At 67.5% G+C, this 55,624-nt stretch carries 56 protein-coding genes, 2 tRNA genes and 1 pseudogene (2 of these 59 only partly in view); 21 read left to right on the forward strand and 38 right to left on the reverse strand.

Translation table 11 applies throughout. From position 1 onward, the window contains the following. A protein-coding gene (locus B2869_RS05060) for a GNAT family N-acetyltransferase (protein WP_292763406.1) crosses the window boundary here: on the forward strand, positions 1-575 show its 3' portion. The gene continues 484 nt to the left of window position 1, outside the view; only the last 575 of its 1,059 coding nucleotides appear in the window; its start codon lies off the left edge, out of view; its stop codon occupies positions 573-575. Here the strand turns inward: B2869_RS05060 and B2869_RS05065 are convergent. Both B2869_RS05065 and B2869_RS05070 read right to left on the reverse strand, forming a co-directional pair. Next, positions 572-1,105, reverse strand: a complete 534-nt coding sequence (locus B2869_RS05065) for an AAA family ATPase (RefSeq protein ID WP_292763408.1) — start codon at positions 1,103-1,105, stop codon at positions 572-574. The genes B2869_RS05060 and B2869_RS05065 overlap by 4 nt on opposite strands. A 44-nt stretch (positions 1,106-1,149) precedes the next feature. Then, complete coding sequence (locus B2869_RS05070) at positions 1,150-1,551, reverse strand: HIT family protein (protein ID WP_292763410.1); 402 nt, start codon at positions 1,549-1,551, stop codon at positions 1,150-1,152. A 221-nt stretch (positions 1,552-1,772) separates the two neighbouring features. Here B2869_RS05070 and B2869_RS05075 point away from each other — a divergent pair, with 221 nt between their 5' ends. After that, positions 1,773-2,642, forward strand: a complete 870-nt coding sequence (locus B2869_RS05075; RefSeq protein WP_292763412.1) for a class I SAM-dependent methyltransferase — start codon at positions 1,773-1,775, stop codon at positions 2,640-2,642. A gap of 38 nt (positions 2,643-2,680) precedes the next feature. On the opposite strand, the gene B2869_RS05080 is transcribed toward B2869_RS05075, so the two are convergent. The 3 genes from B2869_RS05080 to B2869_RS05090 are packed head-to-tail and all read right to left on the reverse strand — an operon-like array spanning position 2,681 to position 5,963. Further along, positions 2,681-5,038: an excinuclease ABC subunit UvrA gene (locus tag B2869_RS05080; RefSeq protein WP_292763414.1), complete on the reverse strand. Its 2,358-nt coding sequence runs from the start codon at positions 5,036-5,038 to the stop codon at positions 2,681-2,683. A gap of 32 nt (positions 5,039-5,070) precedes the next feature. Then, positions 5,071-5,481, reverse strand: a complete 411-nt coding sequence (locus B2869_RS05085) for a VOC family protein (RefSeq protein WP_029259226.1) — start codon at positions 5,479-5,481, stop codon at positions 5,071-5,073. Positions 5,482-5,486: 5 nt separating this feature from the next. Continuing rightward, entirely contained in the window at positions 5,487-5,963 is a 477-nt protein-coding gene (locus B2869_RS05090) for a helix-turn-helix transcriptional regulator (protein WP_046398982.1), read from the reverse strand. A 104-nt stretch (positions 5,964-6,067) separates the two neighbouring features. On the opposite strand from B2869_RS05090, the gene B2869_RS05095 reads away from it, so the two are divergent. Next, on the forward strand, positions 6,068-6,664 hold the full coding sequence (locus B2869_RS05095; protein WP_021200570.1) for an HdeD family acid-resistance protein: 597 nt from the start codon (positions 6,068-6,070) through the stop codon (positions 6,662-6,664). A 70-nt stretch (positions 6,665-6,734) separates the two neighbouring features. On the opposite strand, the gene B2869_RS05100 is transcribed toward B2869_RS05095, so the two are convergent. Beyond that, on the reverse strand, positions 6,735-7,499 hold the full coding sequence (locus B2869_RS05100) for an SDR family oxidoreductase (RefSeq protein ID WP_292763419.1): 765 nt from the start codon (positions 7,497-7,499) through the stop codon (positions 6,735-6,737). 122 nt (positions 7,500-7,621) lie between these two features. On the opposite strand from B2869_RS05100, the gene B2869_RS05105 reads away from it, so the two are divergent. The 4 genes from B2869_RS05105 (at position 7,622) to B2869_RS05120 (ending at position 10,314) form a co-directional block, all read left to right on the forward strand. Then, the gene (locus tag B2869_RS05105; protein WP_021200568.1) at positions 7,622-8,095 is read left to right on the forward strand and encodes an NfeD family protein; all 474 of its coding nucleotides are present in this window, start codon (positions 7,622-7,624) and stop codon (positions 8,093-8,095) included. An 8-nt stretch (positions 8,096-8,103) separates the two neighbouring features. Then, a complete protein-coding gene (locus B2869_RS05110; protein ID WP_029265385.1) occupies positions 8,104-9,033 on the forward strand; it encodes an SPFH domain-containing protein in 930 nt (309 codons plus the stop codon). After that, on the forward strand, positions 9,030-9,806 hold the full coding sequence (locus B2869_RS05115) for a glycerophosphodiester phosphodiesterase family protein (RefSeq protein ID WP_292763422.1): 777 nt from the start codon (positions 9,030-9,032) through the stop codon (positions 9,804-9,806). Before B2869_RS05110 ends, B2869_RS05115 begins: the two co-directional genes overlap by 4 nt. 124 nt (positions 9,807-9,930) lie before the next feature. Further along, positions 9,931-10,314: an RNA polymerase-binding protein RbpA gene (locus tag B2869_RS05120; RefSeq protein WP_021200565.1), complete on the forward strand. Its 384-nt coding sequence runs from the start codon at positions 9,931-9,933 to the stop codon at positions 10,312-10,314. A 204-nt stretch (positions 10,315-10,518) separates the two neighbouring features. Here B2869_RS05120 and lnt read toward each other — a convergent pair. The 9 genes and pseudogenes from lnt to B2869_RS05165 all read right to left on the reverse strand — a co-directional run. Then, a pseudogene (lnt, locus tag B2869_RS05125) lies at positions 10,519-11,955 on the reverse strand (apolipoprotein N-acyltransferase); the annotation flags it as partial. Beyond that, on the reverse strand, positions 11,879-14,353 hold the full coding sequence (locus tag B2869_RS05130) for a DEAD/DEAH box helicase (protein WP_292763424.1): 2,475 nt from the start codon (positions 14,351-14,353) through the stop codon (positions 11,879-11,881). The gene B2869_RS05130 and the pseudogene lnt, both read right to left, overlap by 77 nt. Next, on the reverse strand, positions 14,350-15,108 hold the full coding sequence (tatC, locus tag B2869_RS05135; protein ID WP_029259222.1) for a twin-arginine translocase subunit TatC: 759 nt from the start codon (positions 15,106-15,108) through the stop codon (positions 14,350-14,352). Before tatC ends, B2869_RS05130 begins: the two co-directional genes overlap by 4 nt. Before the next feature lie 57 nt (positions 15,109-15,165). After that, positions 15,166-15,402 (reverse strand): Sec-independent protein translocase subunit TatA, encoded by a 237-nt coding sequence (gene tatA / locus B2869_RS05140; protein ID WP_021200561.1) that lies wholly within the window; start codon positions 15,400-15,402, stop codon positions 15,166-15,168. A gap of 44 nt (positions 15,403-15,446) precedes the next feature. Further along, complete coding sequence (locus B2869_RS05145; protein WP_021200560.1) at positions 15,447-16,430, reverse strand: helix-turn-helix transcriptional regulator; 984 nt, start codon at positions 16,428-16,430, stop codon at positions 15,447-15,449. After that, a complete protein-coding gene (locus B2869_RS05150; RefSeq protein WP_292763429.1) occupies positions 16,427-17,419 on the reverse strand; it encodes a helix-turn-helix transcriptional regulator in 993 nt (330 codons plus the stop codon). Before B2869_RS05150 ends, B2869_RS05145 begins: the two co-directional genes overlap by 4 nt. Further along, complete coding sequence (locus B2869_RS05155; protein WP_292763431.1) at positions 17,419-18,330, reverse strand: hypothetical protein; 912 nt, start codon at positions 18,328-18,330, stop codon at positions 17,419-17,421. The genes B2869_RS05150 and B2869_RS05155 overlap by 1 nt, the downstream gene beginning before the upstream one ends. A 10-nt stretch (positions 18,331-18,340) precedes the next feature. Then, a complete protein-coding gene (locus B2869_RS05160; protein ID WP_029259218.1) occupies positions 18,341-19,360 on the reverse strand; it encodes a tRNA (adenine-N1)-methyltransferase in 1,020 nt (339 codons plus the stop codon). Then, a complete protein-coding gene (locus B2869_RS05165) occupies positions 19,357-20,049 on the reverse strand; it encodes an HAD family hydrolase (RefSeq protein ID WP_029259217.1) in 693 nt (230 codons plus the stop codon). Before B2869_RS05165 ends, B2869_RS05160 begins: the two co-directional genes overlap by 4 nt. Before the next feature lie 81 nt (positions 20,050-20,130). Here B2869_RS05165 and B2869_RS05170 point away from each other — a divergent pair, with 81 nt between their 5' ends. Then, entirely contained in the window at positions 20,131-20,979 is an 849-nt protein-coding gene (locus tag B2869_RS05170; RefSeq protein ID WP_292763436.1) for a PAC2 family protein, read from the forward strand. 7 nt (positions 20,980-20,986) lie between these two features. Here B2869_RS05170 and B2869_RS05175 read toward each other — a convergent pair whose 3' ends face one another. Together B2869_RS05175 and B2869_RS05180 are read right to left on the reverse strand one after the other, a co-directional pair. After that, a complete protein-coding gene (locus tag B2869_RS05175) occupies positions 20,987-21,811 on the reverse strand; it encodes an undecaprenyl-diphosphate phosphatase (RefSeq protein ID WP_021200554.1) in 825 nt (274 codons plus the stop codon). Positions 21,812-21,851: 40 nt separating this feature from the next. Beyond that, entirely contained in the window at positions 21,852-23,147 is a 1,296-nt protein-coding gene (locus B2869_RS05180; RefSeq protein WP_029259215.1) for a M20/M25/M40 family metallo-hydrolase, read from the reverse strand. A 111-nt stretch (positions 23,148-23,258) separates the two neighbouring features. On the opposite strand from B2869_RS05180, the gene B2869_RS05185 reads away from it, so the two are divergent. Further along, a tRNA-Leu gene (locus B2869_RS05185) sits at positions 23,259-23,341 on the forward strand. 266 nt (positions 23,342-23,607) lie between these two features. On the opposite strand, the gene B2869_RS05190 is transcribed toward B2869_RS05185, so the two are convergent. Continuing rightward, on the reverse strand, positions 23,608-24,705 hold the full coding sequence (locus B2869_RS05190; protein ID WP_021200551.1) for a VIT1/CCC1 transporter family protein: 1,098 nt from the start codon (positions 24,703-24,705) through the stop codon (positions 23,608-23,610). Positions 24,706-24,850: 145 nt separating this feature from the next. Continuing rightward, positions 24,851-26,593, reverse strand: a complete 1,743-nt coding sequence (locus tag B2869_RS05195; protein WP_021200550.1) for a DEAD/DEAH box helicase — start codon at positions 26,591-26,593, stop codon at positions 24,851-24,853. A gap of 147 nt (positions 26,594-26,740) precedes the next feature. Between B2869_RS05195 and B2869_RS05200 the strand changes: the two genes are divergently transcribed. Next, the gene (locus B2869_RS05200) at positions 26,741-27,583 is read left to right on the forward strand and encodes an SGNH/GDSL hydrolase family protein (protein WP_292763440.1); all 843 of its coding nucleotides are present in this window, start codon (positions 26,741-26,743) and stop codon (positions 27,581-27,583) included. A gap of 4 nt (positions 27,584-27,587) precedes the next feature. Here the strand turns inward: B2869_RS05200 and B2869_RS05205 are convergent, their stop codons facing one another. Continuing rightward, a complete protein-coding gene (locus tag B2869_RS05205; RefSeq protein ID WP_029259212.1) occupies positions 27,588-28,388 on the reverse strand; it encodes a TrmH family RNA methyltransferase in 801 nt (266 codons plus the stop codon). 115 nt (positions 28,389-28,503) lie between these two features. Between B2869_RS05205 and B2869_RS05210 the strand changes: the two genes are divergently transcribed. Further along, the gene (locus B2869_RS05210) at positions 28,504-29,343 is read left to right on the forward strand and encodes a Sir2 family NAD-dependent protein deacetylase (protein WP_292763441.1); all 840 of its coding nucleotides are present in this window, start codon (positions 28,504-28,506) and stop codon (positions 29,341-29,343) included. Continuing rightward, the gene (locus tag B2869_RS05215) at positions 29,340-29,927 is read left to right on the forward strand and encodes a histidine phosphatase family protein (protein WP_021200546.1); all 588 of its coding nucleotides are present in this window, start codon (positions 29,340-29,342) and stop codon (positions 29,925-29,927) included. Before B2869_RS05210 ends, B2869_RS05215 begins: the two co-directional genes overlap by 4 nt. 64 nt (positions 29,928-29,991) lie before the next feature. On the opposite strand, the gene B2869_RS05220 is transcribed toward B2869_RS05215, so the two are convergent. From B2869_RS05220 to B2869_RS05240, 5 genes are read right to left on the reverse strand one after another with little or no spacing between them, the layout of a single operon-like run. Continuing rightward, positions 29,992-30,798, reverse strand: a complete 807-nt coding sequence (locus B2869_RS05220) for an HpcH/HpaI aldolase/citrate lyase family protein (RefSeq protein ID WP_292763444.1) — start codon at positions 30,796-30,798, stop codon at positions 29,992-29,994. Continuing rightward, positions 30,795-31,283 carry a MaoC family dehydratase gene (locus B2869_RS05225; protein WP_136024880.1) on the reverse strand — a complete coding sequence of 163 codons (489 nt, stop codon included), beginning with the start codon at positions 31,281-31,283 and terminating at the stop codon, positions 30,795-30,797. The genes B2869_RS05220 and B2869_RS05225 overlap by 4 nt, the downstream gene beginning before the upstream one ends. A 9-nt stretch (positions 31,284-31,292) precedes the next feature. After that, a complete protein-coding gene (locus tag B2869_RS05230) occupies positions 31,293-32,441 on the reverse strand; it encodes an acyl-CoA dehydrogenase family protein (RefSeq protein WP_136024879.1) in 1,149 nt (382 codons plus the stop codon). A 2-nt stretch (positions 32,442-32,443) separates the two neighbouring features. Then, the gene (locus B2869_RS05235) at positions 32,444-34,375 is read right to left on the reverse strand and encodes an acetyl/propionyl/methylcrotonyl-CoA carboxylase subunit alpha (protein ID WP_292763448.1); all 1,932 of its coding nucleotides are present in this window, start codon (positions 34,373-34,375) and stop codon (positions 32,444-32,446) included. An 11-nt stretch (positions 34,376-34,386) separates the two neighbouring features. Continuing rightward, a complete protein-coding gene (locus B2869_RS05240; RefSeq protein WP_292763451.1) occupies positions 34,387-35,940 on the reverse strand; it encodes a carboxyl transferase domain-containing protein in 1,554 nt (517 codons plus the stop codon). Positions 35,941-36,050: 110 nt separating this feature from the next. Here B2869_RS05240 and B2869_RS05245 point away from each other — a divergent pair, with 110 nt between their 5' ends. Continuing rightward, entirely contained in the window at positions 36,051-36,659 is a 609-nt protein-coding gene (locus tag B2869_RS05245) for a TetR/AcrR family transcriptional regulator (protein WP_292763452.1), read from the forward strand. Here B2869_RS05245 and B2869_RS05250 read toward each other — a convergent pair. Genes B2869_RS05250 through pdhA form a run of 3 tightly spaced genes read right to left on the reverse strand, consistent with a single transcriptional unit; the run spans position 36,652 to position 40,132 of the window. Continuing rightward, positions 36,652-38,007, reverse strand: a complete 1,356-nt coding sequence (locus tag B2869_RS05250; protein ID WP_292763454.1) for a dihydrolipoamide acetyltransferase family protein — start codon at positions 38,005-38,007, stop codon at positions 36,652-36,654. The genes B2869_RS05245 and B2869_RS05250 overlap by 8 nt on opposite strands. Continuing rightward, positions 38,004-39,014, reverse strand: a complete 1,011-nt coding sequence (locus B2869_RS05255) for an alpha-ketoacid dehydrogenase subunit beta (RefSeq protein ID WP_021200538.1) — start codon at positions 39,012-39,014, stop codon at positions 38,004-38,006. Before B2869_RS05255 ends, B2869_RS05250 begins: the two co-directional genes overlap by 4 nt. After that, positions 39,011-40,132 (reverse strand): pyruvate dehydrogenase (acetyl-transferring) E1 component subunit alpha, encoded by a 1,122-nt coding sequence (gene pdhA / locus B2869_RS05260; protein WP_292763457.1) that lies wholly within the window; start codon positions 40,130-40,132, stop codon positions 39,011-39,013. Before pdhA ends, B2869_RS05255 begins: the two co-directional genes overlap by 4 nt. A 171-nt stretch (positions 40,133-40,303) precedes the next feature. On the opposite strand from pdhA, the gene B2869_RS05265 reads away from it, so the two are divergent. Further along, on the forward strand, positions 40,304-40,777 hold the full coding sequence (locus B2869_RS05265) for an Lrp/AsnC family transcriptional regulator (RefSeq protein WP_021200536.1): 474 nt from the start codon (positions 40,304-40,306) through the stop codon (positions 40,775-40,777). Here B2869_RS05265 and B2869_RS05270 read toward each other — a convergent pair. Then, positions 40,749-41,648, reverse strand: a complete 900-nt coding sequence (locus B2869_RS05270) for an alpha/beta fold hydrolase (protein WP_292763459.1) — start codon at positions 41,646-41,648, stop codon at positions 40,749-40,751. The genes B2869_RS05265 and B2869_RS05270 overlap by 29 nt on opposite strands. Before the next feature lie 66 nt (positions 41,649-41,714). Between B2869_RS05270 and B2869_RS05275 the strand changes: the two genes are divergently transcribed. The 3 genes from B2869_RS05275 to B2869_RS05285 all read left to right on the forward strand — a co-directional run bounded on the left by B2869_RS05275 (position 41,715) and on the right by B2869_RS05285 (position 43,942). Then, complete coding sequence (locus B2869_RS05275) at positions 41,715-42,440, forward strand: 3'-5' exonuclease (RefSeq protein WP_136024872.1); 726 nt, start codon at positions 41,715-41,717, stop codon at positions 42,438-42,440. Positions 42,441-42,541: 101 nt separating this feature from the next. Next, positions 42,542-43,456 carry a helix-turn-helix transcriptional regulator gene (locus B2869_RS05280; protein WP_292763462.1) on the forward strand — a complete coding sequence of 305 codons (915 nt, stop codon included), beginning with the start codon at positions 42,542-42,544 and terminating at the stop codon, positions 43,454-43,456. 168 nt (positions 43,457-43,624) lie between these two features. Beyond that, positions 43,625-43,942, forward strand: a complete 318-nt coding sequence (locus B2869_RS05285; protein ID WP_021200532.1) for a hypothetical protein — start codon at positions 43,625-43,627, stop codon at positions 43,940-43,942. 44 nt (positions 43,943-43,986) lie between these two features. Here B2869_RS05285 and B2869_RS05290 read toward each other — a convergent pair whose 3' ends face one another. Together B2869_RS05290 and B2869_RS05295 are read right to left on the reverse strand one after the other, a co-directional pair. Further along, positions 43,987-44,247 (reverse strand): DUF6458 family protein, encoded by a 261-nt coding sequence (locus B2869_RS05290; RefSeq protein ID WP_021200531.1) that lies wholly within the window; start codon positions 44,245-44,247, stop codon positions 43,987-43,989. A 118-nt stretch (positions 44,248-44,365) separates the two neighbouring features. Continuing rightward, positions 44,366-45,610: a globin domain-containing protein gene (locus B2869_RS05295; RefSeq protein ID WP_349678061.1), complete on the reverse strand. Its 1,245-nt coding sequence runs from the start codon at positions 45,608-45,610 to the stop codon at positions 44,366-44,368. Between the two features lie 106 nt (positions 45,611-45,716). Between B2869_RS05295 and B2869_RS05300 the strand changes: the two genes are divergently transcribed. Next, a complete protein-coding gene (locus B2869_RS05300; RefSeq protein WP_292763468.1) occupies positions 45,717-46,343 on the forward strand; it encodes a helix-turn-helix domain-containing protein in 627 nt (208 codons plus the stop codon). A 4-nt stretch (positions 46,344-46,347) separates the two neighbouring features. Here B2869_RS05300 and B2869_RS05305 read toward each other — a convergent pair. Both B2869_RS05305 and B2869_RS05310 read right to left on the reverse strand, forming a co-directional pair. Continuing rightward, positions 46,348-46,421: transfer RNA gene (locus tag B2869_RS05305), tRNA-Ile, on the reverse strand. Positions 46,422-46,451: 30 nt separating this feature from the next. Further along, a complete protein-coding gene (locus B2869_RS05310) occupies positions 46,452-46,988 on the reverse strand; it encodes a gamma carbonic anhydrase family protein (RefSeq protein WP_021200528.1) in 537 nt (178 codons plus the stop codon). Between the two features lie 130 nt (positions 46,989-47,118). Between B2869_RS05310 and B2869_RS05315 the strand changes: the two genes are divergently transcribed. Further along, a complete protein-coding gene (locus B2869_RS05315) occupies positions 47,119-47,604 on the forward strand; it encodes a Dps family protein (RefSeq protein ID WP_021200527.1) in 486 nt (161 codons plus the stop codon). Positions 47,605-47,684: 80 nt separating this feature from the next. On the opposite strand, the gene B2869_RS05320 is transcribed toward B2869_RS05315, so the two are convergent. From B2869_RS05320 to B2869_RS05340, 5 genes are read right to left on the reverse strand one after another with little or no spacing between them, the layout of a single operon-like run. Further along, positions 47,685-49,181 carry an amidohydrolase gene (locus B2869_RS05320; RefSeq protein ID WP_292763471.1) on the reverse strand — a complete coding sequence of 499 codons (1,497 nt, stop codon included), beginning with the start codon at positions 49,179-49,181 and terminating at the stop codon, positions 47,685-47,687. Further along, a complete protein-coding gene (locus B2869_RS05325; RefSeq protein WP_029259196.1) occupies positions 49,178-49,822 on the reverse strand; it encodes an FMN-binding negative transcriptional regulator in 645 nt (214 codons plus the stop codon). The genes B2869_RS05320 and B2869_RS05325 overlap by 4 nt, the downstream gene beginning before the upstream one ends. A gap of 39 nt (positions 49,823-49,861) precedes the next feature. Continuing rightward, the gene (locus tag B2869_RS05330; protein ID WP_292763474.1) at positions 49,862-50,875 is read right to left on the reverse strand and encodes an Fpg/Nei family DNA glycosylase; all 1,014 of its coding nucleotides are present in this window, start codon (positions 50,873-50,875) and stop codon (positions 49,862-49,864) included. A gap of 1 nt (position 50,876) precedes the next feature. After that, positions 50,877-51,362: a ribose-5-phosphate isomerase gene (locus B2869_RS05335; protein WP_292763476.1), complete on the reverse strand. Its 486-nt coding sequence runs from the start codon at positions 51,360-51,362 to the stop codon at positions 50,877-50,879. A 38-nt stretch (positions 51,363-51,400) separates the two neighbouring features. Beyond that, on the reverse strand, positions 51,401-52,585 hold the full coding sequence (locus tag B2869_RS05340; RefSeq protein ID WP_292763478.1) for a ferrochelatase: 1,185 nt from the start codon (positions 52,583-52,585) through the stop codon (positions 51,401-51,403). Between the two features lie 179 nt (positions 52,586-52,764). Here B2869_RS05340 and pepN point away from each other — a divergent pair, with 179 nt between their 5' ends. Both pepN and B2869_RS05350 read left to right on the forward strand, forming a co-directional pair. Continuing rightward, on the forward strand, positions 52,765-55,317 hold the full coding sequence (gene pepN / locus B2869_RS05345; RefSeq protein ID WP_292763480.1) for an aminopeptidase N: 2,553 nt from the start codon (positions 52,765-52,767) through the stop codon (positions 55,315-55,317). A gap of 153 nt (positions 55,318-55,470) precedes the next feature. Next, positions 55,471-55,624 carry the start of a mechanosensitive ion channel family protein gene (locus B2869_RS05350; protein ID WP_373695372.1) on the forward strand. The gene runs 917 nt beyond the window's last position, so 154 of the gene's 1,071 nt are visible here — the first part of the coding sequence; it begins with the start codon at positions 55,471-55,473; its stop codon lies off the right edge, out of view.

The raw sequence follows: 55,624 nt of genomic DNA on the forward strand, positions 1-55,624 counted from the left end.
GTACCTCAGGACTCAGCGTTCCGCGGGTACAGGGTCCCGAGATCGTTCTCCGGCCTTTCGAGGAATCTGACATCGATGCCGTGTTGGAGGCGTCCTTCGATCGTTCGATCACCGACGTCACCACCGTTCCCATCGTCGCTGATCCCGGGCTCGCCGGCGCGTGGCTGGTCCGGCAGCACGAGCGGGCAGCGAAGGGTATCGGCTACTCGTTCGCGATCGAGGCGAACGAAGAATGCGTGGGGCAGATCGGGCTGTGGCTTCGAGACCGGGACCAGGGTCGAGCGACCGTCGGCTACTGGATCCGACCCACGCGACGCGGCGAGGGATACGCCTACAGCGCGCTGCGAACCCTCACGGAATGGGCGTGGCACCTCGCCGATCTGCATCGTCTGCAGCTGCACATCGATCCGACGAACGGGCCCTCACTCCGGACTGCTGAGAAGGCGGGCTATGCGCGCGAAGGGTTGCTTCATTCGTGGCAGAAGATCGGCGATGAGCGCCGGGACATGCTCGTGTACAGCCGACTCCGGTCACCGTGGCCGATTGCTGATCCGGCGGCTGAGGAACCGGCTTAGTCGGCGATGCGGTGGCCGAGATCTTCGAGGATCATCGTCACGAGTTGATCGGTGGTCGTCTCCGGGCCGACCCGTCGCTCATCGAACCAGGGGAGTGGTTGCCACCCGTCGTGCCATCGGCGGATCTCGTCCTCCCCGAAAGCGTTCGCGAGAGGTCTTCCGGCATGGCGCCGAATCGTCTCTTCGAGGCCGACGTCGAACTGATAGATTCCTGTCGTTCCGCGATGGTCGAGGTACAAGCTCTCGAAAGCTTCGGCGTAGTCGCGCAGATTGAAGATCCCGTCGAGGATGACGTCGTAGCCGAGGTCCAGCGCCTGCCGGGCGGCGCCGACGATCAGGATGCTCGCCGCTCGAGAGCGTCTCAACCGGTTGGGGTCGTGCAGCAGCTCACGGCGGAAGTGGTCTTGAGAAATGACGGCGACCCGTTGACCTAGTGCCGGTCGCAGTGCCCTCGCCGTCGTCGTCTTCCCCGATGCGGCATCGCCGCGCAGAATGACGAGGCGCGTGGAGCCACTGCCCGTGAGAGTCATCGAACCATCCTTGCAGCGCCCGCCAGGCGGGTCGAGTCCGGCGATCAATCGAGCGCGAACGGCATTCCCAGCGCGGCCCTGAGTTTCGACGCGAATGTCTCGCGACGGCCGGGATCCACCCACTCCGCGTCTCCGTGTCGTTGGTACAGCCGATCGTCCGGAAAGCGGGGGAACACATGCACATGCAGGTGCCAGACGTCCTGGTCTCCTGCGGGCTCATTGTGCTGCCGGATGGAGGTCCCCTCGCATTCGTAGGATGACCGGATGCCGATCGCCACCCTCTGCGTCAGATCCCACACCGCGAAGCCGTCCTCCGGTGACAGGTCGTAGATGTTCTCCACGTGCGTCCGCGGGATGACGAGGACCGCTCCGGGGTTCCCCGGCCACCACTTCGGCGCGATCCGAGCGAATGCACGGTCGGTGACGGCGACCACGTCGGACGGCATGCTGAGTTCGTCGTACAGACCCTGTTGGAATTTGCAGAACGGACACGCATATCCGGGCGGCTCGTGGGTGGCTGGATGCACGCACCGATCATCGCACGGGGGCGTGCTGGTACCGGGAGCTGCATCTGTCACCGGTGGCGCTGACGATCTTTTTAGCTGACATAATGTGCATTATCGGCTATCTTTCGTGATCCGAGAGCGGTGATCGATAGGCTCGCCTCGTGAACGGAAGCAACGTCGACATCGACTGGGAATCTGCGCGACGCGCGAATCAGGAGAACTGGGAGGACCGCGTCCCGGTGCACACGGAAGCCTATGGGCTCGCCGCGTTCGACGATCCCGCGCATCTCAGCGACGTCGTTCGCGACGACCTCGCGACGATGACCTCGTTCCTTCCTGCGGGCGGTCTGTCTGGCCTCGATCTCTGTCACCTGCAATGCCACATCGGCACCGACACGGTCTCACTGGCTCGCGCCGGTGCGACGGTGACCGGCGTCGATTTCTCGCCGTCTGCGCTGCGTGCGGCGAGCGATCTCGCCGTGCGTCTGGGTGTCGATGCGACGTGGGTGCAGACCGATGTCCTCGATGCGCGGGCTGCAGTCACCGGTGACTTCGACGTCGTGTACACGAGTATCGGGACGATCAGCTGGCTCGACGACCTGGAGCGGTGGGCGGCGCAGATCGTGCAGCTGCTGCGTCCGGGCGGGATGTTCTTCATCCGCGACGGTCATCCCGCCCTGTATGCGCTGGATGAGGACGCGGACACGCTGACCACGCGCTATTCCTACTTCGCGACCGGTCGCGCGCAGCAGTGGGACGACGACAGCACGTATGCGGGCGACGGTCGTATCGACCACGCCCGCACTTACGAGTGGCCGCACCCGTTGTCCGAGATCCTCGGCGCGCTGCTGCATGCAGGGCTCAGACTCGTCCACTTCGATGAAGGCCGTACGCTGCCGTGGCGATTCAGCGATCGCATGGTCGAGGTGTCCGGCGGCTACGCCTGGCCCGAGGCCGAGCGGGATCTGATCCCCTGCACGTACACGATCATCGCGCGAGTCGACGGAGGCGGAGCCGCCGGAGACGCGTGATGGTCGGAGTGCGAGCGTGGGCACGCACTCCGACGTTCTCACGCCCCGACGTACTCCGCGAGGTGCTCCCCCGTGAGCGTCGATTTTTGGGATACCAAATCGCTCGGCGTTCCCTCGAAGACGATCCTGCCACCGTCGTGTCCGGCTCCCGGCCCGATGTCGATGATCCAGTCCGCGTGCGCCATGACTGCCTGATGGTGCTCGATCACGATCACGGTCTTGCCGGCATCCACGAGTCGATCCAGCAGTCCCAGGATCTTGTCCACATCGGCGAGGTGAAGGCCGGTCGTGGGCTCGTCGAGCACGTAGACGTCGCCCTTCTCCCCCATCTGGATCGCGAGCTTGATGCGTTGGCGTTCGCCACCGGACAGCGTCGACAGCGGCTGCCCGAGTGACAGGTAGCCGAGTCCCACGTCTTCCATCCGCCCGAGGATCGCCGTGGCGGCGGGCAGCTTGGCCTCCCCGTCGCTGAAGAACACCCGGGCCTCGGAGACCGGCAGATCGAGCACCTCGGTGATGTCCTTGCCTGCGAGCTTGTACTCCAGCACCCCGGCCTGGAAGCGCTTGCCTCCGCAGTCCTCACAGGGAGTCTCGATCGTGTCCATGAAGCCGAGCTCCGTGATGATCACACCCGCGCCCTTGCACGAGGGGCAGGCGCCTTCGGAGTTCGCGCTGAAAAGAGCCGGCTTCACGCCGTTCGCCTTTGCGAAAGCCTTGCGGATCGGCTCGAGGAGTCCCGTGTACGTCGCCGGGTTGCTTCGCCGGGAGCCCTTGATCGCGGCCTGGTCGATCGCCACGACTCCGTCGCGCTTGGACACCGACCCGTGGATGAGCGAGCTCTTGCCCGAGCCCGCCACGCCCGTCACGACGGTGAGGACCCCCGTCGGGATGTCGACATCGACGTCTTGGAGGTTGTTCGCCGCGGCCCCGCGCACCTCGATCGATCCGGTTCCGGAGCGCACTGCCTCCTTGAGCTGGGCCCGATCCTCGAGGTGGTCACCGGTCTTGGTGCCGCTGGCCTTCAGCCCCTCGACCGTGCCCTCGAAGCAGATCTCCCCACCGGCGCTGCCCGCACCAGGCCCCAGATCGACGACGTGGTCGCCGATCGCGATGGTCTCTGGCTTGTGCTCGACGACCAGCACGGTGTTGCCTTTGTCCCGCAGCTTCAGCAGCAGGCCGTTCATGCGCTGGATGTCGTGCGGGTGCAGACCGATCGTCGGCTCGTCGAACACGTAGGTGATGTCGGTGAGCGATGACCCGAGGTGCCGCAGCATCTTGATGCGCTGCGCCTCTCCCCCGGACAACGTGCCAGACGGACGCTCCAGACTGAGGTATCCGAGGCCGAGCGTCACGAAGGCGTCGAGATTGGCGCTGAGCGCCTGCAGCAGCGGACCGGCTCCGGGGAGATCGAGTCCCCGGACCCAATCGGCCAGGTCTGTCACCTGCATGCGGCACGCATCGGCGATGCTCACACCCTCGATCTTCGACGACCGCGCCCCCTCGGTGAGCCGCGTCCCATCGCACTCCGGGCAGACGGCGAACGTGGCCACGCGCTCCACGAAGGCCCGGATGTGCGGCTGCAGCGCGTCGAGGTCCTTCGAAAGCATCGACTTCGTGATCTTCGGGATGAGACCCTCGTACGTCATGTTGATCCCGGAGATCTTCACCTTCGTGACCTCGCCGTAGAGGAAGAGGTGTCGCTGCTTGTCGGTGAACTGGGAGATCGGCTTATCCGCGGGATAGAAGCCCGACTGGGAGAACCCCTTCACCATCCATCCGTCGGCCGTGTAGCCGGGCACCATGATGGCACCGTCGTCGAGAGACTTCGATTCGTCGACGATCTGGGCGAGATCGAGGTCGGACACCGCTCCCCTCCCCTCGCATCGCGGACACATGCCGCCGAGGTAGATCGCATCCTTCACGATCTTCTTCTCTCCGCCCGGGCCTGTCATGACACCGCTGGCCTTCTGCGTCGGGATGTTGAACGAGAAGGCGGTCGGTCCGCCGATATAGGGCTGCCCCAGCTTGCTGAACAGGATGCGGAGCATCGCGTTGGCGTCGGTGACGGTGCCGACGGTCGATCGGGGGTTCGCTCCCAGACGCTCCTGGTCGACGATGATCGCCGTGGTCAGACCCTCGAGGATGTCGACATCTGGACGGGGCACCGACGGCATGAACCCCTGGACGAAGGCGCTGTAGGTCTCGTCGATCATGCGCCGCGACTCCGCCGCGATCGTGTCGAAGACGAGCGAGCTCTTCCCCGAACCAGACACGCCGGTGAACACGGTCAGACGGCGCTTCGGGATATCGACGCTGACGTCCTTGAGATTGTTCTCGCGCGCGCCCTGTACGCGGATCAGGTCGTGGGTGTCTGCGGGGTGCTCGTCCGTGGTCATCGGCGTCTTTCGTGGGATCGGTGGAGAGAAGGTCAGGCGGCCTGGTTGATACGCAGCAGGTTGCCTGCAGGATCACGGAACGCGCAGTCGCGCACACCGTAGGGCTGATCGATGGGCTCCTGCACGACATCGGCTCCACGTTCGACGAGACGCTCGAAGAGGGCATCGACGTCATCGCTGGCCAGCGTGAGGGCCGCGTAGCTGCCCTTGGCGATCAGCTCGAGGATCGTCTGACGCTCGGCGTCCGTGATGCCCGGATCGGTTGCCGGCGGGTGCAGCACGATCGATGTCTGCGGCTGCCCCTCGGGCCCGACGGTGAGCCACCGCAGGCCGTCGTACCCGACATCGTTGCGCACCTCGAAGCCGAGGGCGTCGCGGTAGAAGGCGAGCGCAGCTTCGGCATCGGTGTGCGGAAGGAATGCGTAGTGGATGCTGATGTTCATGGTGTTCACGTTAGGTGCGCATCGGTGCGCGGCGCTTCTCGATTCCTGATCGGTCTGGTCACGTGTTTGGCCTGGAACGAGGGGATTCCCTCGACGCTGGCAGCGCGTTCACGGTACACGCTGGGTGCGACACCGACCAGCTCGGAGAATCTCGTGCTGAATGTGCCGAGCGAGGAGCAGCCCACTTCGAAGCACACCTCCGTCACCGTCAGGTCTCCGCGTCGCAGGAGTGCCATCGCCCGCTCGATACGTCGGGTCATCAGATACGAGTAGGGAGACTCGCCGTAGGCCTCTCTGAACTGCCGGCTCAGGTGCCCCGCCGACATATGCACACCGCGGGCGAGCGCCTCGACATCGAGTGGTCGTGCGTACTCCCGGTCGATGCGGTCTCGGACTCTCCTCATCACGGTGAGTTCGCGGAGGCGAACTTCGTCGACGTCGGTCACGACTTGATCTTGCCATGTCCCCGGAAGTCGCGGCATGACGGAACGAAACGCGGAAGACGGCTTCTCCCCCGCTCCGGCCCGGCGGAGCGCTATCCTGAGGGCGCATCCTCACAGGATCTTCTCAGAAAGGGGTCCCCACCATGTCTGAACCACTCACGGAGGCCAAGTCGTTGTTCAAGTCGATCCGCGTCACGCTGGCCGTCGCCGGTGTGCTGGCGCTGCTCGCCGGAATCGTCCTCCTCGTCTGGCCGGTGAAGTCCGCGGTCATCGTGACGGCGATCTTCGCCACCTACCTCATCATCGCCGGTCTCGTCTACGTCGGACTCGGCATCTTCTCGAGCGCGAAGGGCGGGTGGGCGCGCGTCGGTCACATCGTCCTCGGCCTGCTCTACATCGCTGCCGGTGTCATCGCGTACTTCAACCTGAATGCCGCCGCCGCCACGCTCGCCTTCGTGGTCGTGATCTTCATCGGCGTCAGCTGGATCGTCGATGGGATCGTCGCGCTCACACTGCTGGGCAGCGACGGCTCGCGCGTCTGGACCGTCCTCTACGCGATCCTGAGCATCGTCGCGGGAATCATCGTGTTGTTCTCGCCGCTCATCGCCGGCTTCGCGTTCTGGCTGCTGCTGGGCATCTCGCTGGTCGTGCTCGGAATCATCCAGATCGTGCGCGCCATCACGCTCGGTCGAGACGAGAAGGAATACGTCTCCGCCGTGCAGGGTGGAGCGACGAGCTGATCCTCTCGGTCTGAAATCAGAACGGCCCCGTCCCGCAGCGTGCAGGACGGGGCCGATCTGTGCGCCCTGGCTACTCGGCGGCGAAGGCGCTCACGTCACCGACGAGGCGCGTGTTGTCCGCCGGTACCGGGTCGATGACGGCCTTGGCGACCTCGGCTGCGAACTCCGAGACGTTGTAGAGCTTGCCGGCCGATTCCCGGCGCTCGGCGATGGCGCCCGGGTTCGCGCGCTCGAGCAGAGTCGCCGTGATCGTTCCTTCGATCATGTCGCCCGAGACGACGGTGAACCCGATCCCCTTCTCGGTCAGTCCGGGGATGAGCTCGCGGAGCGAGTCTTCCCCCGCCCGCTTCGAGAGTGCCACCGGTTCGTACTCCGGCATGGTCGGCGTGGTCCGGATGAAGTGCGCCTGGTGGCTGGTGACGAACACGACGCGCGCGCCGTCTCCGAGCAGGGGCGTCGCTGCGTTCAGGACGTTGAGCTGGGCGTCACGGTTCAGCGCGAGGGCGTAGTCCTCGGCCATGCCGGATTCCATGCCGCCGGAGGCGTTGAGCACGAGGACGTCGAGCCGCCCGTATTCGGCGCGGATCGCCTCGAACATCTCGGCGACGGATGCCTGGTCGGTCAGGTCCGCGCCGACGACGAGAGCGCGACGGCCGAGCTCGCGGAGCTGGGCGGCGAGCTTCTCTGCACGCGGTGCCTTGTTGCGGAAGTTGATGACGACGTCGGCGCCTGCCTCGGCGAGGTAGCGCACGGTGTCGGCGCCGATGCCCCGCGATGAACCGGTGACAAGAGCGACCTTGCCGTCAAGGGATCCTGCGGGAAGAACGTCGGTCACGGTGACTCCTCATGATGCGTGAAAAAGCCGTGATCGCACGGCCCTCTCACACTATCAAGCGCGCGCTGTGGCACCCTGATCCGTCGGTGCCCGCGTGATACGTTGACCACAAAGGAGGCCGCATGGACAACTTCACGACATTCGTCACGTTCATCGACCAATGGGCTTGGATCGGCTGGCTGGTCCTGATCGCCGTCTTCCTCGTCATCGAGATGCTGTCGCTGGACTTCACCTTCCTGATGCTGAGCTTCGGCAGCGTCGTGGGGCTGGTCACGGATCTGATCGGTGTTCCGGTCTGGCTGCAGGTCATCATCGCCGCGGCCGCCGCCGCGCTGTTCATCCTCTTCCTGCGTCCCCCGCTCCTCAAGCGACTGCGCCGCGGAGAAGATCCGACCAAGTCGAACGTCGACGCCCTCGTCGACCTGCGCGGTATCGCGCTGCACGACATCACTCAGATCTCCGGCCAGGTCAAGCTCGCCAACGGCGACACCTGGACCGCTCGCACCGCCACGCCCGTGCCGATCCCGCAGGGCGCTCCGATCGCCGTGACCGCGATCAACGGTGCGACCGCCATCGTCCGTCCCGTCAACGACTAGGAGAACCCGTGAACGACGCATCGTTCATCCCCACAGCGATCCTGTGGATCCTCGTGATCGCGGTGATCATCTTCGTGGTGGTCACCGTCGCCCGTGCGATCCGCATCATCCCCCAGGCGACGGCAGGGGTCGTCGAGCGCCTCGGGCGCTATCACAAGACGTTGACCCCCGGTCTGAACGTCCTCGTCCCGTTCATCGATCGCCTGCGCCCCCTGATCGACATGCGCGAGCAGGTCGTGTCCTTCCCGCCGCAGCCGGTCATCACCGAGGACAACCTGGTCGTGTCGATCGACACGGTCGTCTACTTCCAGGTCACCGACGCGCGCGCAGCCACCTACGAGATCGCGAACTACCTCGGTGCGGTCGAACAGCTGACCACCACCACTCTTCGCAACGTCGTCGGTGGCCTCAACCTCGAAGAGGCACTCACAAGCCGCGACAACATCAACGGGCAGCTGCGCGTCGTGCTCGACGAGGCCACCGGCAAATGGGGAATCCGCGTCGGCCGCGTCGAGCTGAAGGCGATCGACCCGCCCATCTCGATCCAGGACTCCATGGAGAAGCAGATGCGCGCCGAGCGTGACCGACGCGCCGCGATCCTCACGGCCGAGGGAACCAAGCAGTCGGCGATCCTCGAGGCCGAGGGTGCCCGTCAGGCCGAGATCCTCCGGGCAGAGGGTGACAAGCAGGCTGCTGTGCTCCGCGCACAGGGTGAGGCCGAGGCGATTCAGAACGTCTTCAGCGCCATCCACCAGGGCGAGCCGGATGACAAGCTGCTCGCCTACCAGTACCTGCAGATGCTGCCGAAGATCAGCGAGGGGCAGTCCAACAAGCTGTGGATCATCCCGAGCGAACTCACCGAGGCGCTCAAGGGCATCGGCAGTGCGTTCACCCCGAAGGCGGGCCAGGGCCCGACGAACACGCTTCCGGGCGCGTGACGCACCCGTACTTCTCGAAGACGCGGCATCCCCGAGTCCTCGCCCACCGCGGTCTGATCACCGCGGCAGGCGAGGACTCCGGCGTCTGGGAGAACTCTGCCGCGGCTTTCGCCGCCGCGCACGCGGCGGGCGTCGACTATATCGAGACCGACTGCCAGGTCACCGCGGACGGCGATGTGGTGCTGTTCCACGACACGACCCTGACCCGTCTGATCGGCGACAGCCGAAGGGTCCACGATGTGCGCACACGCGAACTGCGGACACTGTTCGCCGACCACGGTGGACTCCTGACGGTGTCGGAGGCGCTGGCTTCGTTCCCGGACGTGCGTTTCAACATCGATGTGAAGACGGCCGCAGCCGTCGAGCCTCTCGGCCCGATCCTGGTCGATCACACCCACCGCGTCCTCCTGACCAGCTTCTCCGACGCGAACCGCCGTGCCGCCCTCGCCTCGGTCCTGCGAGCCGGCGCCGCTCTCCGTCCCGCGACGTCGGGAGGGAGCCGGACGATCGCCTCCCTGCGGGGGGCCTCGGCACTCCACCTCTCCCCCGCCCGCCTGCTCCGCGAGATCGACGCGTTGCAGGTTCCCGAGCGCTACGGCGCGCTGAAGGTCCTGACCCCCGCGCTCCTGCGTGCGGCGCACCGGCATGGCGTCGAGGTCCATGTGTGGACCGTCAACGACCCCGAGGACATGCGGCGACTCGTCGGCCTCGGGGCTGACGGGATCGTCTCCGATCGCGCGGATCTCGCTGTCAAGACGCTCTCTCCTCGCTGACTCACGACTCGCCCCATAACCTCCGGCGCTGGGATTAACCTGTGAGTTCCGCCGAGAAGGCGGGCACGTGGATGAAGCGCACAGGCTGGAGCGTTATACCTGACAGCGACGAGAGGACCACACAATGGCAGATCGCAGCCTGCGCGGCATCCGACTCGGCGCCCAGAGCCTACAGAGCGAAGAGGGCGTCGTTTTCATGGAGCGCCGTGAGACCACCTACACCTGTGACACTTGCGGCCACGTCACGAACCTGATGTTCGCGGCGGATGCAGAGCCGCCCCAGACCTGGGAGTGCCGCGCGTGCGGCGCCGAGGCGCGCTTGAACGTCGACGGTCAGGCCGTCACGCTCGAGGCCAGCGATGAGAAGGCCGCCCGCACCCATTGGGACATGCTCCTGGAGCGCCGTACCCGCGCCGAGCTCGAAGAGCTTCTCGAAGAGCGCCTCGCCTTCATCCGCGCCCGGCGCGGCGCCGGCGAAGACCCGACCCGCGAGAAGATCGGCGCCTAGCGCCTCCGGGCGCGCCACCACCCGACGAGGAGCGCGCCGAGACCGCCCCACAGCAGGATCGCCTGCACCCAGGGGCCAAGTACGACACCCGCCGTGGGGGCGGNNGCGGCCAAGTACGCCCCCCGCCGTGAGGCCGGACCGGAGCTCGACATCTTCGAGCATCGCTCCGGCCTCATCTGCGTCCAGGCTGGTGACCGTCGAGCCGTCCGCGCGGATGACCTGGCTGGTGCCGACCGTGGAGACGTTCACCACGCTGCGGCCCGTCTCGATCGCCCGCATCCGCGCGAAGGCGAGCTGCTGGAGGTTCTCGTCCGTACCGCGGAAGTCGGCGTTGTTGGTCTGGAACACCAGCACCTCGGCACCGGAGTTCAGGCCCTGCCAGATCACGTCGTCGTAGATCACGTCGAAACAGATGGCGAGACCGACGCGCACGTCGCCGACATCCATGATCGGGGGGTTCGGCCCCGGGGTGTACTCCCTCTGGATGAGCCCGATGAGATCGGGCGCGAGCGCGTTGAAGAAGGCACGGTCGGGCACGTACTCCCCGAAAGGGACAGGGTGACGCTTGTCGTGCAGCTGCGTCGCGGTGCCGTCGGCGTTCCAGAGCATGGAGGTGTTGAAGAAGCGGTCGTCGCGCCCGGTGGCCGCATTCGCCAGCAACGGGGCGTCGATCCGATTGGCGACGAGCGTCATCCGCCGAGCGAGGTCGTCGATCTGGAAGGGGTCGCCGTCCAGTGAGCCTTCGGGCCAGACGAGGAGATCGACGTCCTCGCCGTAAAGAGGCGCTGTGGCTTCGGTCTGTGCCTGGATGACGGCGAACGCTTCGCGGTCATCGAAGTACCCGGTGGGACCGTTCCCCTGCACCGCCGCGATGCGCAGGGAGCCACTCGGGGACGTCGGGAAGAGCGGGGTGAACAGCAGCACCGCGAGGACGGCGGCGGGCGCGATCAGCAGGATCGGACCACGCCATGCACGCAGTCGGACGACTTCGATCAGCATCGCGACGACGAGCACCATCAGGAAACTGAGACCGCTGACGCCGACCCATGATGTGACGGATGCCAGAGGGCTCTCCGCCTGACTCATGCCGATCCGTGCCCAGGGGAAGCCCCCGTAGGGCCAGGAGCCGATGAACAGCTCCCGACCGACCCAGAGGGCGGCGATGACCGTGGGAAGCCCCAGGAGACGTCCTGCGGTCCCCGGGAAGGCCTTCGGCATCCAACGGTACGCGAGGGCGATCGGAACCAGGGCGACGGCGGTCAGCACACCTTCCACCACGCTGAGGGCGGCCCAGGGAACAGGCCCCAGGTATCGCGACGTCCAGGAGACGAGAAGCCCGAAGAACAGGATGCCGTAGACGAGACCGACGAGCAGAGCCCCACCGAACCGGCGCCCGATCAGCGCGACGAGCAGAAGCGCGGTCGCGGGGAAGGCGAGAATCCAGATCGCGGCCTCAGGATAGGCCAGGTCCATCGCCAGGGCGGCGAGTGCGGCAGCGAGCACAGCGGCCCAGAGTGGCAGGAGGGCGCGCTGCGGCGCTGGTTTCTCGGTCATTCCGTCCATCTCACATCGACGAGTAGGCGACGATGCCGCGACGCACCCCGTCGAGCGCGGCACGAGCCGTACGCGCGAGAGCCGCATCCTCGGCCACGATCGACAACTGGTCGAGCAGATCGATCGTCTGCTTGGCCCAGCGCACGAAGTCCCCGGCCGCCATATCCGCATCGATCAGCACTCGGTCGAGCATCCCGCCCCGCGCCCAGGAGTGCATCGCCCCGGCCAGGCCTGCGGCCAGGGGCTCGCTTCCGGGGAGGTGATGGTCCTGCTCGAGGTCGTCGAGCTCGGCCCAGAGCGTGGTCGTCTTCTCATACGCCGCGCGGAAGGGCCCTCGCGGTAGACCCCTCTCCCCCGTGTTCGCCTCGTCGCGGCGGGGTTCGTACACCAGACAGCACGCCATGGCTGCAAGGGACGGAGCATCGAGGCCGGCCCAGAGGCCTTGACGCAAGGACTCCGCGACGAGCAGGTCACGTTCGCCGTAGATGCGACGCATGGTCCGTCCAGCCTCGGTCAGCGTGGTCTCCCCGTCCTCGTCACGCAGATAGTCGAGCGTCTCCAGGACCTCGACGACGCGGTCGAAGACCCGCGCGACGGTCCCGGTGCGTGTCTCGATCTGACGACGGATGCGATCCGTCTGACGCTTGAGCTTCCAGTAGCGCTCCGCCCAGCGTGCGTGCGCTTCGCGGTCGGGACAGCGATGGCACGGGTGACGCTGCATCTGCGTCCGCAGGGTCTGGATGCGCTTCATGCGCTTGTCGCGCGACGCGCGCGGGGCGTTCGAGTCCTGACGGTTCTTCTTCTCGAGGTCGCTCAGCTCGCGTCGGATCGCCGCGTACTCGGGGAAGTCGCCGTGTTCGCAGGCCATCGCGCTCTGATAGCCGGCCAGCGATTCCTCGGCTTCACGCACCTGCCGCGCCAGCCCGACGACGGCACGGTCGGCCTGGAACTGGGCGAACGAAGATTCCAGGATCTCTCGGGCCCTGGGCTTGCCGAACAGGTCGATCAGGTTGACGGCCATGTTGTACGTCGGCCGGAAGCTGGAGTTCAAGGGGTAGGTGCGGCGGGAGGCGAGTGCAGCGACCGCCTGTGGATCCATGCCCTCGGTCCACTGCACGACGGCGTGACCCTCGACATCGATCCCTCTGCGTCCTGCGCGCCCGGTGAGCTGGGTGTACTCCCCCGAGGTGATGGCCACCCGGGCCTCGCCGTTGAACTTCTCCATCTTCTCGAGCACAACGGTGCGTGCCGGCATGTTGATCCCGAGCGCGAGCGTCTCGGTGGCGAAGACGACCTTGACCAGCTTGCGCTGATAAAGCTCTTCGACGACCTCTTTGAAAGCAGGCAGCAGCCCCGCGTGATGCGACGCCACGCCGCGCTCCAGATTGTCGAGCCATTCCCAGTAGCCGAGGACGCCGAGGTCCTCCTCCTGGAGCGTGCGCGTGCGCTCTTCGACGATGGCCCGGATCTCGGCACGTTCCTCATTCGAGGTGAGCCGGATCCCCGAGCGGCGCACCTGTTGCACCGCGGCATCACACCCCACGCGGCTGAAGATGAAGAAGATCGCCGGCAGCAGATTCGCCCGCTCCAGAAGCCGCACGACGTCGGGGCGGTCCATCCGCTCGATCCGGCGGGCATTGGCGGCACGCACCGGACGACGTCCTCCCCGCGGAGGCCGCTTCGCCTGACGGCCGGCATGACGGTCGCTGCGATAGGACTGCGCCTGGCGGTTGTTCTCGTAGGTCGTGCCCGTCGACGAGCGGATCCGCATCAACTCCTGGTTCACCTGCGCCGTGGCCAGACCAGCGCGGTCGTCGAACAGCGGCAGGAGGTCGTCGCGGACGAGCACGTGCTGCTCGAGTGGCACGGGACGGATCTCGGAGACGATCACCTCGGTGTCGCCGCGCACGGTGTCGAGCCAGTCGCCGAACTCCTCCGCGTTCGACACCGTGGCACTCAACGACACGAGGCGGACACGTGCGGGGAGGTGGATGATGACCTCCTCCCACACCGCGCCCCGGAACCGGTCGGCGAGGTAGTGGACTTCGTCCATGATGACGTAGCGGAGGTCGCGGAGGGCAGAGGAATCGGCGTAGATCATGTTGCGAAGGACCTCGGTCGTCATCACGACGATCCGTGCGTTGCCGTTGATGTTCGTGTCGCCCGTGAGGAGTCCCACCTCGTCGGCACCGTAGACGTCGACCAGCTCTCGGAACTTCTGGTTCGAGAGGGCCTTCATCGGCGTCGTGTAGAACGCCTTGTCACTCGGAGTCTGCATCGCGAGGTGGATAGCGAATTCGCCGACGATCGTCTTCCCGGCGCCCGTCGGCGCCGCGACCAACACGCTCCGGCCGCTCTCGAGCGCGTGACAGCCGGCGACCTGGAAGGGATCGAGCTGGAACTTCTGCAGTGCGGCGAACGCCGTCGACTGCGGGTGCTCCACTGCGTCCTGCGCGCGGGCGTACCTCTCGGAAGGCGAACTCATGCCGGATCCGGCAGAAGCCCTGATGCCTCGTCGCGTTTGCGCTTTCGTCGGTCGAAGATCAGCGAGAGACCTGCGGCGGCGAAGAAGAGGACGATCAGGATGCCCGCGAGCATCAGCATGCTGACGACATCAGCCGCCGGCGTCGCGAGCGCGGCGAACACCGTGGCGATGATGATCGCGACACGCCATCCCTTGAGGATCGCCCGTCCGGACATGACGCCTGCGAGGTTGAGTGCCACCAGGAACACGGGCAATACGAACGAGATGCCGATCACGATCATCAGTTTGAAGATGAAATCGTAGTACTCCTGAGCGGAGTAGAGGTTCGTCGCCCCGGCGGGCGTGAAGCTCCACATCAGTTCGATGATGTGGGGCATGATCATGACGCCGAGGTAGCAGCCGGCGAAGAACAGCGGAACGGCGGCCACGACGAAACCGATCGTGTACCTGACCTCCTTGCGGGTGAGGCCGGGCATGATGAACGCCCAGATCTGCCACAGCCATACCGGAGCCGACAGGAAGATGCCGATGGAGAAGGCGATGCGCATGCGCATGTCGAACGCGGCCGTGACCGTGCCGAAATTGAGTGCGCTGAAGTCGTCTCCGCGCTTCTCGGCGATGATCCGTACCGGCTCGGTGATGAAGTTGATGATCGGGTCGGCGATGAGGAACGCGACGACCATGCCGACCAGCAGCGCGAGCGCAGCGAACATCAGACGCTTGCGCAGTTCGACGAGATGCGCGCCCAGCGACATCCGTCGATCCCGATCCGCCTTCGGCATCACGGTCGGTTCGATGGCTGCCACGGCCGGTCAGGCGCGGGGCGGGGTCTCAGGGTCGATTCCCGAGTCCTTCACCGTGGTCGGCTCGGCGGCTGCGGAATCGGTGCGAGCGGCGTCGTCGTCCTTCATCGCCTTCATCTCGCCCTTGAACACGCGCGCGGACTGTCCCATGCTCTTCGCGAGAGCCGGCAACTTGGCAGCACCGAACAGGAGGAGGATCACGGCGAGCACGATAAGCAGGTGCCAGCCTTGCATTCCAGCGAACATGTCAGGATTCCCGTCGTCGGTGAGCGTTCGCTCCAGTCTACAGATCAAACCTTTGCTTCGGGTTGGCGATACAGGGCGAGTCCCGAGGCGGCCCAGTCCCTCGCGGCTGCGCGGGCGACACCGGGTTCCAGGACTTCCATCGCTCCGCCGAAGCGCGCAGCCAGTCGCTTGATGCCCCGCGGGTCGGCGAGATGGAGGCGCGCTGTCACGGCTCCGTCGATCACCTCGGTCTCACCGGGGGGAAGGAATCCGTTCAGGAGCGGAGCCAGCCGCTCGGCGACACGAACCGTGACCTCGCGCTCATCGTCGAGTCCTGCGAATGCCTCGGGAACCTGATCGCCCGCGTGGGTGATCGGGATGTCGGTCAGCGTCGGGGCGCTCACCCGATCGAGATGGAAGGTGCGCATCGCCTGTCGGAGGTGACACCACCCCTGCAGGTACCACTGTCCGTTGGTGATGAGGATCTGCATCGGGTCGACCGTGCGCGTCGTCGGGGCTGCGTCGGGAGCCTGATAGGTGAAGGAGATCGCGACCCCCTCATGAAGCCCGCGGGCGACCGCCTCGCGAACCTCGTCGACGGCGCTCGGAGCGACGACCACATCGGCGGGCGCATCCGCGGCGCCTCGAGAGAGCTTGGAGATCAGGCCGGCGACGAGGCCCGAATCGGAGACGGCGGGCACCGCAGCCACCATCTGCAGACCCGCCAGGAGCGCCGCGGCCTCACGCGCGGTGAACCGTGGGACGCGACGCAGAGCGACGTCGTTGGTGATCTCGATGACGTCGTCCAGATCGAGCAGGTCCCAGTTGATGTCGAACATCTCCTGAGGTTGCTGCCAGTAGCCCGATTCCCCGGGCAGACCGATGACGGTGAGCTTCTCGACCATGCTCCGCATCTCCTGCGGAGTCACGCCGAACTCTGACGCCGCCTCCTGGAGAGAGACCTGGCCGTGCTCGAGGAGGTAGGGGACGAGTGTCAGATAGACCCGCACGCGATCAGCCGCGAGCAGGGGCTTCGCCTTCGCGCTCATTTCGCCTCCTCGACATCGGTGTGGGCTCGCACGACGGCACGAAGGCGCGAGATCACCGCTTCCCGGAGCAGGGCGGGTTCGACCACTCTGACTTCCGGACCGTACGAGGCGAGTTCATCCGCGAGGATGTGCAGGTCGACGAAGGGGACGTTGATCCCCTGTGCGGCGGATGTGGCCCGTCGTCCCAGGCGCAGTGCGGCCTCCGTCCCTGGCGTGATCTCCAGGAGCGCGGAGTTCTCGGATGCGACGCGTTCCAACCCGGCGAGGGCGCGATCCCCCGCCCCGTCACGCAGCGCGGGGTCGAAGCTCTGCGTGCTCACCCGCACGTCGCCGACGACCCGGCTGAGGAGGAACGTGCGATCTTCGTCGACGTCGACGTCGATGCCGAAGACGTGCCAGCGTGCCTCGTAGTCGACCAGCGCCAAGGGGCGGATACGCCGACGACGAGGCGTGTCCTCGCCGGGCTTCAGATACTCGAACGTCACCACCTTGCACCGCTCGATCGCATCCTGCAGCGGTGAGAAGGCGGCGTCTCGCGCCGTGATGCGCGGCGCGAACCCGATGATCGGTTCATCGCCGTCGATGCCGAGGGCTCGGATCTTGCGGACGCCGGACTGCGCGTCGCCCGAGACCGACTCCGCACTCCACACGCTGCCGGCGAGTTGCAGCACGGCCAGCTCGGCGGGCGAGAACTCGATGTCGCTGGGGAGATCGTATTCCGCCTGAGGAATGCGATACCGCGCTTCGCGGAGATCGTTCGGGTCCGCGGCGTCCCCGATGGTCTCGATGGGCACGCCGAGCGAGCGCAGCTCGTCTTTGTCGCGCTCGAACATCTTCTCCAGGGCGTCCGAGCGGGTGCCTGCTTCGGCGCGTTGCCGATAGCCGGAGACGTTGTCGAGGATCTGCTGCTTGGTCAACCCGATCTCCGTCGCCATCAACGCCACGACGAGATTCGTCAGGCGCTCCTCCGCGGGGATCCGGGCCGCCATCACGGCGCAGGCGCCGTCACTGCGCCCAGGATGTCGACGACGATCGCGGTCGCGGGAGTGTTCTCGGCCGCGGGGAACACGACGAGGAGCTGGGAGCCGACAGTGGCGCCGACGAGTTGCTCTGCAGCAACGCTGACGCTGGCATCCTTGCCCCAGGAACTCGTCGTGACCTTCTTGTCGTCCCAGCCGACACCCATGACGTTCGAGACGACGATGTCGCCCTTCTTCACCTTCGGGCCATCGCCCTTGATGAGTGTCTGGGTGGTGATCTCGGTGGGCGCCGGAACATCGGGGATGATGATGCCGGGAGTTCCGTCAGGAGCGCGCACCACCGTCGGCATGCCGCGTGCGTCGTTGAACTGGAGCGCTCCCGTGGCCTTCGACGGCATCACGTCGAGAACATCGATCACGGCCACGATGCTCTCACCCTCGTCGAGGCCGAACGCCTGGACGTTCTGCTCGCCGAAGTCCTCGGGGGTCAGAACGGCGAGGACGCGGCTGCCCTCGGTCGCGCATTCGAGCACCTCCGAGAGCCCCGCGGAACGCTGCGCCCAGTAGTCGATGCTGTGGACGCGGCTCTGGTCGCCGTTGAACTCGGACTGATAGAGCTTCTTGCCGCTGTCGCCGCCGTAGAAGGCGATGTCCAGCACCACCGGCTGGAAATCCGATCCCAGCGCGAGCCCGTCGCCGACGGTGACGTCGGCGAACGAGGTCTTGTCGCTCTTCACCGGCCCGAAGACGGTGACGTCTGGGACAGAGCCGAGGTCACCACTCACGTCGGCGACGTTCAGGATCTTGTCGTTGCCCCCGCGATCGCAAGCGGCGACACCGTCGGATGCGGTCGCGGTGCACCCTGTGAGGGCGAGGACGGCAAGGCTGAGAGAGGCCAGAACGGCGGACGTTTTACGCACGCGCTCCAGTCTATTCCGTCGCGTGCCCGGAATCGCGCGATGCGGCGGCCAGGCGCGCCCCCTCGGCGGCCTTCTCCGCCTCCCGCGCGCGCTTGCGCAGGTTCTTGTCGCTGATCTCGCGGTCGCCGACGGCGCCGGGGGTCCACGCCTCCACGTCTTCGTCGCCGTAACTGCTCTTGGATGCCCGCCGCTTCACCGAGGGCGCGATGGCGCCCGGTGCGAGTCGCCGTGCGGTGAGGAGGAATCCCGTGTGCGCGACCATCCGGTGATCCGGCCGCACGGCGAGACCCTCCACGTGCCAGCCGCGGACCATCGTTTCGGAGGCATCGGGATCGGTGAAGAGCCCCGTGCCGCGGATGTACTCGGCCACCCGGGAGAGCTGCGTCGCGGTCGCCACGTAGCAGAGCACGACCCCGCCAGGTGTGAGGGCCTCAGCGACGGCATCCATGCACTCCCACGGCGCCAGCATGTCGAGCACGACGCGGTCGACGGAGGCCGGAGCGGTCTCCGTCGGCAACGCCTCGACGAGATCGCCGACGACGACCCGCCAGGTGTCCGGGTGCTCGCCGAAGAACGTCTCGACGTTGCCGCGCGCCACATCGGCGAAATCTTCACGGCGCTCGAACGAGATGAGCCTTCCCGCCGGACCCACCGCACGCAGGAGCGAGAGCGAGAGCGCGCCGGAACCGACCCCGGCCTCTACGACCACCGATCCAGGGAAGATATCCGCCTGCATCACGATCTGCGCCGCGTCCTTGGGGTATACGATCGCGGCGCCGCGGGGCATCGACATCGCGAAGTCGCGCAGCAGCGGACGCAACGCCAGGTAGTCGTGTCCCGAGCTGTTGGCGACGACGGAGCCGTCGGGCAGCCCGATCAGGTCGCGATGACGGAGCACGCCCTGGTGCGTGTGGAGCTCGCCGTCCTCGCGGAGCGTCACGGTGTGCAGACGGCCTTTCGGTCCGGTCAGCTGCACGCGATCGCCGGCGCGGAACGGGCCGCTGGGCCGCGGAGCTCGGGAGTCGGTCATCGGGTCGCTCCTGTCGAGGCGGTGCTGCTGTCATAGAGATCGGTGAGGTCGGCGGCTCCCCGGCCGGCGAGCGTCGGCCACAGTTCGTGCGCCCCGAGGTGATCCAGGGGGACGATGTGCGGAACGGCGAGCGTCAACGCTCCGGAGGCGAGGCCGGCACGGACACCGGTCGGCGAGTCCTCGATGACGATCACCTCGGCGATGTCGACATCGAGGAGGGCTGCGGCCTGCAGATACGGCTCGGGGTGCGGCTTGGGGTTGTCGACGTCATCCCCCGCGACGACGATGTCGAAGGCCTCGAAATCGATCAGATCCACGACGTTCAGAGCCATCCGACGCAGCGACATCGTCACGAGCCCGGTCGGGATGCCCGCCGCCCGGAGATCCCGGAGCAGTTCGCGCGCGCCGGGACGGAACGGGACGCCCTGCGTGCGGAGCGATTCCTGCACGACGTCGGTCAGGTGAGACACGATCGCCTCGGCCTCCATGGCGACTCCGGCATTCTGAAGGATCACCGCGCTGTCGATCAATCCGCTGCCGACGAGCTGCAGAGCGTCTTCGTGGGTCCAGGATCCGCCGAAGGATTCGACCAGTGCTGTCTCGGCCGCCATCCAATACGGTTCGGTGTCGACGAGTGTTCCGTCCATGTCCCATAGGACCGCGCTGGGCTTTCTGCTCACTGAACCCATGCTAGCCGTGGTGCCGCCCGCTCCCCGCCTTCGCGGACTAGCCTGGAAGGATCACGACCGCGATCTCGAAGGGAGCCCTCGATGGATGTTCTCGGTCCGCGCATCGTCATCGCCGCCTTCGACGGCTGGAATGACGCGGGTGAAGCGGCGAGCAGCGCCATCGAGGCGCTGCGCTCCTCGTCGGAATACGATCTCGTGCATTCCGTCGACCCCGAGCTGTACTTCGATTACCAGTACACGCGTCCGTCGACGCGGATGGATGCGGAAGGCCGTCGTCAGCTCACCTGGCCGGAAGCAGGTCTGTGGCGTCCTCGGAACCCCGGCCCGGGCCCGGAGTTCTGGCTTCTCACCGGAGCCGAGCCGGCGCGCACCTGGCAGGCGTTCGCCTCCGAGTTCATCGACATCGCTCTGCGCGACGACATCACCGGTCTCGTCACCCTCGGCGCCATGCTGTCCGACGTTCCGCACACACGGCCGATCTCGATCTTCGCCTCCAGCCAGAACGAGCAGGTGCGCGAGGCACATGGTCTGGAACGCTCGCTGTACGAGGGCCCCGTGGGGATCCTCACCGTCTTCGAGCACTTCGCGGAGAACGCCGGCATCCCCACCGCGAGCCTGTGGGCGAGCGTGCCACACTACGTCGCTTCGGCGACACCCTCGCCGAAGGTCACGCTCGCCCTCCTCGACCGTCTCGAGGAGCTCACCGGAGTGGATGTGGATCGCACGGCGTTGCGCACGGAGGCCGCCGCCTGGGAGGCGTCGATCGATGCCGCCGCATCGGAGGACGAGGACATGGCGGAGTACATCCGCCAGCTCGAGCGCACCCGTGACACGTGGGACTCCCCCGAGGCGTCGGGCGATGCGATCGCCCAGGCATTCGAGCGCTACCTGCGCCGCCGCGACGACGGTCCGGGCGACCGCAAGCGCTGAGCGCGGGTCAGGCGGCGATCACGCCGGTGCCGAGAAGGACCAGCAGGACGGTGCCGAGCAGGATGCGGTAGATGACGAACGGCAGGAAGCTGCGCTTCGAGATCCAGTTCATGAAGAATGCGATCACGCCCAGCGCCACCACGAAGGCGATTCCCGTCGCGGCGAGGGTGTCGCCGAACGAGAAGAACGACGGCTCGTCCCAGCTCTTGAACACCTGGTAGAAGCCGCTGCCGAAGACGGCGGGGATTGCCAGCAGGAAGGCGTAGCGCGCTGCAGCCGCTCGCTCGTATCCGAGGAACAGGCCCATCGTGATCGTGCCGCCCGAGCGGGAGACCCCGGGGATCAGTGCCAGCGCCTGCGCGAAACCGAAGGCGATGCCGTGCGGGTAGGTGAGGTCATCGAGCTTTCGGCGCTTCGCTCCCACGTAGTCGGCGACGCCGAGCAGGATGCCGAACACGATCAGCATGACGGCGACGATCCACATCGATCGGAGCACGGTCTCGATCTGATCCTGGAAGAGGAGCCCGAGGACCACGATCGGGATGCTGCCGATGATGATCAACCAGCCCATCCTGGCGTCCGGGTCGTTGCGCGGCGCCTTGCCGACGAGAGACCGGAACCACTGTGTGACGATGCGCACGATGTCGCGCCAGAAGAACACCACGACGGCGGCCTCGGTGCCGATCTGTGTGATCGCGGTGAACGCGGCCCCCGGGTCCTCACCCGAGGGGAGGAACGTTCCGAGGATGCGCAGGTGAGCGCTGGAGGAGATCGGAAGGAACTCGGTGAGTCCCTGGACGATGCCGAGGATCAGTGCTTCGAGCAGGTGCATGGAGAGCTTTCAGTTCAGGGAGGCACGGAGCGCGCGGCGCTCAGTACGTGCGCAGCAGATCGGTCAGAACCTGCTGGCCGAAGACAAGCGATTCTACGGGTACTCGCTCATCGACTCCGTGGAACATGCCTGTGAAGTCGAGGTCGGCAGGCAGCCTGAGCGGCGCGAAGCCGTAGCCGGTGATCCCCAGGTATGCCAGTGCCTTGTTGTCCGTCCCGGCACCGAGCAGATACGGGATGACCGGAACCCCCGGGTCGTGGCGGCCGATGCTGGCGACCATCGCCTCCACGAGCTCGCCCTCGAACGGCGTCTCCATTCCGATGTCGCGGACGACCGTCTCGATGACAATCTCGTCTCCGACGATCTGCTGCAGCTCGGCGAGGACGTCGTCCTCGGTCCCGGGGATCACCCGTACGTCGATCAGCGCCTCGGCGCGCTCCGGGATCACATTGTGCTTGTAGCCCGCTGCCAGCGCTGTCGGGTTCGTCGTCGTGCGGAACGAGGACCGCAGGAAGGCCTCGGCCGGTCCCGCGGCTGCGGCGAGGGCATCGGGGTCGTCGACGCTGCGCCCGGTCAGGTCGCTCAGGCCCTCCAGCAGGGCCCTGGTCGTCGACGTCAGACGGATCGGCCACCGGGTGCGCCCGATCGCCGCGACCGCTTCAGCGAGCTTCGTGACGGCGTTGTCGTCGTGCAGGCGGCTTCCGTGGCCCGCGCGGCCCTTCGCGACGAGCCGTATCCAGATCAGGGCCTTCTCCCCCACCTGCAGCAGATAGGCCCGTCGGTCATCGACGGTGATCGAGTAGCCGCCGACCTCGCTGATGGCGGCCGTCGCGCCCTCGAACCACTCCGGGCGGTTCTGCACGACGAGCGCTGACCCCTCGACACCGCCGTTCTCCTCGTCGGCGAAGAAGGCCAGCACGAGATCGCGTTCCGGTTGCTCGCCTGCGCGCAGGATCTCGGCCACCGACGTGAGGATCATGGCATTCATGTTCTTCATGTCGACGGCTCCACGGCCCCACAGCATTCCGTCCCGCACGAGGCCGGCGAACGGGTCGACGCTCCAGTCCTCCGCCATGGCGGGAACGACGTCGAGATGGCCGTGCACGACGAGCGCGGGCTTGTCCCTGTCACGCCCCGGCACCCTCGCCATCACGTTCGTGCGGCGCGGGATCGGCTCGTAGTACTCGACCGCGAGCCCGAGCCCCTCCAGGTAGGCACCGACATACTGCGCGGCCTCGCGCTCGCCCTTCGCGTTGCCCCCGCCGAAGTTGGAGGTGTCGAAGCGGATCAGGTCGCTCGCGATGCGGACGACCTCCGGAAGAGACGGATCGGTCATGGGTCCAGGCTATCGAAAGCGCGCGCCACGCCCGGGCGTGCGCCTCGGTTCGAGAGGCCGCCGGGGACGTGGTAATGTCATTCTTCGGTCGGCAACGATCATCCAACACCTGCGCGGGTGGCGGAATGGTAGACGCGCTACGTTGAGGTCGTAGTGCCCGTAAGGGCGTGGGGGTTCAAGTCCCCCTCCGCGCACAGGAAGAAGAAGGCCCCGGATCCCTGGATCCGGGGCCTTCTTTGTTGTCGTGTGGACGACCGACGTCGTGTGCGTCGACGACGCGGGGAACAGCTCACCGGAGAGCGGAGATACACGCCGCGCCTTGATCCGGAGCTACCGGGCTCCGCTCCATCGGGAGAACTCCGTCCGGTGATGCGGATGTACGAGCCCGCCTCCGTCGTCGTCGAGGGCCGCTATCCTGTTCCGGCGATCACGCGATCGCAGGAACAGGAGTCGCTGCCGGTCACGCCGCGCTGACTCCGAAGAGAAGGCCCAGCAGGTAGGTGATGGCGGCTGCGCCGAAGCCGATGGCGAGTTGGCGCAGGGCGCGGCGCAGGGGCGGGCCGCCCGAGAGCACGCCCACCATCGCGCCGGTGCTCAGGAGCGCGATGCCGACGAGCACGAGTGCGACGACGACGGCCGTCGTTCCCTCCAGGCCGAATATCCAGGGCAGCACCGGGATGATCGCCCCGGAGGCGAAGAGGAGGAAGCTCGAGATCGCGGCCGTCCAATCGCTGCCGACGATCTCGTGTGCGTCGCCGCCCTGGATGTCGACCGGACCGGTCGCGGCCCGGCGCGCCCCGGCCTGGGCTGCGCTCACGATGCGCCGGGCGCGCGCCAGCGATTCCTCCTGCTCCATGCCCCGTGCGCGGTAGACGAGCGCGAGCTCGTTCTCGTCGATGTCGAGATCGCCGGCCGACGCGTGGGCGTCTTCGTTCGCCTCGGTGGCTGCGAGCAGCTCGCGCTGGGATCGTACGGAGACGAACTCCCCCGCCCCCATGGACAGCGCTCCGGCCAGGAGACCAGCGATGCCGCTGAAGAGCACGAAACCGGAGCTCACCCCTGTCGCGCCGATGCCGAGGACGAGCGCCAGGTTGCTCACGAGGCCGTCGTTCGCTCCGAAGACGGCTGCACGGAAGGATCCGGAGAGGCGCCTGCGGCCGCGTGCCGCGAGCCCGCGCACGACCTCGTAGTGAACCTTCTCGTCAGCCCGCATCGCGGGGGTGGCGTACTGCTCCGCATCGTAGGGGGAACGCGCCTCCGCGCTCTGGGCGAGAGCCAGGACGAAGATGGACCCGAAACGACCGGCCATCCAGCCGAGGAGTCGCGAACGCACTCCGGCGCGGGGAAGTCGCTTCGGCTCGCTGCCGAGAAGATCGAGCCAATGCTGCTCATGGCGGCGTTCGGCGTCAGCGAGACTCAGCAGGATGTCGCGCTCCTCCCCCTCTCGTCGTGCAGCGAGCTTCTGATAAACGGCGCCTTCGGCACGCTCCTCGACGAGATAGCGCGCCCAGCGCCGGCGGTCGGCTGGCGTCGGTTCGACTGCGGCGGGGGCTGTCATGGATCCTCCAGAAAAGACGGTGCCCGGTGCGCGGGCAACCGTTCAACGCTAGCTCTGAAGGCGCGCAGGAACCCTGCTCAGGCGCGGATTGACAGCATTTCGGGGATCCGAAGCACCGGCCGGACGTCATGCGGTCCTGTGGTCCTCAGGAACGCACGCGTTTGCGGAGAACCTCGATGCGCGACTGCAGCTGGGTCACCGTCGCCTGGGCGACGGCCGGACCTCCGCAGATCCGTCGGAGCTCGGCATGCACCGCGCCGTGGGGCTCGCCCTTCTGCCGGGCGTAGAGTCCGACGAGACTGTTCAGAAGCTGTCGCTGCTCTTTGAGCGTGCGATGCAGGGGCGGGGGCAGCGTCGTCGTCTCGGTCGGTGCGGTCGAGGCTTCTCGCGCTTCACGCAGACGCGATTGACGGGACTGACGCTGCATGAGCAGTTCGTGGACGTGTTCCGGTTCGAGGAGACCGGGGAATCCGATGAACTCCTCCTCTTCCGGTGTGCCGGGTTCTGCGAGCTGTCCGAACTCCTGACCTTCGAACACCACGCGATCGAAGTGCGCGACGGACGAGAGCGCCTGATAGCTGAACTCCTGCGTCAGCGCGTCCGAGGTCTCCTCCTCGCGATTCGCGCTCTCGAGCAGGGAGTCTTCCAGCCCGTCGTCCTCCTTCGACTGCCGGTCGAGTGCGTGGTCACGCTGCTTGTCCATCTCGTTCGCGAGCCCCATGAGCACGGGGACCTGCGGAAGGAACACGCTGGCGGCCTCACCGCGGCGTCGGGCCCGCACGAAACGACCGATGGCTTGGGCGAAGAACAGCGGAGTCGACGAGGAGGTCGCGTACACGCCCACCGCGAGGCGCGGCACGTCGACACCCTCCGACACCATGCGCACGGCCACCATCCACCGGGAGTCATTCGCGCTGAACTTCTCGATGCGTTCCGAGGCGGTCGCGTCGTCGGAGAGCACGACTGTGGCCTGCTGGCCCGTGATGCTGTGCAGGATCTTGGCGTAAGCCCGGGCGACGGTCTGATCGGTCGCCAGCACCAGACCGCCGGCGTCGGGGACGTGGTGGCGGATCTCGGTGAGGCGGCGGTCTGCGGCCGACAGCACGGCCGGCATCCAGTCGCCCTCGGGGTCGAGCGCGGTGCGCCAGGCCTGCGAAGTCACGTCTTTCGTGTTGTCCTGGCCCAGGTGCGTCTCGAGTTCGTCGCCCGTCGTCGTGCGCCACCGCATCTTGCCCGCATACATGTGGAACAGGACAGGTCGGACGACGCCGTCGGCCAGCGCACGACCGTAGCCGTAGTTGTAGTCGGTGCGAGAGATGCGCGCGCCGGATTCGTCGGGGTGGTATTCGACGAACGGGATCGGTGCCGTGTCGCTGCGGAACGGGGTTCCGGAGAGCAGGAGACGCCGCTTGGCGGGACCGTACGCATCGCGGATGGCGTCGCCCCAGCTCAGTGCATCACCGCCGTGGTGGACCTCGTCGAGGATCACCAGCGTCTTCGCGTCTTCCGTGAGATGCCGGTGCACGGAGGACTTCGCCGCGACCTGCGCATACGTCACGACCGCGCCGTGATAGTGGCGGGCGGGTGCCCAGTCGCTGTTGCGGAAACGGGGGTCGAGGCGGATGTGCACCCGCGCGGCGGCATCGGCCCACTGCGTCTTGAGATGCTCGGTCGGAGCCACCACGATGATGCGGTTGACCTCGCCCATGCGCATGAGTTCGACCGCCAGGGTGAGAGCGAACGTGGTCTTCCCTGCGCCGGGGGTGGCGGCCACGAGGAAGTCACGCTGATCCGCCGCGAAGTACTGTTCGAGGGCCTCCTGCTGCCACGCGCGCAGCTTGTTCGCGGTGCCCCAAGGGGCACGCTGTGGAAAGGACGGAGAGAGCATCGACTCCACGATAATCGCTGCCGGGGACACGGGATCACTCGCCGCCGTTCCCGCGCGTGCCCCTCCCCCGGACGTGCGCCTGCAGTAGGCTCTGTCACTGCGCAGCGGTCACCTCCGCCGGGCAGAATGTTCGTGAAGGAGAGCGGGATGACCGACCAGGATTCGACTCGAACCCCCTACGTTCCGAACGAGACCGCGCATCCGTGGCGGCGTTTCGTCGCGATCGGCGATTCGTTCACGGAGGGCATCGGCGACCCGGATCCCGCACATCCCGGCAGCCACCGCGGCTGGGCCGACCGCGTCGCGGAGGTGCTCGCCTCGCAGGTGGACGATTTCGCCTACGCGAACCTCGCCGTCCGCGGAAAACTCATCGCACAGATCGTCGCCGACCAGATCGAGCCGGCCGTGGCGCTCCACCCCGATCTGGTGTCGATCTGTGCGGGCGGCAACGACGTGATCCGCCCCGGGACCGATCCGGATGCCATCGCGAGTCAGCTCGAAGACGCCGTGGCCCGACTGGCCTCGACGGGAGCGGCCGTGCTCCTCTTCACCGGGATCGACACCGCCTTCACGCCGGTTTTCCGGGCGTTCCGCGGCAAGGTCGCGATCTACAACGAGAACGTCCGCGCGATCGCCGAGCGTCATGACTGCATCGTCGCCGATCAGTGGGCGCTCAAGGTCGTGCAGGACATGCGGTTCTTCGACGACGACCGCCTGCACTACAACGCCCTCGGTCACCACGAGGTGGCACGGATGGCGCTGCGCGCGCTGAACGTGCCGAACGACCTCGAGGCCATGCAGCCTGAGCCGTTCCCGCTGCGGACGTGGCGAGAGGCGCGCGCCGAGGACCTCGGCTGGGCACGCGAGCACCTGGTGCCGTGGGTGCTCCGGAGGTTGCGGCACCAGTCATCCGGAGACAACCTCGCGGCGAAGCGTCCGGAGCCCTCGCCGGTGTTCCGATTCGATCAGACCCCTCCGGAGAAGGACTGAGCGGTCAGGCTTTCATCGACCAGAGCGCGACCGCGGCGGCGGATGCCACGTTGAGCGAGTCGACCCCGCCGGACATCGGGATGGTGACGATGGTGTCTGCACCCTCCATCGCCTCGCGCGAGAGGCCGTCGCCCTCCGAGCCCATGACGAGTGCGACGCGTTCCGGACGATCGGCGGCGTAGGTGTCGAGCGTCACCGCGTCGTCACGCAGCGCGAGTGCCGCGATGTCGAAACCCGCGGCGTGAAGGTCTGCGATGGCGGAATCCCAGTCGGGGATACGCGTCCACGGCACCTGGAACACGGTCCCCATGCTCACGCGGACACTGCGACGGTACAGCGGGTCGGCGCCCCCTGGCGACACCAGCACCGCGTCGGCCCCCAGCCCGGCAGCCGCACGGAAGGCCGCTCCGACGTTGGTGTGGTCGCCGATGTTCTCGAGGATGAGCACGAGGGTCGCGCCCTGGATCACGTCGTGAACCGACGGCAGCTCGGGGCGGTGCATCGACGCGATCGTCCCCCTGTGCACCGCGAAGCCGGTCACCGTCTCGGCGATCTCATCCGGCACCACGTACACGGGCACATCGAGATCGCCGACGATCCTCCGGATGTCCTCCACCCGGCGCTCCTGGACCAGCACGGAACGCGGACGATGTCCAGCCGCCACCGCGCGGGCGATCACCTTCGTCGATTCCGCGATGTAGAGACCACCCGACGGCTCAGACAGGGCACGAAGCGCGGTGTCGGTGAGTCCGCGGTAGTCGTCGAGACGCGGGTCGTCGGCATCGGTCACAGGCAGTAGTTCCACGATGTCCACTCTGCCATCGTCCGTGGGCAGGCCTCGCACGGCGTCTCTCGCGCTGACGCCCCGTCGGCGGGCGCCGTGTCCGTCCCCGCACCGTAGACTCGCTCGAGGAGGTCCCGTGAGCGTGTCGAATCCCGCCGAGCTGTCGGCCACCATCGCCCACGCCGCCGAGTTGCTGCGCGAGAAGCGCATCGCACTTCTCACCGGCGCCGGTATCTCGACCGATTCCGGTATCCCCGCCTATCGCGGTGAAGGTGCCAGGACCCGCAGCGATCCCATGACGATCCAGACATTCTTGGGCGATGAGGCCGCGCGGCGTCGGTACTGGGTCGGGAGCCATCTCGGTTGGCGCGCGTTCGCCCGAGCTGAGCCGAACCCGGGACATATCGCGCTGGCGCAACTCGAAACCGTGGGCACCGTATCCGGAGTCATCACGCAGAACGTCGACGGTCTGCATCTGCGAGCCGGGAGCTCGCACGTGATCGAGGTGCACGGGACGATGCGCCGCGTGCTGTGCCTCAAGTGCGGTCAGGTGTTCGACCGCCGCGATGTCGCCGTGCAGATCGAGGAGCTCAACCCCTGGATCACGGTGCCGGAGAACATCGCGCTCGCTCCCGACGGCGACGTCCTGCCTGAGACCACGGAGGGGTTCATCGTCCCGGTGTGCACGGTGTGCGCAGGGACGCTCAAGCCGGATGTGGTCTTCTTCGGCGAATACGTTCCCCAGGACCGCTTCCGTGCCGCCGAGTCGCTGCTGCGCTCGAGCACCGCACTGATCGTCGCGGGTTCCTCGCTGGTCGTCAACTCCGGCGTGCGTCTCGTTGAGCGCGCCCGTCGCCGCAACATCCCCTTGATCATCGTCAACCGTGAGCCGACGCGCGCGGATGCCTGGGCGCACCTCACCATCGCCGCCGGCACCAGCGACGTGCTCCCCGCACTCCAGGAACTCCTCTCGTGACCCACCTCACCCTCGTCCGCCACGGTCAGACCGACTGGAACCTCGCCAAGCGCATCCAAGGCTCCACCGACATCCCGCTGAACGAGACGGGGCGCGACGACGCGCGGTGGGCGGCGGAGAGGCTCGCTGCCGGTACGCATCACGCCGTCTACACCAGCCCCCTGCTGCGGGCGAGGGAGACGGCGGAGATCATCGCGGATCGGCTGGGGCTGGAGATCACCGGAGTCGTCCCCGACATCCGTGAGCGCGAGTTCGGCGAGGGCGAAGGCATGCTCGTGCCGGACTACATCAGGACCTACGGGGATTGGCATGCGGAGGTTCCCGGGGCCGAGTCCCTGCACGAGGTCGGCGAACGGGCCATCGCGGCGCTGCACGAGATCGCCCGAGACGCACGTCGGCGGTCCGCTCCTCGCGCGGAGTCGGTCATCGTGGTCGCCCATGGCGGAGTGATCCGGGCCGTGATCGACCACGTCTCCGGCGGAACCCTCCCCCGGGACGGCCAGGTCCTTCAGAACGGCTCGGCGCATCGGTTCGTGGCAGCTCCCGGATACCTTCGGCTGCTCGAGGAATCTCCGGTCCTCTGATCAGCTGCTGCTCTGATCAGCTGCTGCCCTGATTAGCTGCTGCCCCGATCAGCCGAGGCGGCGATCAGCCGGCACGAGAGACGACGGAGCGCGCGTGCCGGAGCACTGGTTCGTCGATCATCCGTCCCTCGAACCGGAATACACCGCGCTCTGCTGCTGCGGCGAGGAGGACCGCACGCGCCCATGCCACGGTCGTCTCGTCGGGTCGGTAGGCGGCCCGGATCGCCGCCACCTGGTTGGGATGGATGCACGCCGTCGCGCGAAAGCCCGACGCGGCGGCATCGCGCGCCTCGCGATCGAGGCCCTCGGCGTCGTCGAGAGCGATGTGCACGGCATCGATGGCGGCTTTGCCCCGGGCCCCAGCCTCGAGGAGGATGCGCGCGCGGGCATAGCGGGCGATGTCGCGATAGGCCCCATCGGCATTCCGGGACGACGTGCCACCGAGGGAGGCCACGAGATCCTCGGCCCCCCACATCATCGCTGTGACCCGTGGGTGCGCGGCGATGCGGTCTGCGGCGTGCACGCCACGGGCGGTCTCGCACAGAGCGATCAGCGAGTAACGGTCGTCGAACGCTGAGAGGCTCTCCGCGCTCTCCGTCTTCGCCACCATCACGGTGCGGAAGTCCGTCTTCGCCAGCATCGCGAGGTCGGAGGTGAAGGCGTCGCTGTCCGCGGCATTCACGCGCACGACGACGCGGCCGGGGTCGAGGTCGGCTTCGATGACATTCCTGCGCGCGGCGTCCTTCGCATCCGGGAGCACCGCATCCTCGAGGTCGAGGATGATCGCATCGGCGCGCTCGGCGGCCTTCAGGAAACGCTCGGGTCGATCGGCGGGGCAGAACAGCAGAGCAGGGCCGAGGTCGAAGCTCATGCGGCGGGACCTTCCGGAAGGCAGTGCACCAACACCGAGCGCACGGCAGTGGCGACCACCGTTCCGTCCTGATTGCGTCCGGTGTGCGCGATCTTCACGATTCCCTGCCCCGGTCGGGACGAGGAGAGGCGTTTCTCCACGACGACGCTCTCGGTGTAGAGCGTGTCGCCGGCGAACAGCGGATGCGGGAAAGCCACCTCGCCGAAACCGAGCTGCGCGACGAGAGTTCCCTGCGTCAGCTGCGCGACCGATGATCCCACCATCGTCGACAGCGTCCACATCGAGTTCATCAGCCGCGCATGGAACGGATCCTGGGCCTCGGCGAAGGCCGCGTCGAGATGCAGCGCCTGCGTATTCATCGTGAGCGTCGTGAAGAGAACGTTGTCGGCCTCGGTCGCCGTGCGCCCAGGGCGATGCAGGTAGCGGCCGTCGACCGCGAACTCCTCGTAGTACAGCCCCCGCTGCAGGATGTCGTGCGTGGTCATACCGTCACGCTACCCGGCAAGTCCGAGTCCGCGCGCGATGACGAGGAGCTGCACCTCGGTAGTGCCCTCGCCGATCTCGAGGATCTTGGAGTCACGGTAATGACGGCCGACGGGGAACTCGTTCATGAACCCGTTTCCCCCGAAGATCTGCGTCGCATCCCTGGCGTTGTCCATCGCGGCCTCTCCGCCGACGAGCTTCGCGATGGCCGCCGCTTCGGCGAACGGCTTGCCGGCATCCCGCAACCGCGCGGCGTGATGCCAGGCGAGCCGAGCGGTGTGAACCCGCGCGCGCATCCGTGCCAGCGTGAACTGGGCATTCTGGCGCGTGCTCAACGCAGCGCCGAAGATCGTGCGGCTCTTCGCGTAGTCCACCGCCGCCTCCAGGCAGCCCTCCGCCGCCCCCGTCGAGAGAGCTGCGATCGCGATGCGGCCTTCGTCGAGGATGCTCAGGAAGCTGCGGAAGCCGCTCCCCCGTGTGCCGAGCAGGTTCGAGGCGGGCACCCGCGCCCCGTCGAAAGTCAGCGGATGCGTGTCGGAGGCGTTCCAGCCCACCTTGTCGTAGGGGGCCTCGACCGTGAATCCCGGGGTGCCGTTGGGCACGATGATCGTCGAGATCTCCTTGCGACCGTCCTCGTTCCCGGTCACCGCGGTGACCGTGACGAAGCGCGTGATCGGGGTACCGGAGTTGGTGATGAACTGCTTGGAGCCGTCGATGACCCACTCGTCGCCGTCGAGTCGGGCCGTGGTCCTGGTCGCGCCGGCGTCGCTGCCTGCCTCCGGCTCGGTGAGGCCGAAGCCCGCCAGCGCCCGTCCGGCGAGCAGATCGGGCAGCAGTTCCTGGCGCTGCTCCTCGGTGCCGAAGCGGAAGATCGGCATGGCGCCGAGGCTGACCCCTGCTTCGAGCGTGATCGCGATGGACTGATCCACGCGGCCGAGCGCCTCGATCGCGATGCCGAGCGCCATGTAGTCGCCGCCCTGTCCCCCGTACTCCTCGGGAAACGGCAGGCCGAACAGACCGAGATCGCCCATCTGCGCCACGACGTCCATCGAGAGCGTATGGGTGCGGTCGGCCTCATAGGCCTGCGGCGCGACGACCGTGTCTGCGAACTCCCGCACCATGGCGGCGAGCTCGCGCTCCTCCTCGGTCAGATCTTCCATGCTCAGCTCTCCTCCGTCATCACACGGGCGACCGGTTGGTCGCGCCGCACCTGATCGCCCACCGCGACCAGCAGGTGCACCACACCGTCGTGCGGTGCGAGCACCGGGTGCTCCATCTTCATCGCCTCGATCGAGACGAGCGGGTCGCCGGCGGAGACCCTCTCCCCGTCCGCGGCGTGAACCGCCACGACGCTGCCCGGCATCGGGGCCCGTCCCTCCGGTTCCGTCGCCCCGGATCCCGCCTCGCGCGCCGACAGCCGACGCCGCATCCGCTGGCTTCTGTCGAGGGGACGCAGGCGGACCGTGTGTCCGTCCTCGGCCACCCAGACCGCGCCGTCGCCGTCGACAGCGGCACGCACGGAGACTCGAGATCGTGCGGACGGGGCCTCGTGGAGCTCGACCTCTTCATCGTCATCCGTGAGCGCCACGAACGGGGCGACCACCGTGTTCTCCGCTCCCAGGCGCCATCCCTGCAGCTCTCGCCACAGAGGGCTGGTCCGCACCGGCGCGCGGAGCTCCGAGATGGCATCCTTCGCGGCAGCGAGCTGTGCGGTCGACGGCGTCTGCGCGTCGAGGGGAAGCAGGGTCTCGATGAGTCCCGTGTCGAGATCCCCCGCGATCACGCGCGCGTCCCGGCAGAGAGTTCGCAGGAACGCGATGTTGGTCTCGACGCCCAGCACGACCGTGCGTGCGAGCGCCTCGTCGAGCCGCGCGAGTGCCGTGGCACGGTCGTCCGCGAAGGCGATCACCTTCGCGATCATCGGATCGTAGAACCCGGTCACCTCGCTTCCGGTCTCGATCGCCGCGTCGACGCGCACACCGACGGGCGGTTCGAACAACAGCACGTTCCCGGTGGAGGGGAGGAATCCGCGCTCGGGCGATTCCGCATACACGCGCGCCTCCACAGCGTGACCGCGCAGACGCGGCGAGACATCCAGCGGAAGCCCATCGGCCGCGCGGAGTTGAAGGGCGACGAGATCGAGTCCGGTGACCTCCTCGGTGACCGGATGCTCCACCTGGAGGCGGGTGTTCATCTCGATGAAGAACACCTCGTCCGGCGCATCGGCGTCGATGAGGAACTCGACCGTGCCGGCCCCGATGTATTCGACGCTCTCAGCCGCCAGCACGGCGGCTGAGAGCAGTCGCTCCCGGGTGTGTGGGGGGATGCCTGCCGACGGCGCCTCCTCGACGACCTTTTGGTGCCGTCGCTGCAGCGTGCACTCCCGCTCCCCGAGCGCGATGACCGTACCGTGCGCGTCTCCGAAGACCTGCACCTCGATGTGCCGCGGACGTCTGATCAGGCGTTCGAGAATGAGCGCATCATCGCCGAACGCCGCGGCCGCCACGCGCCGGGCCGAGGCGAGCGCAGAGCGCAGCCCCGTCGAGTCGGCGACGACCTCCATGCCCTTGCCGCCTCCGCCGGCGCTGGGCTTGACCAGCAGTGGGTATCCGACGTTCTCCGCCTCTTCGGCGATCTCGACGTCGGACAGGCCTTTGGCGTCGAAACCGGGGACGACCGGAACGCCGAAACGCAGGACGTGCTCGCGAGCGCGTGCCTTGTCGCCCATGATCTGCAGGGCCTCCACCGACGGGCCGATGAAGACGATGCCGCTCTCGGCGCAGGCCTCGGCGAGTCCGACGCTCTCGGAGAGGAATCCGTAGCCGGGGTGGATGGCTTGCGCGCCGCTGCGCCGAGCCGCCGCGATGACGGCATCGATGTCGAGGTACGACTCCGCAGCCGGTGCCGGGCCGATTCTCACGGCGACATCGGCCTCTCGCACGTGGGGTGCCGCGACGTCGGCGTCGCTGTAGACGGCGACGCTGCGGATGCCGAGCGTGCGCAGGGTGCGGATCACCCGTCGGGCGATCTCCCCGCGGTTGGCGACGAGAACGGTGTGGAAGGAGACGGTGTTCGACGACGACGTCGTGGTCATGGACAAGACACTCACATCCGGAAGACGCCGAAGCGCGGTTCGGGCAGCGGGCTGCGGGAGATGACGTCGAGGGAGAGCCCCAGGAGGTCGCGGGTCTGTGCAGGGTCGACGATCCCGTCGTCCCAGAGTCGGGCTGTGGCGTAATAGGGCTCGCCCTGGTGTTCGTACTGCTCACGGATCGGAGCCTCGAACGCCGCACGGTCCTCGCCGCTCCAGGCATCGCCGCGCGCGGTCAGCTGATCCTCTTTGACGGTGGCGAGCACCGACGCCGCCTGCGCGCCGCCCATCACGGAGATGCGGCTCGCAGGCCACGTCCACAGAAAGCGGGGCGAGTAGGCACGGCCGCACATGGAGTAGTTGCCGGCCCCGAAAGAACCGCCGATGATGACCGTGAGCTTCGGCACCCGTGAGCTTGCGACCGCAGTGACCATCTTCGCGCCGTCCTTCGCGATGCCTCCGGCCTCGGCGTCGGAGCCGACCATGAACCCGGTGATGTTCTGCAGGAACAACAGCGGGATCCCGCGCTGGTCGCACAGCTCGATGAAGTGGGCGCCCTTGAGCGCGGACTCGCTGAAGAGCACGCCGTTGTTCGCGACGATGCCGATGGGATGACCGTGGAGTCGGGCGAAACCGGTGACCAGGGTCGTGCCGTACTCGGGCTTGAACTCGAGGAACGTGTCGCCGTCGACGAGGCGTGAGATGACCTCGTGCACGTCGTACGCGGCATTCACGTCGACGGGAACCGCGTCGTAGAGGCTGGAGGACTCGGACGGCGGTCGGCTGGGCGCCACGTCCCAGGCCGGAGCTGCGGGTGCGGGGAGCGTGGCGACGATATCGCGCAGGATCTCGAGGGCGTGCTCGTCGTCTTCCGCGAGATGGTCGACCACACCGCTGCGTCGTGCGTGCAGTTCTCCCCCGCCCAGTTCCTCTGCGGTCACGATCTCGCCGATCGCGGCCTTCACCAGGGGCGGCCCCCCGAGGAAGATCGTTCCCTGGCCGCGGACGATCACGGTCTCGTCGCTCATGGCGGGGACATAGGCGCCACCCGCCGTGCAGGAACCGAGAACTGCAGCGAGCTGAGGGATCCCTTCGGCGGACATACGCGCCTGGTTGAAGAAGATCCGGCCGAAATGCTCCCGATCCGGGAAGACCTCGTCCTGCATCGGGAGGAAGGCGCCTCCCGAGTCGACCAGGTACAAACAAGGCAGGCGATTCTCGAGGGCGATCTCCTGCGCACGCAGGTGCTTCTTGACCGTGAGGGGGTAGTACGTGCCGCCCTTCACCGTCGCGTCGTTGCAGACCACCATGACGTGGCGACCGTGGATGAGTCCGATCCCGGCGATCACCCCGGCACCGGGCGCCTCTCCCCCGTACAGGCCGTCGGCCGCGAGGGGGGCGACTTCCAGGAACGGGCTGCCTTCATCGAGCACCCGAGCGACGCGGTCCCGCGGGAGCAGTTTGCCGCGCGCGACGTGGCGTTCGCGGGACGCCTCCGGTCCGCCGCGAGCCGCGGTCGCGAGGCGGTCTCGCAGGTCTTGCGCGAGAGACTCCTGGGTTGCCGGCATCGTGATGTCCTCCTCGACCCACGTCCGCGAGGGCGGGCCCTGGCGCTGTGCATGCACTTTCGGTTAGTGTTCACTAACCCGTTGATTCAGGTTAGCGAGGATTAACTGAGATGACAAGCCCGGTCACCGCCCGAGACCGCGCCAAGGCTGAACGGTCGGATGCGATCCTGCACGCTGCCGCGCGTCTCTTCGCCGCGCGTGGATACAGCGGCGTGAGCCTGGAGGACATCGGCGCTGCCGTCGGCGTATCCGGACCGGCCGTCTACCGTCACTTCGCCGGCAAGCAGGCGCTGCTCGGAGCCGTGCTCGTCAAGGTGAGTCAGGATCTGATCCGCGGTGGACGGCAGGTCTCCGAGGAAACTCCGACCCCCGACGAGCGGATGCGTGCGCTGATCGGCTTCCATGTCGAGTTCGCGCTGGGCAATGCCGAGGTCATCCAGGTGCAGGATCGTGATGTCGCGTTCCTCTCCGACACGGACCGGGCCGAGGTCCGCCGCCTCCAGCGCGCGTACATCGAGTTGTGGATGGCAGCATTGTCGCCGTTGCATGCGACGCCGGGCGGCGGCGCGGATCAGGATGAGCTGCGGTTGCGCGTGCAGGCGTGCTTCGGGCTCATCAACTCGACTCCGCACAGCACCCGCGCCGCCGCCAGGCGGCATTCCGCCACCGCGACCGTACTGATCGCGATGGCGGACGCGGCTCTGCGCGCGACTACCTGAGCAGCATCGCCCGTCCGGGCTCTTCGAGGATGTCGGCGACATCCTTGAGGAAGCTCGCCCCCTCGGCTCCGTCGACCAGACGGTGATCGAACGAGAGGCTGAGGGTCATCATCTGCCGCAGGGCGATCTCGCCGTGGTGCTCCCAGGGCTGACGACGCACTGCTCCGACGGCCAGGATCCCGGATTGCCCCGGGGGCAGGATGGGTGTGCCGGCATCGACGCCGAAGACTCCGATGTTCGAGATCGAGAACGTGCCGCCCGCGAGTTCCGCCGGCGAGGTCTTCCCCGCACGGGCGACCTCGGCCAGCGACTTCACGGCATCCGCGAGACCGACCAGGGTCAACTGCTCCGCATCACGGATCATCGGGACGATGAGGCCCCGATCCGTCGCGGCGGCGATCCCCAGGTCGACGTAGTTGTGCTGGACGATCTCCCCGGCAGCCTCGTCCCAACGCGAGTTGAGCCCGGGCGTGCGGCCCAGAGCGAGACAGACGGCCTTCGCGACCACCGCGAGCGGGCCGATCCGGTGTGCGCTGAGGGCGCGATCGTCGCGAAGAGTCGACAACAGGTCCATCGTCGCGGTCACGTCGACCGTATGGAAGACCGTGACATGGGGGGCCGTGAACGCACTCTGCACCATCGCCGCCGCCGTGTGCTTGCGCACGCCGCGGATGGGGATGCGGGTCTCTCGCTCCGCGTCTGTGAGAACTGACGCGGTCGACGGGGTGGGCGTCGACGACAGGTCGTCGGCACGCGGCGTGCGAGCGGCGATCCGCTCTGCGTATGCGTCGACGTCGCGGCGGGTGATGACTCGATCCCCCACGTCGGCGGCGACAAGCACGAGATCGATGCCGAGACGCTTGGCATGAGCGCGCACGGGCGGGGTGGAGCGCGGCCGTTCGATGACCGCATCCACGGCTGCCGAGGGGCTGGCGTCATGCGGTGCGGCCTCGAGAACGGCCGTGTCGACCGGTGCCGGGGTGGCTCCGATGCGCCGTGCCCGCCGCGCAGGGCGGCCGGCGGTCGTGGGGGCGGCACCGTAGCCGACGAGGTTCGGCTGCGCCTTCTCCTCGGAATCCGACGCGGGCGCGGGCCCATCCTCGTCCTCCCCCACCACATCGAAGGCGATCAGCGGAGCACCGACGGCGATCGTCTGGCCGGCCTCGGCGTGCAGGGCCGATACCGTGCCCTCATAGGGCGAGGGCAGCTCGACGATCGCTTTCGCCGTCTCCACCTCCGCGAGAGTCTGGTTGAGCGAGACCGCGTCGCCGGGGGCGACGAGCCAGGTCACCACCTCGGCTTCGGTCAGCCCCTCTCCGAGGTCCGGAAGGCGGAACTCCGCGATCATGCCCCTGCTCCCGTCAGACTGTTCGGCCGGTCCAGCACCCGGTCGACGGCATCGAGCAGCCGATCGAGATCGGGAAGGTGATACTTCTCGAGCTTCGCGGGCGGGTAGGGGACGTCGTGTCCGGTGACGCGCAACGGCGCGGACTCGAGGTACTCGAAGCAGCGCTCCGTGATGCTCGCGATCACCTCGGCTGCGACGCCGGCCTCGCGAGAGGCCTCGTGGGCGACGACCACGCGTCCCGTCTTGCGCACCGAGGCGGCGACCGAGTCGTAGTCCACCGGTGAGAGCGAGCGGAGGTCGATGACCTCGAGAGAGACGCCCTCGTCCGCTGCCGCGTCGGCCGCCTGAAGCGCCGTGGAGACCATCGCCCCGTAGGTGATCAGGGTCGCGTCGTTCCCGGTTCGCACGACGCGCGCGAGTCCCATGGGCGCTGCGTCCGCGAGCGGCGCCTCCAGGTCGACATCGCCCTTGTGGTGGTACAGGCGTTTCGGCTCGAAGAAGATCACCGGATCGTCGGAGGCGATCGCCTGTCGCAGGCTGCGGTACGCGTCCTCCGGGTTCGAGACCGCGATCACGCGCAGACCGGCCGTGTGCACGAAGTAGGCCTCCGGGGACTCCGAGTGATGCTCGGCGGCGCCGATGCCTCCTGCCCACGGGATGCGGATGGTGATCGGCATCTTCACCCGGCCCTGGGTGCGGTAGTGCAGCTTCGCGACCTGAGCGACGATCTGGTCGAACGCGGGGTACACGAAGCCGTCGAACTGGATCTCGACCACCGGTCGATAACCGCGGAACGCCAGGCCCACGGCTGTTCCGACGATGCCCGACTCCGCGAGCGGAGTGTCGATCACCCGCGCTGCGCCGAACTCGTCGAGCAGCCCGTCGGTGATGCGGAAGACGCCACCGAGTTTCCCGATGTCCTCTCCGAGCAGCACCACCTTGTCGTCGTCGCGCATCGCCTGACGCAGTCCCGCGCCGAGCGCCTTACCGAGGGTCAGTTCGGTCATGCGCCGGCCTCGCCCTCGAAGGAGGCGAGGTACGCGGCGTACTCACCACGCTGACGCTCGAGCCCGGTGTGCGGTTCGGCGTAGACGCCGTCGAAGACCGCGAGGGGCGGGCGCGTGACCATGCCGAGGCATGCGGCGCGCATCTCCTTCGCCACCACGTCTGCTGCCGCCTGGGTCTCGGCGAGGTGCTCGTCGGTCAGATCTCCCGTGGCGCGCAGGTGGGCTTCCAACCGTGCGATCGGATCGCGTCGGCGCCAGGATTCGAGTTCGTCCTGGTCACGGTAGCGCGTCGGGTCATCGGCCGTGGTGTGCGGCCCCATTCGATACGTGACCGCCTCGATGTAGGCGGGCCCCTTGCCGGCACGTGCATGATCGAGGGCCCAGCGCATGGCAGCCATGCAGGCGAGCACATCGTTGCCGTCGACGCGGACGCTGGGGATACCGAACCCGGGGGCCCGTCCGGCGATCGGATACTGCGACTGCACGGAGACGGGCTCTGAGATCGCCCAGTGGTTGTTCTGGCAGACGAAGACAACGGGAGCCTGGTACGAGGCGGCGAAGATCATCGCCTCGTTGACATCGCCCTGACTGGTGGCACCGTCGCCGAAGTACGTCACCGCGACTTCCTTGGCGCCATCGTGCTGGATGCCCAAGGCATAGCCGACGGCGTGCAGTGTCTGGGCACCGATGATGATCTGCAAGGGCGCGACCCCGAGTGCGGCCGGATCGTACGCGGCGCCCTCCTCGCCGCGCCACATGCGCACATAGTCGCCCGGCTGGGCGCCGCGCGCGTAGATGACCCCGGTCTCCCGGTAGCTCGGGAACACGTAGTCCTCCGGCGCGATGGCGCGTGCCGTGCCGATCTGGGTCGCCTCCTGCCCCTGGCAGGGGGCCCAGAGGCCGAGCTGTCCCTGCCGCTGCAGGGCGACGCCTTCGGCATCGATCCGCCGAAGGATGACCATGTCCCGCAGTAGCGAACGCAGTTGCGCACCGTCGACGTCGGCGACGAAGGGATCCAGCCGAGGGTTCGCGATGCGACCGCCGTCCGGATTCAGGATGCGCTCCGAGAGCTCCAGATCCTGGGCGGTGTCTGCGATGGGGGTGATCTGCGGTGACATCGTCGTCCTCCTCGTCCTCGGCGGCCCTCGTGAGGCTCCGCGCACTGATGCCAGCGTCATCACCGGCATGGTCTGAGAGTACGTCTGCTCAACACCTCGCTCAAGCATTCTGAAAGGGCTTGAGCATGTTGCTCAATTTGGCACGGAAGGCTCCTGCTAAGGTTTGGCACTATGCCAGGACTGGACCGCATCGATCTCGAGCTTCTCGCCGCACTCGCTGACGACCCGAGGACCACGATCGTCGCGCTTGCGGAGAGCCTGGGCCTGTCCCGCAACACGATCCAGGCGCGGATGGCACGTCTCGAGCAGAGCGGGATCTTCCTGTCCTACGAGAGATCCTTCTCGCCCGATGTGCTCGGATTCCCGTTGCAGGCGTTCGTGAGCATCGGCGTCCGCCAGACGGAGCTTCCTCGCATCATCAACGAACTCGCCCGGATTCCCGAAGTAGTGCAGGCGCATGGGCTCAGCGGATCGATCGATCTGCTCGCACGCGTGGCCTGTCGCGACGCGCGTCACCTCTTCGACACCGACGCGCGCATCCTGTCGATCGAGGGAGTGGAACGCACCGAGACCTCACTCGCCATGGGCGAGGTGATCCCGTTCCGTGTGGCCGGCCTCATCGGCCTCGCACGACGGGAATCCTGAGGAAGCGCCGGATCGCCCCTGCGGCCTCCGCCGGCGTCTCGTAGTGGATCAGATGCCCGACGTGGGCGATCTCGACCAACCCGGCGTCCGGGAAGAGCGTCGCCAGCTTCCGCTCCGCTTCGATCGGCGTGATGTCGTCGCGTTCAGCTGCCACCAGGAGCGTCGGAACGTCGATGTCGGGCGCGAACTCGCGGACGTCGTGCGAGACGCTCGCGACGAAGGCATCGCGGAGCACATCACGATCGGAGAACCGGGAGAAGTAGGTGTCGTGCTGGTCGTGGATGAACCGCCGGAGCTCGGGGTCCTTCGTCTTGGCCATCGTGATGCTCATGACCCGCACGATGATCCGATTGCGCAGCAGCGCGGTTCCGAGATTCTCCGGGAGCCGGGCGCCGAGGGCGTAGTAGAACACGGCCAGGCGCGTCATGAGCCCCTTGGGTCCCTCGAGCGCGGGGGCACCGATGGGGTTCACGAGGATCAGGCGCGGAGTCTGCAATCCGCGGGCCACCGCCGCGGCCGTCACGATCGACCCGAAGGAGTGGCCGAGGATGACCGCGCCGGGTGCGACCTCGGTGGCGAAGTCGGTGAGCCATCCGGCGTATTCGTCGAGATCGTGACGGCGTCCCGGCAGCGGGGCCGTCTCACCGAAGCCCGGAAGGTCGGGCGCGATCACCCGCACCTCGGGGAGGTATGCGAGCACCGGTTCGAGGCCATGGTGCTCGCCCCGGAAGCCGTGCACCGCGACGACGGTCGTCTCGGCGTCTTCGGGTCCGTACGCCCAGTACGCCGTGGTCGCCCCGCGCACCTCGACCTCGTGGCGTTGCACGGGCAGACGACGAAGACGGTCCGCATACGGGGAAGGCACGGTCATCCTCAGAGTCTACGAGTCGCCGTGCGCCTTCTCCTGAATGTCCGCGGCCGACCATAGCGTGAAGCCATGCCAGCCGGTCCCCCGCTTCCTGCCTGGCTCACCCGTGTCGGGGTGTTCGATCTGGAAACGACCGGAGTCGACGTCGAGTCGGACCGCGTGGTGACCGCCTACGTCGGTATCCTCGACGCCGATGGCAGACAGGTCGCGGCCCGTTCGTGGCTTGCGGACCCCGGTGTGCCGATCCCCGACGGCGCAACCGCGGTGCACGGGATCACGACGGCGCACGCGCGAGCCCACGGGCGGCCCGTCCCTGAGGTGGTCGCCGAAGTGACTGCTGCCCTGCGGTCCCTGTTCCGGCAGGGTGTGCCGGTCGTCGCATACAACGCGTCGTTCGACTTCTCGCTGCTCGCCTGCGAAGCCGCTCGGCACGGGGTCGACCCGCTCACCGACCCCGCACCGGTGATCGATCCGCTCGTCATCGACAAGGCGTATGACCGCTACCGGCGCGGTCGACGCACGCTCGAGGTGGTCGCGGCGCACTACGCCGTCCCGTTGGAGGGCGCCCACGAAGCGTCTGCGGATGCGATCGCCGCCGGGCGCGTGGCGCAGGCGCTCGCCCGTCAGTTCCGTCTCCCCGAGAATCCGGTACAGCTCCACACGCACCAGATCGGCTGGGCCCGCTCTCAGGCAGCCAACCTCACCGAGTACTTCGTGAGCATCGGACGTCTGGAACCCGATGACATGCTCGATGGACGCTGGCCGGTGCGGCACGCCGGCCCCATCGTGGAGTGACGTGCGTCGCTGCTCCTCGGCTCGGAATCAGGTGTCGTGGGATACGCTCCAGATGGTGCGCCCTCGAGTGGGATCAGGGCGCGAAGCACGAGGAGCAGCCCATGCAGTTCACGTCCGTCGATCTCGAACGGGTCGAGTCCACGTGGCAGCAGTTCGTTCCCTCGGCCTCTCTGCAGAATGCTGATCCGCGGATCTTTCGATTCGACTGGCGATCCGAGGAACTCGAGACCGCGTCGTTCGTCGACTATCGCCTTTCCGCTCAGGTGCATTCGCGGGCCGAGCCGCAGGATCAGTTGCTCGTGTGCCGTGTGGACGCCCCGGACGCGCGCGTCTGGTCGGGGCGCGCTTCCTTGGACGCCGAGACCGTCTGGATGTCCGACCGCACTGAGGTCGAGGCCAGATGGGACCGGTCGGCTCGCGTTCGCGCCATCGTCTTCGACCATCAGGCCGCGCAGAGCAGAGCGCGGCAGATCACGGGCGACGATCGGCGAGAGCTTCGCACGACCGGACTCGCGCCGCACTCCGTCATGGATTCCCAACGGTGGGAGCGGATGTTCGCCTACCTCGACCAGTCCCTGCGGGACGGGATCGCAGACGATCTGCTCGTCGCCGAGCTCGAACGCCATGCCCTGATGATCACGCTTTCGGCGTTCCCGACCACATTCTCCGAATCGCTGCGGCGCCCGGCGCAGCGCGCCGGTGCACCGGCGGCCGTTCGCCGAGCGCTCGCCTACATCGATGCGAACGCGCATCTGGCGATCACCATCGACGACGTCGCGGCCGCGTCCTACATCTCCACTCGCGGTCTGCAATACGCGTTCCGGCGCGCGCTCGATATCACGCCTGCGGATGCTCTGCGTCGGGCGCGCCTCGACGGCGCCCATCGTGATCTCCGCAACGGTCGGGGTCGCTCGGTCGGCGAGGTCGCTCGACGGTGGGGCTTCAGCAACTCCTCGCGGTTCGCTTCGGCCTACCGCGAGGCGTACGGGATGACGCCCGCACTGCCATCGACCTGACAGGGAACGAATATTCTCTTCGCGTCGCTCGGCGGGTCGGGGGCGAGCGCGGGGCGTCGGAGCGATCTGCGGTTAGAGTTCGAGTGTCCCGGACCTCGGTCCTGCGAGCACGCCCCCGAGGAGAACCATGGTCCACGCGCGCCACCCCCACGAATCGTCCCCACGCTGATGGGAAGCCTCTACTACGGCGACGCGAAGACTCCCATCCACATCGATGACCGCGCGCTCGCGCATCTCAAAGTGGTCATCGCCACCAAGCTCCGTCGTAACGAGAGCTTCACCCTCTCGTGGCGGCACCCGGACGGCGATGCGCCCGGACGTTCCACCCTGTGGCTGCATCCCTCGATCCCGCTCCGCTTCGTCTTCCAGGACGCACAGACGCCGGAGCTGAGCAGAAGGTGGATCGAAGAGCTGGCTCATTCCGCGAGTTCGAGCGGTGGCATCACGCTCGTCGAGGAACATCTCGAGAGCGTCACCGCCGACTGACGGCGCCCGACACCCTCCGAGCTGGACGCCGTCAGCGGCTGGGCTCACACCGCTTCGTCGCCGCTGGTGCTCACGGAGCGACGCGTCGTCGGCTCTCCGGTGGCGGGATCGACGAAGGTGCGCGACACCGTCTCGGTGCGACGCCGACGTGCGAGCAGCACGATGCCGATGAGGAAGACGACCACGCCGGCCCCCATCAGGATGTAGCCGACCATGTCGAGGTCGACCCAGGGAACGTCGACGTTGATCGCGAAGACGAGGATCGCCCCGATCACGAAGAGCGCGATTCCGCTGCCGATGCTCATGGTGCCTCCCGTTCTGCGGCGCGGTGCCGCACATCGAAAGCATGGCGTGGTGCGGCACCGCCGAGGAGGGGCTTGACATCCGCGCGCCCGTTCCCCTCCCCTCCTGTGTGCGGAGACCTCAGGCGGCGTCGGTCGCGGGCTGCTGCAGCCAGAGATCGGGGCCGAAGACCTCGTAGGCGATCCGCTCAGCAGGCACTCCTCGGCGCAGAAGGGTCGCTCTCGCGTTCCGCATGAACTCGAGCGGTCCGCACATGAACACGACCGCGTCGTCCGGCAGCTCCACATCGGTGAGGTCCATCCTGCCCGGAAGAGCGGGATGCAGGGTCGGGGCCCCGTCTGCGTCCTTCGCGTACCAGTTCTGTGCCCTGGCGTCGTCCATCGCGAGCACCTGACGACGAAGTGAGGGATACAGCGCGTGCGTGTCGTGGGCGCGGTCCGCATGGAAGAGCCGCACAGTGCGGCCGGGAGAACGTCGCGACAGGTCCTCGACGATCGCAGCGATCGGAGTGATGCCGATACCCGCCGACACCAGGATCAGCGGGTGCTCGTCGTCGTCGAGCACGACATCGCCTGCCGGCTGCGATACGTCGAGCACTGTTCCGGGATGCGCGTGCTCATGCAGCCAGGTCGACACCAGGCCGTCGGGCAGGCCGCCCTCACCGCGTACCCGCTTCACCGTCACCCGCAGCGAATCGCCTCGCGGCCCGGAGGAGATCGTGTATTGGCGTGGCTGTCGGGAGCCATCCGGCAGGTCGACGGCGATGGCGACGTACTGGCCGGTGCGGTGCGAGGCCACTGCCCCCTCCACGGGAGCGAGGAGGAGGGAGATGACGTCGTCGGACTCCACCACGCGCTCCACGACGCGGTGTGTGCGCCACGGCTGCTCGGGATCGGTTCCGCCCTGCGCGTAGAGCTTCGCCTCCTCCGCGATGAGCGAGCATCCGAAGAGCCAATAGACCTCGTCCCAGGCGGCTCTGATCTCGGGGGTGACGGCATCGCCCAGGACCGTCTGGACAGCGTCGAGGAGGTGGTGCCCGACGATCGTGTACTGGCGTGCCTGTATGCCCAGGGAGACGTGCTTGTGAGCGATCCGGCGCATGACGGGCGTGAAATCGGGGGCCTCGGGGTCGATGAGGTGGACGGCGAACGCAACCACCGATGCGGCCAGCGCCTTGGGCTGCTCGCCTATCGCCTGGTTTGCACGATTGAACACACGGAGCAGTTCCGGATGTGCGGCGAACATCTCGCGGTAGAACAGCGTCGTGATCTCGTCCGCATGCTGCGCGACGACTCCCGCGGTCGCACGCACGACCGCCTCGGACTCCGTTGAGAGTTTCATGACTTCCCTTCTCTTCATCGTCATGGTTCTCCCACCCTTTCCCGCGGCGAGGGTACGCGCCGGGTCTTTCACCGGGTTATTTCCGGTGGAAAGGAGCCCAGGACTGTTCGCGCCCGCCTATCCTCGCCACATGCCCCGTCGCGCCCATGACTTCCGAGGACTCACTCAGCCGCGTCGACTCCAGCTGCTGCACGCCATACAACAGGCGCCCGGCCGGCGCGCCGGCGCGCTCGCCGAGGAGAGCGGCATCCCGCTGAACACCGTCCGGGATCATCTGCGGGTGTTGGAGGACGAGGGGCTGATCCGCAGTGAGACACGAAGGTCCGGCGGTCGAGGGCGTCCGTCCGTCGTCTTCCATCCTGTGCGCGAAGTGACATCGAACACCGTCACGCGCTCGCGCGTCGACGGGGCGAGCAAGCGGGGGCGGATGCTCCGAGCCGTGACGGACGATGCCCCGACTGCGCTCGAGGAGGACGCCCTGCGTCAGGTCGACGTCCTCTACGAACACCTCGACGACGCCGGTCTGGACCCCGTCGTCGATGAAGCGGCGCTGCGCTTCGACTTGGCTCCGTGCCGCTATCAAGGGCTGTTGGCGGAGGATCAGGCACTCGTCTGCGACGTTCACGCCCAGCTCGTCCGCGATGTGCTCCAGCTCAGCGACGGGCCGCTCAAGATGCAGCGGTTGGATCCGTTCGTCTCGCCGCGGCAATGCCGGCTGTTGCTCGGGCGGAGGGAACCCGGGAGCGGTCGTGGCTGAGGAGTAGGGCGGGCGGGACTTGAACCCGCGATCGTTGGGTTATGAGCCCACTGCCTTAACCAGCTTGGCCACCGCCCCGTACTCCTCCCAGCCTAGCGGCCGGGGCCCTCAGGCCGAGGTAGCCGATGAGTGCGTCTGCGAGTGCCCCAGATAGATGTCGGCGTTGGCGATGAGTCCCGCACGCTCCTCGTCACTGAGTGCCCGACGCACCTTCGCGGGAACACCGGCGACGAGGGAACCGGCGGGGATCTCCGTCCCGCCGAGTACGACGGCGCCTCCGGCGACGAGGCAGCCTTCACCGATCACCGCACCGCTGAGGATCACCGATCCCATGCCGACCAGCGTGCCGTCGCCGATCGTGCAGCCATGGACGACCGCATTGTGTCCGACCGATACCTTGGCACCGATCACGACCGGGTGTCCGGCATCCACATGCACCGAGACGTTGTCCTGCACGTTCGAGCCGGGACCGATGACGATCCCGGCCGAGTCGCCACGAAGCACGGCGTTGTACCAGACGCTGGAACCGGCGGCGAGGGAGACTTCACCGATGATGCGCGCCCCGTCTGCGACGAAAGCCGTCGCGTCGATCGACGGTGTGCTGTTCGGCAGGGCGAGGACAGAGGCTCCGGACGCGATGCTCATGAGGCGAGACTACCCTCACTTCCCCGGAATCACGCGGAAGTGAGCCGAGCCTCAGCTTGCTTGCGGAATGTATGAGGCTGAGTAGCGTTGTCTTCATCAGATACGAGAACCCGTTCCAGAGGAGCACAAGATGAGCAAGGCACAGACCGTTTCCACCACCGCCATCGACCCGACCGTGGCTGCAGGGGCGGCCCAGTTCCTCTCCCCTGTCGTGCTCGGCCTCCAGGCGCTGACGATCAACGGCAAGCAGGCACACTGGCATGTCCGCGGCGCCAACTTCATCGGCGTCCACGAGTTGCTCGACACGATCGTCGCTCACGCCGGTGACTTCGCAGACACCGCCGCAGAGCGGATCGTCGCGCTCGGTCTGCCGATCGACGCTCGCGTCAACGCAGTCGCCGACAAGGCGGGAACCACCTCCGTCGCGGCCGGCTTCGCCCAGTCGGACGAACTGATCCGCGCCGTCATCTCTGACATCGACGCGATCCTCGTCGACGTCAAGGCCGCCGTCGACGGCCTCGACGAGGTCGACCTCACCAGCCAGGACGTCGCGATCGAGATCCAGCGCGGCCTCGAGAAGGACCGCTGGTTCCTGGTCTCGCACATCGCCGCCTGATCTGATCGGCACAGCAAGGGGCGATCCTCGGTTCTCCGAGGATCGCCCCTTCTTCGTGCGCGCTTCGTGCGTGCGGAAGATCAGCCCATGTGGGTGACGTATCCGGCCAGAATCGTGGAGCGAACGGGCATGGATCGCAGGTCCGCCCCTGTCGCCGTGCGAGGATCTGCGGCGCAGAGGGCGATGTCGGCGGGCTCGCCCGGACGCACCGACGAACGCACGCTCGCCTCGAGCGCCTGGTCGATCGTGATCCGTTCTTCCGGATGCCAGGGTTCCCGCGCGTCGTCGGTGCGCGATACCGCAGCCGCGATGGCGTGCCAGGGGTCGAGCTCGGCGACGGGAGCATCGGATCCGAAACGCAGGTGCACGCCGGCGTCGCGCAGCGATGCCAGTGGATAGCCGATCGCGGTCTGCTCCGCCCAGTGGTGATCCACCAGATCACGGTCATCCACGGCGTGCTGCGGCTGGACGCTGGCGACCACCCCGAGGCGCGCGAACCGCGCGAGATCGCTGTGTCGGACGAGTTGCACATGCTCGATCGACCCGACGGCGCCCGTGGTGGTGAAGGCGTCGAGCGCCGAGGTGATCGCCCGGTCGCCGATCGCATGCACGGCCACGCCCAGACCAGCGCCTGTCGCCCGGGTCAGGAGCGCGACGAGTTCATCGGAAGGCACGGTGAGCATCCCGAAGTTGTCGGGGTCACCGGGATAGGAGTGCGAGCAGGCGGCGGTTCGCGTGCCCAGCGAACCGTCGGTGATGATCTTCAGCGGCCCGACGTGGACCAGGCCTCTACCCGGTGTCGGAACGTCGTGCTCCTCGCGGAGTTCTCCCGTGCGCAACCCGGCGCCGATCGCACGGTCGAGGTCGAAGGGGTAGACCGCGAACTCGACACGGTGCCAGGCGAAGCCGGCCTGGACCCGTCGGGGCCAGGCTTCCGCACTCCACGCCATGTCGAAGTCGACCAGGCCGGTGATGCCGCGCGTGGCGGCCTGCTCTCCAGCGCGCATCATCGCGCGGTCGCCATGGGCGGCGTCAACCGCGTTGAGGCGCCGCGAGATCTCGAAGGCGTCGGTCTCGCGGAGCATGCCGTCATCGCTCCGGAACCCCTCACGAGCGAGTGCCGCGCGGTTGAGCCAGACGCTGTGGACGTCGGCATTGATGAGGTAGGTCGGGATGTCCCCGGTCGCCGCGTCCAGGAGGTCGAGTGAGGGCCGATCCGACCACAGGGCGTCACGGAAACCGGTGCCGACACGACGTCCATCCGGCAACGGGGCCACACCGCTCATCGCCGCGGCGGCAGCGGCGGCGGATTCCAGGTGACCGAGCGGCGCTCGTTCCGATGCCAGAGCCCATTGCACCGTGTGCACGTGGTTGTCCCAGAGCCCCGGAACGGCCCAGGCGCCATCACCGCGGATGACCTCGCCCCGCGCCGGCAATGCACCGGTCGGCGCAATGTCGACGATGCGCCCGTCGGCGATGAAGATGTCCACGGGCTCGTCATCCATCAGGAATTCACGCCCGGGGCCCGCGATCCGCACGGCCGTGATGGTGTCGATCGCCGCTCCGCGTTCTGTCACTGCTGTCGTCCTCCTCGGCGCGCGTCCTGTGCGCGCCGCATCTCCGCGGCGAGAGCCGGGTTGGAATACGGTCCGTCGGTCGACAGCGCGGCGATCACCGTCTCGATCGTCTCCGGCGGCTTGTTCTGACTGAGTTTCCTCTTGGCGACGACGCGGGTCGGCGTCAACCGGAAGCCGACAGTCCCCGAAGCGAGCCGCTCGATGTATCCCGGGTCATTCGGACGCTCCCACATACGCCTCGGTTCGGGCATCCGCGATTCGAATCGCTCCACCAGCCGGTCGAGGACGACGAGGTTCTCTTCGTCCGTGAGGATCTCGGGCACGCCGGCCAGATGCACGGCGGTGTAGTTCCACGTCGGCACGGCGGCGACATCGCCGTACCAGCCCGGAGACACGTAACCGTGTGGACCCTGGAACACCGCGAGCATCTCTCGCCGGCCCATGCCGTGGATGAGATCGTCCGGACGGCCGACGTGCCCGACGACGGTCAGGTCGTCGCGCGATTCGTCGAGGAGAACGGCGTAGTGAGAGGCGACGAGTCCGTCATCGCCCGCGCTCATGATCGTCGCCCACGGATTCGCCTCGATCACTCGGCGGATCTCGGTCACGTCGGCCAGCGTGAAGCTGGGATTCTGTCGCATTCGATCAGCCTAGAACGGATGGCGGTGGCAGGTGCGTGGTCAGGCCTGACAACGGGGGCACCAGTAGAGCTTGCGCGCGCCGATCTCCTCGAGGGCGATCTCCGTCCCGCAGATGCGGCACGGAAGCCCCGCGCGGTGATACACCCAGTGGCGGTCGTCGCGGTTTGCCATCGCCGCTCGATAGTCCGCACCGGTGAGACCGTCCATCGTCATCATCTGCCCGGTCTCCACACCGACGGCGAGCAGCCGCACCCAATCGTTCCAGAGCGCACGCACGACGTCTTCGGGCACATCCCGACCAGGTGTGTGCGGATTCAGCCGCTGCCGGAACAGCATCTCGGCCCGGTACACGTTCCCGATGCCGCTCACGACCGACTGGTCCATGAGCAGGAGTGCGATGACCGTCGGCTTCTTCCGGACCGCCCGGACGAACCGCTCTTCGTTCTCGACCGGATCGCCGACGAGCGGATCGGGCCCCAGCTTGGCGACGGTGGCGAGCATCTCTTCGGGCGTCTGCAGCACACAGGCGGTCGGTCCTCGGAGGTCGGCTGCGGTGATGTCGGTCATCAGGCGAAGGCGCACCTGCCCGACGACAGGAGGAGGCCACTCCATCCCCTCGTCGGCGAGGCCCTTCGTCTGCTCCGACATGCGCACATGCACCCGGGTGCGTCGAGGGGCTCCGATCGACGCCAGCGAGTTCTCCCCCGCATCATCGAGGATCGGCTCGTCGAGGATCGGCTCGTCGAGGACGGTACCCCGCTGGTTGGTCTGGCCCATCCGCCCGTTCGCCGAGGCGATGGTCGGGTCGACGAGGATCTCGCCCGCGAAATCCCACGCCCCGTACAGACCGAGGTGCACGCGGAGCCACAGATCGCCTTCCGTCTCGAGGAACATCTGCTTGCCGACGGCCTGCACGCTCACCGCCGCGCGCCCGTCGAGGACCGCGGCACCTTCGGCGAACCGGCCCTGCGGGCTGGAGGCGCTCAGCGTCTTGCCGACGAAGTTGCGGTCGAACTGACGAGCGATCCGGTGGACGGAATGACCCTCGGGCATCTCAGGCCCGCGGGTCCGGGAGCAGGGAGCCGTCGCGTTCGAAGTCCGCGATCTGGCCGATGCGCCGCACGTGGCGCTCGTCTCCGGAGAACGGCGTCTCGATGAAACGGTCGATGAACGAGGTGACCTCGTCGTAGGTGTGCTGTCGTGCGCCGATGGAGATCACGTTGGCGTCGTTGTGCTCGCGGGCCAGTTCTGCCGTCGAGAGGTTCCACACGAGTGCGGCACGGACGCCTTCCACCTTGTTCGCAGCGATCTGCTCGCCGTTTCCGGAACCTCCGAAGACCACACCCAGAGCTTCGACGCCCGCCCGCTGATCGCCGATGACCGCCTGAGCCGCGCGGATGCAGAACGCGGGGTAGTCGTCGATCGCGTCGTACTCGATCGGACCGTGATCGACGACCTCGTGTCCGGCTGCGCGCAGATGTCCCTGCAGCTGGGTGGAGAAGTCGAGGCCCGCGTGGTCGGTGGCGATGTGGATGCGCATGACTCCCATCCTAGAAGTGCACGTGCATCACCGAGAGGTCACGGGGCGACACCGGCCGCGGCCGGCTTGAAGCCCGCGCGGATGTTCTCACAGCACCCGGGACGGCACACGTCGAAACCTCCCGGGAGGGACGTGACATGCGCGCGCTCTTCGTTGGGGCGTCCCTGGAGACGCTCTTCGATCAGGTCGACGATGCCCGTCACGAACGCCGGCGACACGCCCGGGGTGGGTGTGCGCGTGAACGCGAGGCCCGCCTCCTCCGCGGCTTCGGCCGCTTCGGTGTCGAGATCCCACAGGACCTCCATGTGATCGCTCATGAAGCCCACCGGTACGACGGCGACGGCCTTGCGACCGCGCTCGGGCAGCTCGCCGATCACGTCGCACACATCGGGCTCGAGCCACGGCTGCGAGGCGGGGCCGGAGCGGGACTGGTAGACGAGTTCCCAGGACACATCGGCGGATGCCGGAACGGTCTGCCGCACGCGGTCCATCACCCAGGCGGCGACGGCGAGATGCTGTGCGGCGTACGCACCGCCTTCGCCCCAGTCGATGTCCCGTGCACCGGAGCGCTCGGCATCGGCCGTCGGGATGCTGTGCGTCGAGAAGAGGATCTGGATGTCGGCTGCGGCGATGCCCTCGGCGAGGAAGCCTTCGACAGCCTCCCGCACGCCGGTCTCGAACGCTTCGACGAACCCCGGGTGATCGTAGAAGGGACGGATCTTGTCGATCGTCACGGTCTCGCCCAGGCCCGTCTCCTCGAGGATGCGTGCGAAGTCCTCGCGATATTGGCGGCAACTGGAGAACGAACTGTATGCGCTGGTGGCGAAAGCCAGGATCGTGTTGTGACCGTTGTCCGACGCCTCGGTGACGACCTCTTCCAGGTACGGGGCCCAGTTGCGGTTCCCCCAGTAGACGGGGAGCATGATGCCTCGCTCGATCAGGGCGTTCTCGAGCGCCTGCTTGAGCACACGGTTCTGCCCGTTGATCGGGCTCACTCCGCCGAAGTGACGATAGTGGTGAGCAACCTCTTCGAGTCGTTCGTCCGGGATACCGCGCCCGCGCGTCACATTCCGGAGGAACGGGATCACGTCTTCCTGACCCTCCGGCCCGCCGAATCCGGCGAGAAGGATCGCGTCGTAGGCGACCGGCGTGGTCACGAAGGGCGCACCGCCGGAGGCAGCAGGCGAAGCAAAGGGAACGACATTCGGCTCGATCGCAGTCACCCCTCCATCCTCCCACCTCGGCGGAGTGCGGGCGTGCGCACAGCGACCGTTTCTATCCGTTTCCGTTCCTTCGTCGCTGCGAGAGGGCATCCGTCGCACTGGCGTAGGCTGTCAGGGTTGCCGTCGGCGCCAACTGCGCCCAGCCCCGGTGACATCCCCTCACCCCTGGGAGTACAGCTGTGCCTGGAGAGAACCTCACCCGCATCGAAGCGCAGGAGCGCCGCGACGTCATCGACACTCAGTCCTATGAAGTCGCCCTCGATCTGACCAAGGGCGCCGAAGTGTTCGGCTCCCGCAGCGTGGTGCGCTTCACCGCGACGCCGGAGGGCTTCACCTTCATCGACCTCATCGCTCGCGAGGTGCGTGAGATCTCGCTCAACGGCGAGCAGTTGGACCCGAACGAGGTCTTCGCCGACTCGCGCATCGCGCTCACCGGGCTGCAGGCCGAGAACGTCCTCGTCGTGGACGCCGACTGCGAATACACCAACACCGGAGAAGGACTGCACCGCTTCGTCGACCCCGTCGACGGCGAGGTATACCTCTACTCCCAGTTCGAGGTGCCCGACTCGCGCCGCGTGTTCGCGGTCTTCGAGCAGCCCGACCTCAAGGCGACGTTCCAGTTCACCGTGACGGCACCTGCGGCGTGGAAGGTCGTCTCCAACTCCCCCACGCCCGAGCCCATCGTGCACGACGACGACGTCACCGCCACCTGGGGCTTCGAGCCGACCCCGCGCATCTCGTCGTACATCACCGCCCTCGTCGCCGGACCGTATGAATCGACGTTCTCGGAGCTCACGAGCGCCTCCGGCCGTGTCATCCCGCTGGGCGTGTACGGCCGCAAGAGCCTGTGGCAGCACCTCGACGCCGACTACATCTTCGACAAGACGCGCGAGGGCTTCGCCTACTTCGAGTCGAAGTTCGGCGTGCCGTACCCGTTCGCCAAGTACGACCAGCTCTTCGTGCCGGAGTTCAACGCCGGCGCCATGGAGAACGCGGGAGCGGTCACCTTCACCGAGACCTATGTCTTCCGCAGCAAGGTGACGGATGCCGTCAAGGAGCGCCGCGTCGTCACGATCCTGCACGAGCTCGCCCACATGTGGTTCGGTGACCTCGTCACCATGAAGTGGTGGAACGACCTCTGGCTGAACGAGTCGTTCGCCGAGTGGGCGTCGACCATCGCCACCGCCGAGGCCACCGAGTGGACCGAGGCGTGGACCACGTTCAACGCCATGGAGAAGACCTGGGCCTACCGCCAGGACCAGCTCCCGTCCACTCACCCGATCGTCGCCGAGATCAACGACCTCGAAGACGTGCAGGTGAACTTCGACGGCATCACATACGCCAAGGGCGGTTCCGTCCTGAAGCAGCTCGCCGCCTGGGTCGGCATCGAGGCGTTCTTCGCGGGCGTGTCGCAGTACTTCCAGAAGCACTCCTGGGGCAACACCGAGCTGAGCGACCTGCTCTCGGAGCTGGAAGCCACCAGCGGCCGCGACCTCAGTTCCTGGTCGAAGAAGTGGCTGGAGACCGCCGGCGTGAACACGCTCGAGCCGGTCATCGCAGAGGACCACGATGGAAAGATCTCGCGCTTCGCGATCACGCAGACCGCGCCGGCGGACTACCCGACGATTCGCCCGCACCGGCTCGGAATCGGCTTCTACACGCTGACCGACGGTTCGCTCACGCGCACGCACTACCTCGAGGTCGACGTCGACGGCGACCGCACCGAGGTGCCCGAGCTGCAGGGGCTCGCCCGGCCCGACCTCGTGCTGCTCAACGACAACGATCTCGCCTACGCGAAGATCCGCCTCGACGAGAAGTCGCTCGCCACCGCGATCGCGCACCTCGCCGACATCCACGACCCGCTCGCCCGCTCGCTCGTCTGGGGTGCCGCGTGGGATCAGACCCGCGATGCGGAGACCGGCGCGTCGGAGTACCTCGACCTCGTGCTGGGGAACATCGGTCGCGAGACCGAGTCGACGACGGTGCGCACCACACTCGCCCAGCTGCGCACTGCGGCGACGCTGTACGTCACGTCGGCCGACCGCGAGGCGGCGCGGCTGAAGATCGCCGACGGCCTGTGGAGTCTCGCGGAGTCCGCCGAGCCGGGCAGCGACAGTCAGCTGCAGTTCGTCACCGCCTTCGCCAACGCGCTGGTCACCCCGGAGCATGCCGGCATCGTCGGGCGTCTGCGCTCCGGCGAGGACACCCTGCCCGGGCTCGAGATCGATGCCGACCTGAACTGGCAGCTCCTCGTGGGCCTCGCCACGATCGGCGCGACGGATGCCGCGACCATCGATGCCGCTCTCGCCGCGGACAACACCGCCAAGGGCGGGGAGTTCGCGGCACAGGCCCGCGCCTCTCTCCCGGACTCGGCGTCGAAGAAGGCCGCATGGGCGTCGCTCATCGAGCGCGATGACGCCCCGAACACGATCGTCCGCTCGGCGGCACTCGGCTTCACGCACCCGTCCGGAGCAGCGGCGCTGAGCGAGTTCGTCCCCGCGTACTTCGACATGCTGCTCCCCGTCTGGGAGTCGCGCACCTATCAGATCGCGCAGTACCTGATCGTCGGGCTCTTCCCGACGGCCCTGGCCGACATCGCCCTCCGCGACGCGACCCGCGGCTGGCTGGCCGCCCACCAGGACGCTGCACCGGCACTGCGCCGACTCGTGCTCGAGAATCTGGCCGATGTCGAACGGGCGCTCGCTGCGCAGGCGCGCGACGCCGAGGACTGATACCGGAGTAGTAACCGAATCGGAGGCCATCTGCCCCGCGAACGGCGCGTTCGACGAGGACGCACCGCTCCCGGGGCAGGTGGTCTCCGTTTCGCGTGCGGCATCCACCACCCAGCCAGCGCAGAGGCCTGATCGCTAGGATCGGGGGTGATGATGATCTCCTCCACGACGACCACTCCCCCCGACCCCGTGCCGCTTCCCGACTGGGTGACGGCGCTGCTCGGCTGGCTCGGAGCTGCCGGCATGAAGGTGCTCGCCGTCGCGATCATCATCGTGTCGTGCGTGGTGATCGGCCTCGTGCTTCGCG

The sequence above is a fragment of the Microbacterium sp. UBA3486 genome, from assembly GCF_002377845.1.
Lineage (GTDB): Bacteria > Actinomycetota > Actinomycetes > Actinomycetales > Microbacteriaceae > Microbacterium > Microbacterium maritypicum_A.

Coding starts and splice junctions, on each gene's coding strand:
- B2869_RS05065 (WP_292763408.1), bottom strand. CDS start 1,105: ATGACTCTCACGGGCAGTGGCTCCACGCGCCTCGTCATTCTGCGCGGC.
- B2869_RS05070 (WP_292763410.1), bottom strand. CDS start 1,551: ATGCCGTCCGACGTGGTCGCCGTCACCGACCGTGCATTCGCTCGGATC.
- B2869_RS05080 (WP_292763414.1), bottom strand. CDS start 5,038: ATGACCACGGACGAGCACCCCGCAGACACCCACGACCTGATCCGCGTA.
- B2869_RS05085 (WP_029259226.1), bottom strand. CDS start 5,481: ATGAACATCAGCATCCACTACGCATTCCTTCCGCACACCGATGCCGAA.
- B2869_RS05090 (WP_046398982.1), bottom strand. CDS start 5,963: ATGCCGCGACTTCCGGGGACATGGCAAGATCAAGTCGTGACCGACGTC.
- B2869_RS05095 (WP_021200570.1), top strand. CDS start 6,068: ATGTCTGAACCACTCACGGAGGCCAAGTCGTTGTTCAAGTCGATCCGC.
- B2869_RS05105 (WP_021200568.1), top strand. CDS start 7,622: ATGGACAACTTCACGACATTCGTCACGTTCATCGACCAATGGGCTTGG.
- B2869_RS05120 (WP_021200565.1), top strand. CDS start 9,931: ATGGCAGATCGCAGCCTGCGCGGCATCCGACTCGGCGCCCAGAGCCTA.
- B2869_RS05130 (WP_292763424.1), bottom strand. CDS start 14,353: ATGAGTTCGCCTTCCGAGAGGTACGCCCGCGCGCAGGACGCAGTGGAG.
- tatC (WP_029259222.1), bottom strand. CDS start 15,108: ATGTCGCTGGGCGCGCATCTCGTCGAACTGCGCAAGCGTCTGATGTTC.
- tatA (WP_021200561.1), bottom strand. CDS start 15,402: ATGTTCGCTGGAATGCAAGGCTGGCACCTGCTTATCGTGCTCGCCGTG.
- B2869_RS05145 (WP_021200560.1), bottom strand. CDS start 16,430: ATGAGCGCGAAGGCGAAGCCCCTGCTCGCGGCTGATCGCGTGCGGGTC.
- B2869_RS05150 (WP_292763429.1), bottom strand. CDS start 17,419: ATGGCGGCCCGGATCCCCGCGGAGGAGCGCCTGACGAATCTCGTCGTG.
- B2869_RS05160 (WP_029259218.1), bottom strand. CDS start 19,360: ATGACCGACTCCCGAGCTCCGCGGCCCAGCGGCCCGTTCCGCGCCGGC.
- B2869_RS05165 (WP_029259217.1), bottom strand. CDS start 20,049: ATGGGTTCAGTGAGCAGAAAGCCCAGCGCGGTCCTATGGGACATGGAC.
- B2869_RS05170 (WP_292763436.1), top strand. CDS start 20,131: ATGGATGTTCTCGGTCCGCGCATCGTCATCGCCGCCTTCGACGGCTGG.
- B2869_RS05175 (WP_021200554.1), bottom strand. CDS start 21,811: ATGCACCTGCTCGAAGCACTGATCCTCGGCATCGTCCAGGGACTCACC.
- B2869_RS05180 (WP_029259215.1), bottom strand. CDS start 23,147: ATGACCGATCCGTCTCTTCCGGAGGTCGTCCGCATCGCGAGCGACCTG.
- B2869_RS05190 (WP_021200551.1), bottom strand. CDS start 24,705: ATGACAGCCCCCGCCGCAGTCGAACCGACGCCAGCCGACCGCCGGCGC.
- B2869_RS05195 (WP_021200550.1), bottom strand. CDS start 26,593: ATGCTCTCTCCGTCCTTTCCACAGCGTGCCCCTTGGGGCACCGCGAAC.
- B2869_RS05200 (WP_292763440.1), top strand. CDS start 26,741: ATGACCGACCAGGATTCGACTCGAACCCCCTACGTTCCGAACGAGACC.
- B2869_RS05220 (WP_292763444.1), bottom strand. CDS start 30,798: ATGAGCTTCGACCTCGGCCCTGCTCTGCTGTTCTGCCCCGCCGATCGA.
- B2869_RS05225 (WP_136024880.1), bottom strand. CDS start 31,283: ATGACCACGCACGACATCCTGCAGCGGGGGCTGTACTACGAGGAGTTC.
- B2869_RS05230 (WP_136024879.1), bottom strand. CDS start 32,441: ATGGAAGATCTGACCGAGGAGGAGCGCGAGCTCGCCGCCATGGTGCGG.
- B2869_RS05235 (WP_292763448.1), bottom strand. CDS start 34,375: ATGACCACGACGTCGTCGTCGAACACCGTCTCCTTCCACACCGTTCTC.
- B2869_RS05240 (WP_292763451.1), bottom strand. CDS start 35,940: ATGCCGGCAACCCAGGAGTCTCTCGCGCAAGACCTGCGAGACCGCCTC.
- B2869_RS05245 (WP_292763452.1), top strand. CDS start 36,051: ATGACAAGCCCGGTCACCGCCCGAGACCGCGCCAAGGCTGAACGGTCG.
- B2869_RS05250 (WP_292763454.1), bottom strand. CDS start 38,007: ATGATCGCGGAGTTCCGCCTTCCGGACCTCGGAGAGGGGCTGACCGAA.
- B2869_RS05255 (WP_021200538.1), bottom strand. CDS start 39,014: ATGACCGAACTGACCCTCGGTAAGGCGCTCGGCGCGGGACTGCGTCAG.
- pdhA (WP_292763457.1), bottom strand. CDS start 40,132: ATGTCACCGCAGATCACCCCCATCGCAGACACCGCCCAGGATCTGGAG.
- B2869_RS05265 (WP_021200536.1), top strand. CDS start 40,304: ATGCCAGGACTGGACCGCATCGATCTCGAGCTTCTCGCCGCACTCGCT.
- B2869_RS05270 (WP_292763459.1), bottom strand. CDS start 41,648: ATGACCGTGCCTTCCCCGTATGCGGACCGTCTTCGTCGTCTGCCCGTG.
- B2869_RS05275 (WP_136024872.1), top strand. CDS start 41,715: ATGCCAGCCGGTCCCCCGCTTCCTGCCTGGCTCACCCGTGTCGGGGTG.
- B2869_RS05280 (WP_292763462.1), top strand. CDS start 42,542: ATGCAGTTCACGTCCGTCGATCTCGAACGGGTCGAGTCCACGTGGCAG.
- B2869_RS05285 (WP_021200532.1), top strand. CDS start 43,625: ATGGGAAGCCTCTACTACGGCGACGCGAAGACTCCCATCCACATCGAT.
- B2869_RS05290 (WP_021200531.1), bottom strand. CDS start 44,247: ATGAGCATCGGCAGCGGAATCGCGCTCTTCGTGATCGGGGCGATCCTC.
- B2869_RS05295 (WP_349678061.1), bottom strand. CDS start 45,610: ATGACGATGAAGAGAAGGGAAGTCATGAAACTCTCAACGGAGTCCGAG.
- B2869_RS05300 (WP_292763468.1), top strand. CDS start 45,717: ATGCCCCGTCGCGCCCATGACTTCCGAGGACTCACTCAGCCGCGTCGA.
- B2869_RS05310 (WP_021200528.1), bottom strand. CDS start 46,988: ATGAGCATCGCGTCCGGAGCCTCTGTCCTCGCCCTGCCGAACAGCACA.
- B2869_RS05315 (WP_021200527.1), top strand. CDS start 47,119: ATGAGCAAGGCACAGACCGTTTCCACCACCGCCATCGACCCGACCGTG.
- B2869_RS05325 (WP_029259196.1), bottom strand. CDS start 49,822: ATGCGACAGAATCCCAGCTTCACGCTGGCCGACGTGACCGAGATCCGC.
- B2869_RS05330 (WP_292763474.1), bottom strand. CDS start 50,875: ATGCCCGAGGGTCATTCCGTCCACCGGATCGCTCGTCAGTTCGACCGC.
- B2869_RS05335 (WP_292763476.1), bottom strand. CDS start 51,362: ATGCGCATCCACATCGCCACCGACCACGCGGGCCTCGACTTCTCCACC.